Annotated in this window: 50 protein-coding genes; 24 read left to right on the top strand and 26 right to left on the bottom strand. The window is 63.2% G+C overall.

The window, feature by feature from the left end; genetic code table 11:
- Positions 1-461 precede the first annotated feature (461 nt).
- Complete coding sequence (locus tag WH303_RS07605; RefSeq protein WP_182345404.1) at positions 462-656, top strand: hypothetical protein; 195 nt, start codon at positions 462-464, stop codon at positions 654-656.
- A gap of 174 nt (positions 657-830) precedes the next feature.
- Positions 831-1,271 (top strand): hypothetical protein, encoded by a 441-nt coding sequence (locus WH303_RS07600; RefSeq protein WP_339517750.1) that lies wholly within the window; start codon positions 831-833, stop codon positions 1,269-1,271.
- A 140-nt stretch (positions 1,272-1,411) separates the two neighbouring features.
- Here WH303_RS07600 and WH303_RS07595 read toward each other — a convergent pair whose 3' ends face one another.
- From WH303_RS07595 to WH303_RS07580, 4 genes are all read right to left on the bottom strand, one after another.
- Entirely contained in the window at positions 1,412-3,259 is a 1,848-nt protein-coding gene (locus tag WH303_RS07595) for an acyl-CoA dehydrogenase (RefSeq protein WP_339517749.1), read from the bottom strand.
- Position 3,260: 1 nt separating this feature from the next.
- Complete coding sequence (locus WH303_RS07590; protein ID WP_339517747.1) at positions 3,261-4,445, bottom strand: acetyl-CoA C-acyltransferase; 1,185 nt, start codon at positions 4,443-4,445, stop codon at positions 3,261-3,263.
- A gap of 42 nt (positions 4,446-4,487) precedes the next feature.
- Positions 4,488-6,593: a 3-hydroxyacyl-CoA dehydrogenase NAD-binding domain-containing protein gene (locus tag WH303_RS07585; RefSeq protein WP_339517745.1), complete on the bottom strand. Its 2,106-nt coding sequence runs from the start codon at positions 6,591-6,593 to the stop codon at positions 4,488-4,490.
- 105 nt (positions 6,594-6,698) lie between these two features.
- Positions 6,699-8,363 carry a flavin-containing monooxygenase gene (locus tag WH303_RS07580; protein ID WP_339517743.1) on the bottom strand — a complete coding sequence of 555 codons (1,665 nt, stop codon included), beginning with the start codon at positions 8,361-8,363 and terminating at the stop codon, positions 6,699-6,701.
- Between the two features lie 254 nt (positions 8,364-8,617).
- On the opposite strand from WH303_RS07580, the gene WH303_RS07575 reads away from it, so the two are divergent.
- The 8 genes from WH303_RS07575 (at position 8,618) to WH303_RS07540 (ending at position 16,442) form a co-directional block, all read left to right on the top strand.
- Positions 8,618-10,282 (top strand): long-chain fatty acid--CoA ligase, encoded by a 1,665-nt coding sequence (locus WH303_RS07575; protein WP_021028128.1) that lies wholly within the window; start codon positions 8,618-8,620, stop codon positions 10,280-10,282.
- A 99-nt stretch (positions 10,283-10,381) separates the two neighbouring features.
- Positions 10,382-11,302, top strand: a complete 921-nt coding sequence (locus WH303_RS07570) for an SMP-30/gluconolactonase/LRE family protein (RefSeq protein WP_021028129.1) — start codon at positions 10,382-10,384, stop codon at positions 11,300-11,302.
- A gap of 44 nt (positions 11,303-11,346) precedes the next feature.
- Positions 11,347-12,099 carry an SDR family NAD(P)-dependent oxidoreductase gene (locus WH303_RS07565; protein ID WP_021028130.1) on the top strand — a complete coding sequence of 251 codons (753 nt, stop codon included), beginning with the start codon at positions 11,347-11,349 and terminating at the stop codon, positions 12,097-12,099.
- Between the two features lie 14 nt (positions 12,100-12,113).
- Positions 12,114-12,887, top strand: coding sequence for an ABC transporter ATP-binding protein (locus WH303_RS07560; RefSeq protein WP_133856490.1), 774 nt, complete (start codon positions 12,114-12,116; stop codon positions 12,885-12,887).
- Positions 12,880-13,626 (top strand): ABC transporter ATP-binding protein, encoded by a 747-nt coding sequence (locus WH303_RS07555; RefSeq protein ID WP_339517739.1) that lies wholly within the window; start codon positions 12,880-12,882, stop codon positions 13,624-13,626. Before WH303_RS07560 ends, WH303_RS07555 begins: the two co-directional genes overlap by 8 nt.
- A 17-nt stretch (positions 13,627-13,643) precedes the next feature.
- Complete coding sequence (locus WH303_RS07550) at positions 13,644-14,525, top strand: branched-chain amino acid ABC transporter permease (RefSeq protein ID WP_312986615.1); 882 nt, start codon at positions 13,644-13,646, stop codon at positions 14,523-14,525.
- 64 nt (positions 14,526-14,589) lie between these two features.
- Positions 14,590-15,603 carry a branched-chain amino acid ABC transporter permease gene (locus WH303_RS07545; protein WP_339517736.1) on the top strand — a complete coding sequence of 338 codons (1,014 nt, stop codon included), beginning with the start codon at positions 14,590-14,592 and terminating at the stop codon, positions 15,601-15,603.
- A gap of 2 nt (positions 15,604-15,605) precedes the next feature.
- The gene (locus WH303_RS07540) at positions 15,606-16,442 is read left to right on the top strand and encodes an SDR family NAD(P)-dependent oxidoreductase (RefSeq protein WP_339517735.1); all 837 of its coding nucleotides are present in this window, start codon (positions 15,606-15,608) and stop codon (positions 16,440-16,442) included.
- A gap of 353 nt (positions 16,443-16,795) precedes the next feature.
- Here WH303_RS07540 and WH303_RS07535 read toward each other — a convergent pair whose 3' ends face one another.
- Together WH303_RS07535 and WH303_RS07530 are read right to left on the bottom strand one after the other, a co-directional pair.
- Entirely contained in the window at positions 16,796-21,205 is a 4,410-nt protein-coding gene (locus tag WH303_RS07535) for an ATP-binding protein (RefSeq protein ID WP_339517734.1), read from the bottom strand.
- Between the two features lie 14 nt (positions 21,206-21,219).
- Entirely contained in the window at positions 21,220-21,501 is a 282-nt protein-coding gene (locus WH303_RS07530; protein ID WP_339517733.1) for a hypothetical protein, read from the bottom strand.
- A gap of 774 nt (positions 21,502-22,275) precedes the next feature.
- On the opposite strand from WH303_RS07530, the gene WH303_RS07525 reads away from it, so the two are divergent.
- A complete protein-coding gene (locus WH303_RS07525; RefSeq protein ID WP_021028139.1) occupies positions 22,276-23,049 on the top strand; it encodes an enoyl-CoA hydratase/isomerase family protein in 774 nt (257 codons plus the stop codon).
- 354 nt (positions 23,050-23,403) lie between these two features.
- A complete protein-coding gene (locus WH303_RS07520; protein WP_339517731.1) occupies positions 23,404-24,051 on the top strand; it encodes a TetR/AcrR family transcriptional regulator in 648 nt (215 codons plus the stop codon).
- Positions 24,052-24,124: 73 nt separating this feature from the next.
- Here WH303_RS07520 and WH303_RS07515 read toward each other — a convergent pair whose 3' ends face one another.
- The 12 genes from WH303_RS07515 to WH303_RS07460 form a co-directional block, all read right to left on the bottom strand.
- Positions 24,125-25,318: a porin gene (locus WH303_RS07515; RefSeq protein WP_182345392.1), complete on the bottom strand. Its 1,194-nt coding sequence runs from the start codon at positions 25,316-25,318 to the stop codon at positions 24,125-24,127.
- A 205-nt stretch (positions 25,319-25,523) separates the two neighbouring features.
- On the bottom strand, positions 25,524-26,099 hold the full coding sequence (locus tag WH303_RS07510) for a nuclear transport factor 2 family protein (RefSeq protein WP_339517728.1): 576 nt from the start codon (positions 26,097-26,099) through the stop codon (positions 25,524-25,526).
- Complete coding sequence (locus WH303_RS07505; protein WP_339517726.1) at positions 26,096-28,222, bottom strand: acetate--CoA ligase family protein; 2,127 nt, start codon at positions 28,220-28,222, stop codon at positions 26,096-26,098. Before WH303_RS07505 ends, WH303_RS07510 begins: the two co-directional genes overlap by 4 nt.
- Before the next feature lie 11 nt (positions 28,223-28,233).
- Complete coding sequence (locus WH303_RS07500) at positions 28,234-29,385, bottom strand: acyl-CoA dehydrogenase family protein (protein ID WP_339517725.1); 1,152 nt, start codon at positions 29,383-29,385, stop codon at positions 28,234-28,236.
- Positions 29,386-29,388: 3 nt separating this feature from the next.
- A complete protein-coding gene (locus WH303_RS07495) occupies positions 29,389-30,567 on the bottom strand; it encodes an acyl-CoA dehydrogenase family protein (protein WP_182327811.1) in 1,179 nt (392 codons plus the stop codon).
- A 63-nt stretch (positions 30,568-30,630) separates the two neighbouring features.
- A complete protein-coding gene (locus tag WH303_RS07490; protein ID WP_339517722.1) occupies positions 30,631-31,614 on the bottom strand; it encodes a Bug family tripartite tricarboxylate transporter substrate binding protein in 984 nt (327 codons plus the stop codon).
- 52 nt (positions 31,615-31,666) lie between these two features.
- Positions 31,667-32,509 (bottom strand): SDR family NAD(P)-dependent oxidoreductase, encoded by an 843-nt coding sequence (locus WH303_RS07485; protein ID WP_339517721.1) that lies wholly within the window; start codon positions 32,507-32,509, stop codon positions 31,667-31,669.
- A complete protein-coding gene (locus WH303_RS07480) occupies positions 32,509-33,732 on the bottom strand; it encodes an ABC transporter substrate-binding protein (protein ID WP_339517719.1) in 1,224 nt (407 codons plus the stop codon). Before WH303_RS07480 ends, WH303_RS07485 begins: the two co-directional genes overlap by 1 nt.
- Before the next feature lie 450 nt (positions 33,733-34,182).
- Positions 34,183-35,349, bottom strand: coding sequence for a mandelate racemase/muconate lactonizing enzyme family protein (locus WH303_RS07475; RefSeq protein ID WP_339517718.1), 1,167 nt, complete (start codon positions 35,347-35,349; stop codon positions 34,183-34,185).
- Between the two features lie 36 nt (positions 35,350-35,385).
- Positions 35,386-36,084, bottom strand: coding sequence for an SDR family NAD(P)-dependent oxidoreductase (locus tag WH303_RS07470; protein ID WP_339517717.1), 699 nt, complete (start codon positions 36,082-36,084; stop codon positions 35,386-35,388).
- Positions 36,074-37,048, bottom strand: coding sequence for a Bug family tripartite tricarboxylate transporter substrate binding protein (locus WH303_RS07465; protein ID WP_339517715.1), 975 nt, complete (start codon positions 37,046-37,048; stop codon positions 36,074-36,076). The genes WH303_RS07470 and WH303_RS07465 overlap by 11 nt, the downstream gene beginning before the upstream one ends.
- A gap of 316 nt (positions 37,049-37,364) precedes the next feature.
- Positions 37,365-38,303, bottom strand: a complete 939-nt coding sequence (locus tag WH303_RS07460) for a dihydrodipicolinate synthase family protein (RefSeq protein WP_339517714.1) — start codon at positions 38,301-38,303, stop codon at positions 37,365-37,367.
- 123 nt (positions 38,304-38,426) lie between these two features.
- Here WH303_RS07460 and WH303_RS07455 point away from each other — a divergent pair, with 123 nt between their 5' ends.
- The 5 genes from WH303_RS07455 to WH303_RS07435 all read left to right on the top strand — a co-directional run bounded on the left by WH303_RS07455 (position 38,427) and on the right by WH303_RS07435 (position 41,616).
- Positions 38,427-39,419: a LysR family transcriptional regulator gene (locus tag WH303_RS07455; protein ID WP_339517713.1), complete on the top strand. Its 993-nt coding sequence runs from the start codon at positions 38,427-38,429 to the stop codon at positions 39,417-39,419.
- A gap of 100 nt (positions 39,420-39,519) precedes the next feature.
- Entirely contained in the window at positions 39,520-39,726 is a 207-nt protein-coding gene (locus WH303_RS07450) for a hypothetical protein (protein ID WP_339517712.1), read from the top strand.
- Positions 39,727-39,779: 53 nt separating this feature from the next.
- Positions 39,780-40,301 carry a DUF6881 domain-containing protein gene (locus tag WH303_RS07445; RefSeq protein WP_339517711.1) on the top strand — a complete coding sequence of 174 codons (522 nt, stop codon included), beginning with the start codon at positions 39,780-39,782 and terminating at the stop codon, positions 40,299-40,301.
- Between the two features lie 254 nt (positions 40,302-40,555).
- Complete coding sequence (locus WH303_RS07440; protein WP_339517710.1) at positions 40,556-41,029, top strand: hypothetical protein; 474 nt, start codon at positions 40,556-40,558, stop codon at positions 41,027-41,029.
- Positions 41,030-41,058: 29 nt separating this feature from the next.
- Positions 41,059-41,616 (top strand): GNAT family N-acetyltransferase, encoded by a 558-nt coding sequence (locus WH303_RS07435; protein ID WP_339517709.1) that lies wholly within the window; start codon positions 41,059-41,061, stop codon positions 41,614-41,616.
- 127 nt (positions 41,617-41,743) lie between these two features.
- Here the strand turns inward: WH303_RS07435 and WH303_RS07430 are convergent, their stop codons facing one another.
- The 6 genes from WH303_RS07430 to WH303_RS07405 form a co-directional block, all read right to left on the bottom strand.
- On the bottom strand, positions 41,744-42,367 hold the full coding sequence (locus tag WH303_RS07430) for an ANTAR domain-containing response regulator (RefSeq protein WP_021027508.1): 624 nt from the start codon (positions 42,365-42,367) through the stop codon (positions 41,744-41,746).
- Positions 42,368-42,369: 2 nt separating this feature from the next.
- Complete coding sequence (locus tag WH303_RS07425) at positions 42,370-43,515, bottom strand: transporter substrate-binding domain-containing protein (RefSeq protein WP_339517707.1); 1,146 nt, start codon at positions 43,513-43,515, stop codon at positions 42,370-42,372.
- A 145-nt stretch (positions 43,516-43,660) separates the two neighbouring features.
- Entirely contained in the window at positions 43,661-45,463 is a 1,803-nt protein-coding gene (locus WH303_RS07420; RefSeq protein WP_339517706.1) for a nitric oxide reductase activation protein NorD, read from the bottom strand.
- A 13-nt stretch (positions 45,464-45,476) separates the two neighbouring features.
- The gene (locus WH303_RS07415; RefSeq protein ID WP_339517704.1) at positions 45,477-46,319 is read right to left on the bottom strand and encodes a CbbQ/NirQ/NorQ/GpvN family protein; all 843 of its coding nucleotides are present in this window, start codon (positions 46,317-46,319) and stop codon (positions 45,477-45,479) included.
- Positions 46,320-46,324: 5 nt separating this feature from the next.
- Positions 46,325-46,807, bottom strand: a complete 483-nt coding sequence (locus tag WH303_RS07410; protein WP_021027504.1) for an AmiS/UreI family transporter — start codon at positions 46,805-46,807, stop codon at positions 46,325-46,327.
- A gap of 78 nt (positions 46,808-46,885) precedes the next feature.
- A complete protein-coding gene (locus WH303_RS07405; RefSeq protein ID WP_116925108.1) occupies positions 46,886-47,923 on the bottom strand; it encodes an aliphatic amidase in 1,038 nt (345 codons plus the stop codon).
- Between the two features lie 546 nt (positions 47,924-48,469).
- Here WH303_RS07405 and WH303_RS07400 point away from each other — a divergent pair.
- The 5 genes from WH303_RS07400 to WH303_RS07380 all read left to right on the top strand — a co-directional run bounded on the left by WH303_RS07400 (position 48,470) and on the right by WH303_RS07380 (position 54,244).
- A complete protein-coding gene (locus tag WH303_RS07400) occupies positions 48,470-48,766 on the top strand; it encodes a hypothetical protein (RefSeq protein ID WP_339517702.1) in 297 nt (98 codons plus the stop codon).
- A 195-nt stretch (positions 48,767-48,961) separates the two neighbouring features.
- Positions 48,962-49,444 carry an RNA polymerase sigma factor gene (locus WH303_RS07395; RefSeq protein WP_339517701.1) on the top strand — a complete coding sequence of 161 codons (483 nt, stop codon included), beginning with the start codon at positions 48,962-48,964 and terminating at the stop codon, positions 49,442-49,444.
- Between the two features lie 21 nt (positions 49,445-49,465).
- The gene (locus WH303_RS07390) at positions 49,466-50,461 is read left to right on the top strand and encodes a FecR family protein (protein WP_339517699.1); all 996 of its coding nucleotides are present in this window, start codon (positions 49,466-49,468) and stop codon (positions 50,459-50,461) included.
- A gap of 127 nt (positions 50,462-50,588) precedes the next feature.
- Positions 50,589-53,045, top strand: a complete 2,457-nt coding sequence (locus tag WH303_RS07385; RefSeq protein WP_339517698.1) for a TonB-dependent siderophore receptor — start codon at positions 50,589-50,591, stop codon at positions 53,043-53,045.
- Positions 53,045-54,244 carry a PepSY-associated TM helix domain-containing protein gene (locus tag WH303_RS07380; protein WP_339517697.1) on the top strand — a complete coding sequence of 400 codons (1,200 nt, stop codon included), beginning with the start codon at positions 53,045-53,047 and terminating at the stop codon, positions 54,242-54,244. Before WH303_RS07385 ends, WH303_RS07380 begins: the two co-directional genes overlap by 1 nt.
- 31 nt (positions 54,245-54,275) lie before the next feature.
- Here the strand turns inward: WH303_RS07380 and WH303_RS07375 are convergent, their stop codons facing one another.
- Entirely contained in the window at positions 54,276-55,193 is a 918-nt protein-coding gene (locus WH303_RS07375; protein WP_339517695.1) for a LysR family transcriptional regulator, read from the bottom strand.
- A 135-nt stretch (positions 55,194-55,328) separates the two neighbouring features.
- On the opposite strand from WH303_RS07375, the gene WH303_RS07370 reads away from it, so the two are divergent.
- Entirely contained in the window at positions 55,329-56,078 is a 750-nt protein-coding gene (locus WH303_RS07370) for an SDR family oxidoreductase (protein ID WP_021027496.1), read from the top strand.
- Between the two features lie 131 nt (positions 56,079-56,209).
- A complete protein-coding gene (locus WH303_RS07365) occupies positions 56,210-56,701 on the top strand; it encodes a hypothetical protein (protein ID WP_339517693.1) in 492 nt (163 codons plus the stop codon).
- Positions 56,702-57,015: 314 nt separating this feature from the next.
- Here the strand turns inward: WH303_RS07365 and WH303_RS07360 are convergent, their stop codons facing one another.
- Positions 57,016-57,501 (bottom strand): ASCH domain-containing protein, encoded by a 486-nt coding sequence (locus tag WH303_RS07360; protein ID WP_339517691.1) that lies wholly within the window; start codon positions 57,499-57,501, stop codon positions 57,016-57,018.
- Between the last annotated feature and the right edge of the window lie 170 nt (positions 57,502-57,671).

The raw sequence follows: 57,671 nt of genomic DNA, 5'->3' as shown, positions 1-57,671 counted from the left end.
AATGCCGCACTACTGCATCTCGCTGGCCACACCCCCTGTGCGCGATGCCAGGCAACGCATGGGCATACGGTCTGGCTACCAGTCCGGCATAACATCCAGCGCGTCCCTTGCATCCCAGGCGCTGAGCCGTACCGCGCCAGGCACTGCTGTAGTGATCGGCCAGGTGCTGCACACAGCCCTCCGGCAACACCGGGAGGGTCCGTGCCTGCATAGGCCCAAAGCGAGATTGCTCCACTGGCGTTGTTTCCTTTTAGTGAATCCGATGTGTGGGAACCCATCCGTCGCACATTGTCTGATTTCCATCGGGTGGTGGTGCGTATTGCATGCGCTTAAATCGTCTCTACGTTGGGATGGTGCAATTGTCATGCCGTCAAAAGCGCAAGGCCGCCCAATAGCAGGCATGGGAGGACAAGTTGGATTTAAACACCTTTGAGTCTCGCGCCACGAGGGCAACACAGAGCATGTTCTCCTTCGCAGCGTTTGTTGCAGCGGCCGAAGATCTGTCGACGGATCCACGCTATGCCGATGCCTGGCTGGATGCAGAGATCGTGAATGCACTGGCTCTGGCCGCATGGGAAGAGCAGGGACGGCTAAATGGACTGCGCAGTGGCAGCAGACCTTCAGGAAGGATGCCATCCAAGCCATGGCCGCATTGATAAACGCCGGCAAAGCGCGCCTGTAGCCGCGACACATCCGGCCAGTGCTTGCTGTCCCGGTAGCTGCCATTGCAACCGTCTGGGATCAGCCAATTCAGGCAAAATCCAGATGATCGGGGCAAACCTGGCACCAGGTCTGCCGGGAAGCCCACTTTGAAGAATGGAACAACACCAATGGCACTGACGAAAAAGGGCGAGTTCATGTACGGGACGACGTCGGGCGACACCCAAGCCGAGCTGCGCAGCTACAGCGTTGCGAATGGCCATGAGGCCACCCGGTTTGCCTCGTCCAAATGCGAGTGCGGCTCCCGGACTTTTGCGCTGCAGACCGACGAAGAAGCCGGCGTGGCCATCCGCACCTGCTCCGACTGCGGGCAGGAACACCTGATGGGCGACAGCGCCGACTACATGGAAGAGGCCACCCCCGAGGGGCACGCCTGCGTCTGCGAGAACGAGGTGTTCGAGCTGGTGTCCGGCGTCTCCGTGTACAAGGGCACCCATGACGTGCGCTGGTACTACATCGCTTGCCACTGCGTGGAATGCGATCTGGTGGGGGTCTTCGCAGACTGGAAGTGTGAAGCAGGTGATGCGGCGGCCTTCCTCGCCAAGGTATGAGGGCGCCGCCCGCAGAGGCGCTATTGGCAGGCTTGAGCGGCCCTTCAACCAATAGCGCCCAACCCGCCGCCAGCACCTGCACCATGCGCTGAGCGCGGATGCAAGCCCTGCGGCACCCTGCCCCGCCCTTTCCCCAGGGCTCAAAACCCACTCCCCCCCAGCTCCACAAACAGCGCCTCACCCGCCATTACCGGCGCCAGCCAGGCCTGCACCAGCGGCAGCTCATACGCGTAAAAGTAGCGCGCGCAATCGAGCTTGCCCTGCAAAAAAGCCTGCTGCCCGGCATCGGCAGCCGCCATACCCCCATGCGCCTTGAGCGCCATGTCCAGCCACAGCCAGGCCAGCGTGACATGGCCGAAGGCGGTCATGTAGGCGGTGGCGTTGGCAAGGGCCAGTTGGGCGTTGCCGCTGGCCCAGGCTGCGTCGGTGGCCGCTTGCAGGGCTTGGGTGGCCGCATCTAAGCGATCGGCCCAGGGGGCGCATGCGGGCACCGACCGGGCAGTGTCTACGGTTTGCGCAATCTCGGCTTGCAGCAAGACCCAGGCGGCGCCGCCATCCATGCGCAGCTTGCGGCCCAGCAGGTCGAGGGCCTGGATGCCGTGCGTGCCTTCGTGGATCATGTTGAGCCGGTTGTCGCGCCAGTGCTGCTCCACCGCATAGTCGCGCGTATAGCCATAGCCGCCCAGCACCTGGATGGCAAGGCTGTTGCCCTCCTGGCACCACTGGCTGGGCCAGCTTTTGGCGATAGGGGTGAGCACCTGCAGCAGCAGCTGCGCGGCATTGGCCTGCTGCGGCGCACCGGCGCGCTGCGTATCGACCAGCTTGGCGCAGTACAGCTGCAGCGCCAGCGCGCCTTCGGCATAGCTTTTTTGCACCAGCAGCATGCGCTTGACATCGGCATGCTCGGCAATCGGCACCTGGGGCTGCTGCGCGTTCTTCACCACCTTCTGGCCGGCAGCGACCGGGCGGCCCTGCGGGCGCTGGCGGGCATAGTCACGCGATTGCAGGTAGCCGGCGTAGCCCAGCATCGTGGCGCCCAGGCCTACCTGGATGCGGGCCTCGTTCATCATGTGGAACATGCAATGCAGTCCCGCGCCCAGCGCGCCCACGCGGTAGCCAATGGCCCCGCCCTGCTCGCCGTAATGCAGCAAGGTGTTGACGGTGCCCCGGTAGCCCAGCTTGTGGTTCAGCCCGGCCAGCGCAATGTCGTTGCGCTCGCCGGTCACCCGGCCTTCGGTATCGACCAGGACCTTGGGCACGATGAACAGCGAGATGCCGCCCACGCCGGCAGGCAGCTGGCCGTTGTCGTCGGGCACCTTGGCCAGCACTAGGTGGACGATGTTCTCGCCCATCGCATGCTCACCGCCGGAGATCCACATCTTGCGGCCCGTCAGCCGGTAGCGCGGGCCCAGCGGGTCGTCGGCATGGTCGCCGCCATCGGGAACGGCACGCGTGGTGATGTCCGACAGGCTGGAGCCGGCTTGGGGCTCGCTGAGGTTCATCGTGCCAAAAAAGCGGCCTTGCAGCTGGGGCAGCGCAAAGGCCTTTTGCTGAGCCGGCGTGCCGTGCGCCATCAGCAGGCCGGCATTGGCCGCTGTCAGCATTGAATAGGCCTTGAGCGCAATGCTGGCCGCCGAGACCATGCTGTTGGCCGCCATATCGACCACGCAGGGCAGTTGCATCCCCCCCACCTCGTAGTCGTGCGATGCCGCCAGCATGCCCGATTCGGCATAGGCGGCGCAGGCCGCCGGTGTGCAATCGGGCAGATGCAGCTGCTGGCCGTCAAAATGCGGCTCTTGCTGGTCCACCAGGCGATTGAACGGCTCAAACTTGTCGGCGGCCAGGCGCTCGCACATATCCAGCACGGCGCCGTAGGTCTGGCGGTCGTGGCCGGCATAGCGCGCATGGCGGCTGAGTGCCTCTACCTCTAACCAGTCGTAGAGCAAAAAATCCAGGGTCTGGCGGATGCTGGCGTAGTCGAGTTGCATCTCAGGCGACCTCAAACAGTGCGGCCGCCCCCATACCGCCGCCCACGCACATGGTGGCCACTACATAGCGCACACCGCGGCGCTGGCCTTCCAGCAAGGCATGGCTGGCGATGCGGGCGCCCGTCATGCCATAGGGGTGGCCGATGGAGATGCCGCCGCCGTTGACATTGAAGCAGGCTGGATCGATGCCCAGCTGGTCGCGGCAGTACAGCGCCTGGCAGGCAAAGGCCTCGTTAAGCTCCCACAGGCCAATGTCCTGCACACCCAGCCCGTGCTGGGCCAAGAGCTTGGGGATCGCATAAATGGGGCCGATGCCCATCTCCTCGGGCGCGCATCCTGCTACCGCCATGCCCCGGTAAATGCCCAGCACCTCCAGGCCCCGGCGCTCGGCCAGTACCGAATCCATGACCACGCAGGCCGAGGCGCCATCCGACAGCTGGCTGGCATTGCCGGCGGTGATGACGCCGCCGTCGATCACCGGCTTGAGGGCGGCCAGCCCTGCCAGGCTGGTGTCGGGGCGGTTGCCTTCGTCGCGGGCCAGGGTCACGTCCTGCAGGCTGACTTCCTTCGTGCGCTTGTCGGTCACCGCCATCTGGGTGCTGAAAGGCACGATCTCGCGCTCAAACAGGCCGGCGGCCTGGGCGCGCGCGGTGCGCAGCTGCGACTCCAGCGCATAGGCATCCTGGGCCTCGCGGCTGATGCGGTACTTGCGCGCCACATGCTCGGCCGTTTCCAGCATCGGCATATAGGCATGGGCGGCATGCGCTGTGACGGCCGGGTCGCGCTCGCGGCTGGCCCACTCCATATAGGGGGTCTGCACGGCCGTGATGTTGTCGCAGCCGCCCGCCACCACCACCTGCATGCCATCGACCAGCACCTGCTTGGCTGCCGTGGCAATCGCCATCAGGCCGGAGGCGCATTGCCGGTCGATCGTCTGCCCGGCCACGCTCATCGGCAGGCCTGCGGCCAGCAAGGCATTGCGTGCCAGGTTCATGCCGGCCGTGCCGGCTGTCAGCACGCAGCCGACCACGACATCGTCCACCTCCGCCGGGTCCACTCCCGCGCGCGCCACCGCGTGCTCGATGGCGTGGCCCATCATCTGGGGCGAACGGGTGTGGTTGAGCGAGCCCTTGTAGGCCCGGCCAATGCCCGTGCGGGCGGTGGAAACAATGACGGCGTCTTTCATGGCGGTGCTCTTCAATGTTGATGGGTTCTGGCCTTCAGGCCCTCAGGCTGCTTGCAGGCTGTCAAAGCCCTGGCGCTGTGCAGCCAGCCGCTGCAGCAGTGGCGACACCGTCCAGTAGCCATAGCGGTTGCCCCGGCTGGCGGCATAGTGCTCCAGCCGCGCAACGATCTGCGCCAGGCCAATCTCCTCGGCCATGAACATGGGCCCGCCCCGAAAATCCGGAAAGCCATAGCCGGCCGCCCAGACCACATCGATATCACTGGCGCGGTAGGCAATGCCCTCGTCCAGAATCTTGCAGCCCTCGTTGACCATGCTGTAGAGCAGGCGCTCGACCATCTCTTGCGCCGCAATATCGCTGCGCTGGGCAATGCCATGCGCCTGCGCCAGGTCGGCCGCAATGCGGCCGGCCTCGGGGTCGGGCAGCGCCTGGCGGCCCTCGTAGCGGTAGTAGCCCAGCCCCGTTTTTTGGCCAAAGCGGCCCAGTGCATACATCTTGCGCACCACCGCGCGGTAGCTGGCATCGGGCGGCAGGCCGCCGGCCTTGTCGCATTCGATGACGGTCTTGGCCCCCACATCGAGCCCGGCCATGTCCAGCATGCGGCAAGGGCCCATCGCCAGGCCCAGCGCCTGCACGGCCTCGTCGATCTGCGCGGGGGTTGCGCCTTCCATCAGCAAGAACTCGGCCTCGCGCAGGTAGACCTCGGCCATGCGGTTGCCAATAAAGCCAAAGCAGACGCCCGATACCACCGGCGTCTTGCCGATCTTGCCGGCCAGGTCGATGACGGTCTTGAGCACCTGCGGGGCGGTGTGCGCGCCGCGCACCACCTCCAGCAAACGCATGATGTTGGCCGGGCTGAAAAAATGCATGCCCACCACATCGGCGGGCCGTCCGGTGGCCTGGGCCAGCGCATCCACATCCAGGGTCGAGGTGTTGCTGGCGATGATGGCGCCGGGCTTGCAGACCTCGCCCAAGCGGCGGCAGACCTGAAGTTTCAGAGCCATATCCTCAAACACCGCCTCGATCACCAGGTCGCAGGGCGCCAGGGCCTGGTCGTCCAGCGACGTGGTCAGCAAGGCCAGGCGCGCGCTGGCCTGCTCGGCGCCCAAGCGGCCCTTGGCCACCTGGGCTTCGTAGGTGGATCGGATCAGCTGCAGACCGCGTTCCAGGCCGGCAGCGGCGGCATCCACCAACACGGTGCGGATGCCAGCATTTAAAAAGCACATCGCAATGCCGCTGCCCATGGTGCCGGCCCCCAGAATGCCGACCTGCTCGATCTTGCCGGCTGGCACTTGCCGCTCCAGACCCGGAATCTGCCGGCTGCGGCGCTGTGCAAAAAACAGATGACGCAGTGCGCGCGACTGCGCCGATGGCAGCAAGCGCTTGAAGGCCTCGGCCTCGGCACGGGCGCCGCTGGCAAAGTCAGCGGTCAGCGCCTGCTGCACGCACAGCACGATGGCCTCCTTGGCGGGGTACTGCGGGCTTTGGCGCGCAGCCTCCAGCGCTGCCGCGATGGCCTGGCTGTGCTCGCCGGGCGGAGCGCTTTGCGCGCTCAAGCGGCGCGGCTGGCCGCCTTTGGCCAGCAGCTGGCGGCCAAAGGCCAGGCCCAATGCCTGCGGGTCACCCTCTTCCACCGCATCCACAATGCCGCTGGCCAGCGCCTCTTGCGCGGGCACCGGCCGGCCGCTCAGCATCACGTCCAGCGCCAGCGCTGCGCCCACCAGGCGTGGCAGGCGCTGGGTGCCGCCTGCGCCGGGCAGAATGCCCAGCTTCACCTCGGGCAGGCCCAGCTTGGTTCCCTTTTGGGCCACGCGGTAGTGGCAGGCCAGGGCCAGCTCCATGCCGGCGCCCAGCACCGTGCCATGCAGGGCCACCACAACAGGGCGCGTCTGTGCCTCGATGCGGTTGAGCAGCGCATTGATGGCCTCGGCAGAAAACGCCGGGTTGTTGAACTCGGCAATGTCCGCGCCCGCAACAAAGGACGGGCCTTCGCAATGGATCAGCAGCAGCGGCAGCGAGGCATAGGCCTCAAACTGCGCCAGCGCGGCGCTCAGCCCCGTCAGCAGGCTGTGCGAGAACAGGTTCAGCGGCGGGTGGGAGATGCAGATACGGCCTATCCCGTCTGCGCTGTGAAAGGTGACGTTGCTCATGGCTGGCAGCTCTTGGTGGAAGATAAAAATGCCCCGCTGCAGGGCGCAGGCAGGCACAGCCCCCGGGGGCCGCATGGCCTGTCAGGGACTTGAAAACCCAGGTTATCAGTGCGTGGCGTTTTCCACTGTTGCGCTGGCGTCTGCCGTGCGCTCGCGGTCGCGCTTTTGCGCAAAGTGGTAGCCGCTAAAGCCCTTCTGGATGGCAGCGTTGCAGTGCTCGCGGTACTTCTGGAAGCCGCCGGTAAACATGGTCAGGCCCGGTGCCTTGCCTTGCACATTGGCGCCCACATACCAGGTCTTGGCCTTGGACAGCAAGGTGCGCGGCGCCAGCGAATGGACCAGGTCCATCCAGGCCCGCTCCTCTTGCGCGCTGGGCTCGATACTGCTAAAGCCTTGGGCCTGCATGTGGCGGATGGCAGCCGCCGTCCAGTCCACATCGTTCTCGCTGGTGCGCACCACATTGGCCAGGGCCGAGGGGCCATTGGGCCCGGTGGTCATGAACAGGTTGGGGAAGCCATGCATCATGATGCCCAGGCAGGAGGTCGCGCCCTCCTTCCACTTCTGCTGCACCGTCAGGCCATCGCGCCCTTCCACCTCAAAAGCCAGCAGCGCGCCGGTCAGGCCGTCGTAGCCGGTGGCAAAGATCAGCACATCCAGCTCCACCTCGCCCGACTGCGTGCGCAGGCCCTTCTCGGTGATAGACACAATGGGGTCGGTGATGCAGTCGCGCAAATGCACATGGGGCTGGTTGTAGGTTTCGTAGTAGCCGGTGTCCAGGCAGGGGCGGCGGGCAAAGATGGGGTAGCCGCGCGGCTTCAGCGCCTCGGCGGTGGCCGGGTCGTCCACCGCCTCGCCAATCTTGCCGCGCACAAACTCGGCCACTTCCTCGTTGGCCTGCTCGTTCTGCATCAGGTCGGCAAAGGTGCCCAGCATGGCCAGGCCGCCTTGCAGCCAGGCATCTTCCAGCAGCGCCTGGCGCTGCGCTGGCGTCACGCTGAAGAAGGGGCGGCTCGACTGCGGCCGCACGCCGCCCACATTGCTGTTGCGTGCCAGCTCGCGGATGCCGGCATAGTGCCGCTTGACCTCGGCGACGTACTCGGGCTCCAGCGGCACATTGCGCATCGGCATCGTAAAGCTGGGCGTGCGCTGGAAGACAAACAGCTCACACGCCTGCTTGCCCACTTCCTGCACGATCTGGATGCCGGTCGATCCGGTGCCGATCACGCCCACCCGCTTGCCGCTGAAATCCACCGGCTCATGCGGCCAGCGCGCCGCACGCAGGATCTGGCCGCCAAAGCGCGCAATGCCTTCAATCTCGGGCTCCTTGGGCACCGACAGCGGGCCGGTCGCCATGATGCAATAGCGCGCCTCATAGCATTCGCCCCGGTTGGTGCGCACCACCCACAGCTGGCGCGCCTCGTCCCAGCGGGCGCTGTCCACACGGGTGTTGAACTGGTAGTGCTTGCGCAGGTCCAGCCGCTCGGCGACAAAGTTGAAGTAGCGCATCAGCTCGGGCTGCGCGGCAAACTGCTCGGACCAGGTCCATTCCTGCTCGATCTCGGGCGAGAAGGAGAAGCTGTAGTCGATGCTGGGCAGATCGACCCGCGCGCCGGGGTAGCGGTTCCAGTACCAGACGCCGCCCACATCGCCACCGGCCTCAAAGGCCTGGATCTTCAGCCCCATCTCCCGGAACTTGTGCACTGCGCACAGACCGCCAAAACCGGCGCCCACGATGACCGCATCCACCTGGTGGATTGTGTGATTGTCCATTGCTCTTTGTCTCCTGCTGGCTGGTGCCGGCCGCCCCGCCACACCGCAGCGGGGCACCGGCTCGATAGGGGATGGCAGCTCGCCTCCACCTTGTTCTCGCTGCATCATGCCTACTTGCCGACCGGTAAACAACAGGGTTTCCCCGCAAGCGTTTTGGAGGGGACAAGTCCAGGGTAATCCCGGGCTTGCGACGCTGCTGCGGCTGCTAAACTTTTTACCTGCCGACAGGTATATAAAACAAAACAAGGAGCAACATGCAAGGGCTAATGCAGCAGCGCGCGCTGCGGATTTCCGGCTTGCTGGAACATGCAGCACGCTTTCATCCCCAGGTGGAAGTCGTCTCCCGCACCCCGGACGGGGAGCTCACGCGCTCGAACTGGCTGACCGTGTCCCAGCGCTCGCGGCGCCTGGCCGCCGCCCTGCTGCGCCAGGGCATGGCCAGTGGTGCACGCATGGCTACGCTGGCCTGGAACACGCACCGCCATCTGGAGCTGTACTACGCCGTATCGGGCGCCGGCGCGGTGCTGCACACCGTCAACCCGCGCCTGTTTGCCGACCAGATCCGCTACATCATCAACCACGCGGCCGATGATTATGTGTTCTTCGATCTGAGCTTTGCCGGCCTGGTGGCCGAGCTGGCGCCCAGCCTCAAAACGGTGAAGGCCTATGTGGCACTGTGCAAGCCAGAGCAGATGCCGGCGATGGACCTGCCCGCTCCCCTGCTGTGCTACGAGGACCTGGTGGCCGAGGACGCGGGCGATTTTGACTGGCCCGAGCTGGCCGAAGACAGCGCCTCGTCGCTGTGCTACACCTCGGGCACCACCGGCAACCCCAAGGGCGTGCTCTACAGCCACCGCTCTACCGTGCTGCATTCCTGGGTCGTCTGCGCGGCCGATGGGCTGGCCTTGCGTGCCCGCGATTGCGTGCTGCTCACCGTGCCGATGTTCCATGTCAACGCCTGGGGCCTGCCCTATGCCAGCGCCATGTGCGGCGCCAAGCTGGTGCTGCCCGGGCCGGACTTGAGTGGTAAGGCGCTCTACCAGCTGATGCGCGACGAGGGCTGCACTTTCTCGCTGGGCGTTCCCACCGTCTGGATGGGCTTTTTGCAGTATGTCGAGAGCCTGCCAGCTGCCGACAAGGATGCCTTGAAGCTCGAACGCATCATGATGGGCGGCTCGGCCGCACCGCGCGCAATGATCGACCAGTTCGACAGCCTGCTGGGTGTCACCGCCAACCAGGCCTGGGGCATGACCGAGACCAGCCCGGTTGCCACCGTCAGCACCCTGCTGCCCCAGCATGAGGCTCTGGCCCGCGATGAGCGCATCGATGTACGTGCCCGCCAGGGCCGGCCCATGTATGGCGTGGATGTGGCCATCTTCAATGACGAGGGCCAGCAGCTGCCGCCCGGCGACCCAGCCCCTGGCGAGCTGCGCGTGCGCGGCCCCTGGGTCATCTCTGCGTATTACGGGCAAGAGGCCGGCTCGGCACTGGATGCGCAAGGCTGGTTCAGCACCGGCGATGTGGCCCGTATCGATGACGAAGGCTTTGTACAGATCACCGACCGCGCCAAGGATGTCATCAAGTCCGGCGGCGAGTGGATCTCGTCGATCGACATCGAGAACCTGGCACTGGCCCATCCCGCTGTCAAGGAAGCGGCCGTCATCGGCGTGCACCACGAGCGCTGGCAGGAACGCCCGCTGCTGGTCATCGTGCGCAAGCCCGGCAGCGATGTCAGCGGCCAGGAAGTGCTGGACTTTATGAAGGACCGGCTGGCGCGCTGGTGGCTGCCCGATGCAGTCGAGTTTGTCGACGAGCTGCCCCACACCGCGACCGGCAAGCTGCTCAAGACCCGGCTGCGCGAGCAGTTCAAAGGCTACCAGCTGCCCACAGCCACCCTTTCGGCACCCGTCGCCAACTAAGACCAACACCCGCTCGCTACGCGCACGGCCCCCTAGAGAGGCCGGCGCACCCGCAGCAGCCAAGGCACCGCCTTGGCTGACCGCACCAGGAGACAAGACATGAACGCCCTCACCGCGCAGGCAGCGGCCGCGCGCATCCATCCACTGCTGCCCCAGCGCGATCTGCTGGGCGAATGCCCGCTGTGGGATGTGGCCACGCAATCGCTGTACTGGATCGATGGCCGCGCCCAGTGGGTACACCGCTACTGGCCGGCAGACGGCCGGCAGCAGCAGTGGGCGCTGCATGCCCATATCGGCTCGATCGCGCTGTGCCGCAGCGGGCGCTTGCTGCTCGCGCTGGAAGATGACTTCCATTTTCTGGACCCGGACAACGGCCAGACCACGCCCATGGGCGTACAGGTGCAACACCAGGGCGAGCGCATGCGCCTGAACGACGGACGCTGCGACCGGGGTGGCCGCTTTGTGGTCGGCTCGATGAGCATGACGCCGCAGTCACCCACCGGCAAGCTCTACCAGCTGAGCGGTGATGGCCGCCTGCGCGAGCTGGACCAGGGCTTTCAGGTCGCCAACGCCACCTGCTTTAGCCCCAACGGCCGCTGGCTGTACTTTGCCGATAGCCCGGCGCGCCAGATCTGGCGCTATGCCTATGACCCGGCCACCGGCGCCTGCGGTGCCCGCGAGGCCTTTATCGACACCGCCGCGCTGGGCCTGGCGCCCGATGGCGCCACCGTCGATGCCCAGGGCTATCTCTGGGTGGCCATGGTGCTGAGCGGCCAGTTGGCCCGCTTTACGCCCAGTGGCGAGCTGGCCGGTACGGTGGATTTTCCCGCCGATGCCTACGTCACCTGCCCCGCCTTTGGCGGCCCGGCGCTGCAAACCATCTACCTCACCTCGATCAGCAACAGCGGCAACCTGCTGCGCTCCAGCCACCCGGATGCGGGGGCCGTCTTCGTCATCGACGGCCTGGCCGCAACGGGGCTGGAAGAAGCGCGTTTTGACGATACCAACAGCCCACGCTGAGACGTGGCGGACCTTATTTTTAATTTGACCAGGAGACAAACACCATGACACAACGCTTTGCAGGCAAGGTCGCACTCGTGACCGGCGGCGCACAAGGTATCGGCCGCGCCATCGTGCAGGCCATCGCGGACGAGGGCGGCAGCATCGGCATTCTGGACCGCGCCGAGGACAAGGCGGCTGAGGTGGCCGCAGCCATCGTGGCCCAGGGCGGCCGCGCCCATGCCTATGGCGGCAATGTGGCTGACCGCGAGAGCTTCAGCAGCGCGATTGCCGATCTGAAGCAGCGCTACGGCCGCTTCGACATTCTGGTCAACAACGCCATCTGGGTGCGCTACGGCCCGATTGCCGACATCACGCCCGAAGCGCTGCAGCGCATGGTGGGCACCGGCTTCAACTCCATCGTCTGGGGCATCCAGACAGCAGCCGAAGCCATGGACGACGGCGGCAGCATCGTCAACATCGCCTCGGCGGCGGCCTTTATCGGCATGCCCCAGGGCATGGTGTACTGCGGCGTCAAGGCCGGAGCGCTGGGCCTGTCGCGCGCAGCAGCGGCGGAGCTCGGGCCACGCGGCATCCGCATCAACTCGGTCTGCCCCGGCTCCATCCCGACCGAAGGCGTGGGCATCAATGTCGATGCAGAAAAAGTGCGGCTGCGCATCGCCAAGACGCCGATGGGGCGCCTCGGCACGGTGCAGGACATTGCCCGCGCCGCCTGCTTTTTCGCGTCGGACGACAGCCGCTTTGTCACCGGCGAATCGATGCTGGTCGACGGCGGCGCCACCCAGTCCTTCATCTGATCGGAGGCGCCGCCATGACTGCTCCCCCCGAGGCGGATGCCCCCATCCTGGAAGCGCGCCAGCTCTGCCGCCAGTTCAGCGGTTTCTATGCCGTCAAGGACGTGAACCTGAAAGTCAAGCGCCACTCGGTGCATGCGCTGATCGGCCCCAATGGTGCCGGCAAGACCACCTGCTTCAACCTGCTGACCACCTTCTTGCGCCCCAGCTCGGGCCAGGTGCTGTTCAACGGGCGTGATATTTCGCGCAGCGATCCGGCCAGCGTGTCGGCCCTGGGCCTCGTGCGCTCGTTCCAGATTGCGGCCGTCTTCAGCCACATGACGGTGCTGGAGAACGTGCGCATTGCGCTGCAGCGCAAGACCGGCGGCACGTTCACGTTCTGGCGCTCGGTCAAGGTGCTGAGCGCGCTGGACGAGCGTGCGATGGACCTGCTGGACAGCGTGGGCCTGACGCGCTGGAAAAACGTCAAGGCCTGCGACCTGCCCTATGGCCGCAAGCGCGTGCTGGAGCTGGTCACCACGATCGCAATGGAGCCCGAGATGATTTTGCTGGACGAGCCCATGGCGGGCCTGGGCCATGAGGACATCTGGCCGGTGGTGGAACTGATCGGCAAGGTGGCGCAGGGGCGCACCGTGCTGATGGTGGAGCACAACATGAAGGTGATATCGCATCTGTGCGAGACCGTCACCGTGCTGCAGGCCGGCCAGGTGCTGGCCGAAGGCAGCTATGACGAGGTATCGCGCGACCCCAGGGTCATTGAAGCCTATGTCGGAGGGGCCGCCCATGCCTGAGAACAACAACGCCAACAACGGCGACAACAACACCGCGCTGCGCCAGATGCTGCAGGTGCAGAACCTGCGCGCCTGGTATGGCGAAACCCTGGCGCTCGACGGCATCGACCTGCATGTGGGCGAAGGCGAGGTCGTCTGCCTGCTGGGCCGCAATGGCGCCGGCAAAACGACGACCTTGCGCGCCATCATGGGCCTGCTCAAAAAGCGCGAAGGCCAGATCAGCATCCAGGGCCAGCCCACCGAAGGCCTGCCGCCCGAGGCCATTGCCCACCTGGGTGTGGCCTATTGCCCCGAGGAGCGCGGCATTTTTGCCAGCCTCAGCACCGAAGAAAACCTGATGCTGCCGCCCGTGCTGCACCCCGGCGGGCTGACGGTGGAGGAGATCTACCAGGTCTTCCCCAACCTGCAGGCGCGCCGCAAGAGCCCGGGCACCCGCCTGTCGGGCGGCGAGCAGCAAATGCTGGCCATTGCCCGCATCCTGCGCACCGGCGCACGCCTGCTGCTGCTCGATGAGGCCACCGAAGGGCTGGCACCGGTCATCGTGCAGAAGATCGGCCAGACGCTGGAGATGATCCGCGCGCGCGGCTACACGGTGCTGATGGTGGAGCAGAACTTCCGCTTTGCCGCATCGGTGGCCGACCGCTTCTACGTGATCGAGGAAGGGCGCGTGGCCAGCCACTTCCACCGCGCCGAGCTGGAAACGCGTCGCGACGAGATCGAAGCGCTGCTGGGACTGTGACAGGCGGAGACAATACGATGGATACAATTTTCGGAATCCCGACAGCCGCGCTGATCGGCCAGCTCGTGGTGGGCCTGATCAATGGCTCGTTCTACGCGCTGATGAGCCTGGGCCTGTCGATCATCTTCGGCCTGCTGCATGTGGTGAACTTTGCCCACGGCGCGCAGTACATGCTGGGCGCCTTTGTGGCCTGGGGCCTGCTGCACTACCTGGGGCTGAGCTACTGGTGGGCGCTGATCCTGGCGCCGCTGGTGGTGGCAGCCTTTGGCATCCTGCTGGAGCGCACCATGCTGCGGCACCTCTACGCGGTAGACCATGTCTATGCGCTGCTGCTCACCTTTGGCATCTCCATCCTGATGGAGGGCGCCTTCCGGCTGTGGTTTGGCGTCAGCGGCCAGCCCTACCCCAACCCGCTGCAAGGCGGCATCGATGTGGGCCTGAGCTTTTTGCCGATGTACCGCGTCTGGGTGATCCTGGCGGGCCTGGCCGTCTGCCTGGTGACCTGGTACTTCATCGAAAAAACCAAGCTGGGCGCCTACCTGCGCGCCGCCAACGAGAACACGCCGCTGGTGCGCACCTTTGGCATCAATGTGCCGCGCATGCTGACCCTGACCTATGCGCTGGGCGTGGGCCTGGCCGGCTTCAGCGGCGTGATGGCCGCGCCCATCTACCAGGTCAGCCCGCTGATGGGTTCGAACCTGATGATCATCGTCTTTGCCGTGGTCGTCATCGGCGGCATGGGCTCGATCATGGGCTCGATCATCACCGGCTTTGCGCTGGGCGCGATCGAGGGTCTGACCCGCGTCATCTACCCCGAAGGCGCCGGCGTGGTCATCTTCATCGTGATGATCATCGTGCTGGCCGTGCGCCCCAACGGCCTGTTTGGCAGAGCGCACTGATGCGCCCGCACTGCCCTGCTCCCTTGGTCCCCGCCCAAGCTCTTGTCTTTCCCAAGGATTGAACATGCATTTCTTCTCACAACGCACCAACACCCTCTTGCTGGTGCTGGCGCTGGTAGCCCTGCTGCTGGCGCCGCTGGTGGCCTACCCGGTCTTTCTGATCAAGCTGATGTGCTACGCGCTGCTGGCCGCATCGGTCAACCTGCTGATGGGTTATGCCGGCCTGCTGTCCTTTGGCCATGCGATGTTTTTTGGCACGGCCGGCTATGCGGCTGCGCATGCCATCAAGGTCTGGGGTTGGGACGGCTCGGCCGCCATCCTGCTGGCCATGCTCTGCGCGATGGCTGTGGCCGTGGTCACCGGGCTGCTGGCCATCCGCCGCCATGGCATCTACTTCTCAATGATCACCTTGGCCTTCTCCCAGGTCATCTACTTCTTTGCGCTGCGCCTGCCCTTTACTGGCGGTGAGGACGGCATCCAGAACGTGCCCCGGCCGGAGGTGTTTGGCTTTATCTCGCTGGCCGACAACACCACCCTGTACTACTTTGCCGCCACCCTGGTCGCCGCCGCATTCTGGCTCATCTACCGCATCGTCTACTCGCCCTTCGGCCAGGTGCTGCGCGCCATCCGCGACAGCGAGGCACGTGCCCAGTCGCTGGGCTACCAGGTGCTGCGCTACAAGCTCGTGATCTTTGTGCTGTCGGCCGCGCTCGCCGGCCTGGCCGGTGCGCTCAAGGTCATCACCTTCCAACTGGCCACCCTCAACGATGTGAACTGGACCACCTCGGGTGAGGCGCTGCTCATCTGCATCGTCGGCGGCCTGCAGACCTTGCTGGGCCCTGTCATCGGCGCGGCCATCATCGTCAGCATGCAGAACTACCTGGTCGCCATGGCCGAGTGGGTGCTCATCATCCAGGGTCTCGTGTTTGTCGTCGTCGTGATGCTGTTCCGCAAGGGCATCATCGGCCAGCTCTACGCCTGGCTGGAAACCCGCCAGGCACGCCAGGCGGCACCACAGCTGGAGGCTCAAAACCAGGCCGAACGCCAAAGCCGCAGCCAAACTGGACAAGGAGCATGAGCATGACTGATCCAATATCCGTACCTGTGCAAACTCATGCTCAAGCCCCTGCCCAAGCCCAGGCCCCCAGCCATTTCCCCGAAACGCCCGGCTTGCTGCAAGGCCGCCTGGCCCTCATCACCGGCGCGGCCAGCGGCATCGGCCAGGCCATTGCCATCAGCTTTGCCAAGGCCGGCGCCCGGGTGATAGTGACCGACCTGGACACTGCGCGCTGCGCGGGCACCCTGGCCGAGGTAAAAGCCGCCGGCGTAGAAGGCTGGGCCTTCGCGCTCGACGTCACCGATCTGGAGGCCTGCCAGGCGCTGGCCGCCCGCGTGGGCAGCGACATCGGCCCGGTAGACACCCTCGTCAACAACGCCGGCCTGCTGATCCGCGAAGGCATCGACCACCCCCAGGCATCCCGCCACCTGCGCCAAGTCATCGATGTGAACGTCTTTGGCCTCTACAACATGGTGCAGTCCTGGCTGCCCGCCCTGCGCGCCACGCGCGGCTGCATCCTCAACATCGCCTCAGGCGCAGCCTTTATCGCCCAGGGCAATGCTATGGGCTACTCCGCCTCCAAAGGCGCCGTAAAAATGGCAACCCAAACCTTGGCCCTGGACCTGGGCCGCGACGGCATCCGCGTCAACGCGCTGGCCCCCGGCGTCATCCACACCCCCATGACCGAAGCCACCCGCAACAACCCACAGCGCCTGCAAGGCTTTATCCAGCGGACGCCTGCCGGGCGGATTGGCAAGCCGCAGGAGCTGGCGGGGCCGGCGGTGTTTTTGGTGTCGGGGCTGGCTAGTTATGTGAATGGGGTTACGTTGCCGGTGGATGGGGGGACGGTGGCGGTTTAGGGTAAGGGTAAGGGTTTTAACTGATGCCGATCAGCGATGAACTTTGGACTTGGCGATTCGGTAGGGTGAGCGTCTGAGCGAGCTTTAATCATTAAGGCTTAGCCTCTTAGCTCACTCAGTTCATCAACTCATGCATCTTTGGGCACTGGGTTCTGAGTTTTGAAATGGTCTAGCGACAAATATTGGCCATTTCTAGTCGCTCGATCCTTTGCTGCATTACGCTGCTATGCAGGGTCGCCGCCTGCCGCCAGAGTCAAATAAACTAATCGCATCCACCTACTACCAGCCGTTTAATAGGGGCTAGGCCAATGCGATCTCGCTTCCTTCAACAAGAATATTGATCCCGTCTCAAACTAAACGCGCACAAGAGAAGCTACAGCCGCCTCTTCGGCACCATACACAGCTCCATCCAACAGTTGCTCGTACAGATCCATTGCTTGGCTACGCATGAGGTCTTTGGACCTTTGGAGTGAGATGGCGATAGATACAAAGTTCTCCCCATGTGGCATACGAAAGCGCGAATCACCATTCACAAACATAAGTTCGGTGCAGCGTTTCGCAAGCTCAAGGACTAATTCCTCGAAGCCAGGGCTGAGAAGCAGCTCCTGCAGCAAACGCGTGAAGCTCCGATTGAGACACACCCGTAGCACTGCGGGATTTCTCGCAACTACATTCAATAATTCTTTGGTATGGGTGTCAGTTATTGGTGAATCCCAATGTGATAGCGCTCCAGCTACTGCAGCTGCCTCATGGTCAACAGCATGTAGCGCAAAACGCATCAGTACCTGATGCGCGCCTAAACGCAGCGATTCCTCGCGCCAAGCGGTTGAGGCCGTAAATAGAGCACCTAGTCGTTCTGGCGTGTCTGACCCTGCCAGAATTTTTTCCAACTGATCTGATGCGACTTTGTCCTCAGGTTGAATGAGAACTGACGCCATCAGCAATTCGCCTGCAACTTGCCGGTTACCTGCATCACCGTCAACCAGCCAGCGATCTTGTATCGCCTTCATCACTTCATCAGCAACCAGATCACGATTTTGCCAAAGGAATTTTGAAACATATTTGTCTGAGAATGCATCTGGAAACCTATTCAAGATCTTTTGTAGGAGTTTTGTTGCACGAAGGCGATTCGCCCAAAACAATGGATCGCAACGAAACATCAACAATGCAGACCAGATCGCAGGATCCTCGAAGCGTTCTACATGTCGTTCCAAAGCAGACAACCAACCGTCCCAATATGGCTCCTTACGCCCCAGCAACCCAGCAGCCATCGCACTAAGCAAGGTAAAGTTGTCTTGAGGTAGGATTCGCATACCTCCCGAAAATCTGCGGAACAAAATAGCATTTATCTCGGCTTTGTGATTCCTATTCATCTCACGATTGCGCTTATCTAAATCCAGCCTGGCCGCAATGCGCTCTTTGGTGCTAAGAAAATCGTTGACTATCCATGACTCCAATAGTGCAACATCTTCATCAACCAGACCTCCATCACGCCCCGCCAGATCCTGAAACGCCAAGGCAACGCTCTTTCTCCAAGATTTGGTGGAAAAGCCTTCGCGATGCCATTTCCATACAAGGGCTCGAACACGTTGCGGAGCAACGTCTTGATCTTCAGCAAGAACACGAAGAAGCTCGCCTGCGGCATTCTCATGCCGGCCAGGTCGAAAACGCTGTTCAGCGATTAACAAAGCGCGGTCAGGGTGAGTCTTTCCGAATCCCGCAAATGCGTGAGCTAATTCCACTGTGCCCCCATCTCTGCGAGAATTTCCGAGGCTGCGTCGACGATCCGTATCATCCGCCACATCGTCGATCATCTTGAAAACGTCATCGTCGGAGGCGTTGCCCATCTGCTGTGCGGACATCGGTGATCCCACCACAGATACCATCCTTGCTCCGCGATTGGTTCGGAGTTTTGGCTGTGTTGCACTCCATTCCTGAACTTGCCGGTATCTGCGCGGTGACAAGGCATGTGCAGGCAACAGTGCCAAAAGAGTGAGCCGCTTCCCCTCAGCCCACTCGCGACGCTTACGTCTTATGGACACATCGGAATCTTCTTGCGCTTCATGCAGGTATGGATCCCATGATTCAATGCCTGCCCGAAGATGCTCAATTCTCTCTGTACTTAGTTGAACAACTGTGGTTCGTAGAAGCTCCTGCGTCGACCATCCATCCACAAGATAATTAACACTGTCGGAGACTGTGATGAAGGATGTGCCCACCTGCAAGCGTCTTGTGTCAGCAAGCAGATATTCAATACCTGCGTCTGCCAATTCCATGCCACCGGCAGCAAACCCTTCAACAATAAGCGCCTGTACCTCTGCCACTTCCACGTTTGCGAACGTCTTAACTAAGCGCAAAAAATCATACGGGTATTCTTTGGCACATGCAAAAACTATGTTTTTCGTGATCCTGAAGATGCCATCTTCAGTATGCTCATAGTCCCACCAGTTCGGTAGGCTTGAAGACGCCGGGTAGTTATCCAGCAATCCTTGCGATAGAGGCTCTGCTCGACTAGCAACATGTACAAACCATGGTAGGAGAACATTTGCAAAAGGTAGGATCGTCCGTTGAGCAAGCTTGTCCAAGCCGTGGAACTGTAGACGTTCCTGTTTGCTAACCTCCGTATTCTCGAGATATATCTTGAAGAGCTCTGCAGCCCGATCATCACCCAGCCTTTTCGCATATTCAACAATCGTGTACTCGTCGAGTTCCTTTCGCGCAAATATCTGTCGAAGGCGCTCGACTATGGTAGCGGACCATTGGCTTGATTTTGAAAAGACCTCGATCGCCTCAAGATCATGTTCAGGCGTGCCCCAATGAGAGGCAATTGAACGAACTACGAAATCGGCATCGAGTGGAGCTTCAACAATCAACAACTGGACCGCGCTCCATCGCAATTCGCCATTTCCCATGATGCTAGGCACCAACGGGAGAAGGTAGTCGCGCCAATTTGTCCAATGCGCAATGATTCGTACAAGGGCTCTGCGTGCTAACGGGACATCTGTACGAACCAGATTTTGCATCCAACGTCGTTCACGTTCGGACGGGTGCTGTTGTCCAGCCACCATGTCCACAACAAGGTGGCGAATATGCCGCCGCGTTGTTGTATGTCCCAGAAGCGCATCAATTGCCTGCTCATAAGCTGACAAATCAAACGCTCGGAGGCGTTGCAAAGTACGCAGTACGGTAGCGCGTGCAAATAGCCCGTCTTGTCTCTCCCATGCGTAGTTCGCTAGCGATTGGCCGGTTGAGAAGTTCTTTGCCTGAAAGTCGTCTAGCCAAGCTTGGTGGCTGAACCCCACTAAGCTGTTCTGTCTCACCACTATTCCAGAAGCCACAGCAACCTGGACCGCCTGTGGATCCTGGATCTCATAAACATCTGCAGGCCGCCAAAGAGATTCACTTTCGGTCATATCGGCTGCCAACCTCTCCAAGAACTTGACCACTTCCCGCCGCATTGAGGTGTCGCCGAGATTGGCGGATGTAAGCCAAGTGTTGAGCAGTTGAGACGCAATCAACTCGCGAGCAGGAATGCCCCGTCGAAGAATTTCCACAAAGATGCGCAAAGCAAAAGGGCGCCTCAACGTCTCCCTCAAAGGCTCAGGAACATCCCCGACTGAAATGTGCAGGCGCTGCAACAGAGCTTGAACTTGTTCTTGGCTAGGCAATGCAAGCTGGACAACCTCTGCCTTTAAGGACTGAAAGCGCGCATCATATGCAGCTTCAAAGGGCCTGGATGATACGACGATGTGGACAGGCGGCGCAAAACGCTCGACACGCTTCCGATCTTGGAAATGGTGTGCAATCTGCAGCAGAAGCATCATTCGATCCGATGATCGATCCATAACCTCACTGACTGCATCTAACTGATCAATCAGTACAACGACGGGCGCAGTTCGAGCCAGTGCATCAATCTCTCCGAGCAAATGCCCGCGCAATCCCAGTGCTTTTGACACATCGCCCAGGGTTCTCACATGCAGCGGAAGAAGATCCGCCTTGATGGCGAAGACAACTATGCCCTGCGACTGAAGGCACCCAACTAGACCAGCGAAAAGTGCCGACTTCCCTGAGCCCGATTCGCCAATGACGAGGGTACAGGCGTACGGATGCTCACGAATGCGTTGTCGAAGTATTTCTAGTTCCGGGCGAACGATGTGTTCGCCGCCGATCGTCTGCGACCAAGACTGCAGCGCCTGAGAGGCTACCTTTGCATCAACCCGTGCTTCATCGACGTCGACCACATCAGCGATTGTGGCTGGAGCGATCTGTTTTTCAATGCGGAGTAATGTAGATCGGACTTCTTCCAAAGCTTGATCTCGGATCGGCTCTCGCCAGTGCTTGGATGCGTAGAGGGCTGGACGTAAATGAGTCAGAAACAGAGAAAAGGCGTGTTCCAAGTCAACTTGCCGGGTACGAAACAACTGTGGCAAGGTTTCCTCCAGCGAGCGCTCGCGTAGGAAAGGCTTCACGAATCGCTCGATGTAGCCCGCGACGATCTCCACTTCTGGTTGTTCACCAGTCCAATCATGTAGGAAGTGCACCACTGCCGGTGCTACGACTTGGTGGACGAAGATCTCTGAACGAAAGTCTTCCGCGAGCATTGGCACTACAGCTACCGCGCTCTCCATTGTTTCTGCGATGATTTCTACTAATTCCGCCTTAGCTGCGCTATCGCTCCACCGGGCCATAAAAGCCTTAGCTGCTCTATCCCCTGCCCGGCCAACAGCCCAACCAATGCAACCCTCAACGATTGTCGTAAACATTGATAGATTCGTCCTTATGTCTTGCTATATGTGGATTTTCGCTTGACCTTGATGGTCGAACAAAGCAATAGTTGGCCCATATGCTTCAAATAAGGCAATGTCCTGCGGCGATTTTCCGGAACGATCCCTAATTTGCCATCTGAACCGCTTGCAATAAGAACTTTCGCGGCACAAGTTTGACGCATCGAGATAGCGTCATGAGGTAGCGAATTGCCATTGAAGTCCCTCACGTCAACATCTGCATCCACTGTGACAAGCAAACGAACTGCTTCACCTTCCTCAATGTCGCCAACCATTGGACAGGAGCCTCACCATTGCTGCCTCTAGTGATTGGCTCAACGCTGTGGCAGTTTTCGAGCTGCAGCATCATCGAGAACGTCTCTAAGAGTAAGCATGTGATTAAGTACCTTTGCGATTAAACGCCTCGATTAAACGGTGCTGCGAAGTAGCGTAAGCTTGATTGAGCTTCCAAGACCATGTTTATCAGTCGCTAGTGGCAACAGTCCCTTCCAAGTCTGCATTAGCAAAACCATACAAATTTGCTATGTTTAGAAAATTCTTATAAACAACCTCATGAGAGGCCGGCTGTATGTCACGAACGCGCGAATAAAAATCTACCGCAATTCGTTGAATTTTCAGTAGCTGCATGTGTTAATGCCAAAAATCCTCTCAGGCTTGATGTAGATTTCCATTCTATTTTCAGCAAAGCCCGATCAAGATGCTCTCACTCCGACATTCAGACCATAGAGTGACCTCCGGCTGGATCCAAGTTGGTATGGAAGTTCATAGAGTGCCAGATCTCCGCTAAAAAGCTACATGCTGATCGAAATCAGCGCCCATAGTCTTCATCATGAACGGCGATGAAGGCCAGAGGGTTTCGGCGCTCTCTGCACGGGTTCCAGAGCCATATCTTGACTATCCAAGATCAGAATGCCCTCCTCAGCCCCCCCAATCACCTGAGCGACACCCCCACCCCTCCCCCGTACCAACCCGCTTGAGCCCTCCGCCGTTATTCGCTAATATTTACTTGCCGACCGGTAAATTACTAGTATTCAACCAGGAGACCCTGCATGGCCTACAACACGCTCATCGTCGACATCAAGGACAAGATTGCCGTTGTCACCCTCAACCGCCCGCCCGTCAACGCGCAGAACAAGGAGTTCCGCAACGAGATCATGGAGCTGTTTGACGAGCTGTCTGACCGCGACGATGTGGCCTGCATCGTGCTCACGGGCACGGGCAAGGTGTTCTCGGCCGGTGCCGACATTCGCGAACGCCCCAACCTGGCCGGTGAGCCCGGTGCCTATGGCCGCCACAACCGCCTGGTGCGCGAGTCGAACAACGCGATCATGGAATGCTCCAAGCCCATCATTGCGGCGATCAATGGGCCGGCGCTGGGGGCTGGCTTTGGGCTGGTGATGGCTTCGGATATCTGGGTGGCCTCGGAAGATGCCTATTTCTCGATGCCTGAAATCAATGTGGGCCTGGCGGGGGGGGTGACCTTTTTGCAGCGCTATTTCAGCCAATCGCGCGCACGCCGCATGTTCTTTACCGGCATGAAGGTGTCGGCGCAGGAGATGTACCGCCTGGGCCTGATCGAGGCCTGCCTGCCCGCCGACCAGCTGATGCCCTATGCAATGGAGATGGCGCGCGAGATTGCCTCCAAGAGCCCCATCGCCTTGCGCCTGGCCAAGGAAGCTGCGCGCATGACCTTGCTGATGCCCACGCGTGATGCCTACCGCTATGAGCAAGGCAACACCGTGGCGCTGTCCAAGACCGAAGACACGCGCGAGGCGCAGCAGGCATTTTTGGAAAAGCGCGAGCCGGTCTACAAGGGCCGCTGAGACTAGCCGGGTACAGCTAAGCGCCGCTGACACAGGCCTTGATACGTTGTTGCCTCGCCGGCTGCGTCCTGTCTTGTGCGGGGCGGCAAGCCTTCATCGCAAACCTTGAGTTTGCCGGGTCCTGTTAGCGGCTCCCAGTCCCACGCGCCGAGAATCATCGATCGCTGCTGCTGTCCCAGGGCCACAACACCCGGGCAGCGCAGCCTGGGCGGCCGCCAGACAGCATCAGGCGGGGCCCGATGGATGGATGATTTTCGTTGAACTATGATGGTGCCACCGCCCAGAAGCCACAAGCCTACGGATGCGGATCGGTCGTCTCCCGGCCGATATCAGGGCAAACAAATTTTGGTGACTATGCAAAAAAACACGACGAAACCCTCCGACGCCCCCGAAGAAGGCAGCAGCACGCGCATGCGTGTGGAAGACCGGAAAGAGCAACTGATAGAGATAGCGGTCCGGCTGTTTGCCAGCAAGGGCTTTGACGGTACCTCGCTGCGCGACATTGCCGACGAAGCCCAGATCACCAAGGCGGCGCTCTACTACCACTTCCCCAACAAGGATGCGCTCTACGAGAGCATCCTCGTCGATGGCATGCGCACCCTTGTCAACTACGTGTCTACGGCCATGGGCAAGGTGGCCAGCCCCGAGGGCAAGGTGCGCGAGTTCATGCTCTCCTCGGCCGACTATATGGACCGCAACCGCGACTCCTGGATTGCCGGCTCCAACATGTTCTGGTTTGGCGACAATGCCAAGCCCCGCACCGAGAACCTGGCCCTGCGCGACCAGTACGAGAAGCTGCTGCGCGATGCGATCAAGCAGGCCGTGGACAGCGAGGTGTTCCAGAAGGTGGACCCCACCATTGCCAGCCGCATGCTGCTGGCCGTGCTCAACCAGTTGCCCCGCTGGCATTCGCCCACCGGGCGGCTCAGCGCCCGCCAGGTGGTGCAGCAGTACATTGACATGATTTTCCAAGGACTGCTGGCCAGCAACCCGTCCCGATAAGCCAGACACGGGATACCTATAAAACAAGGCCCAGGCGCTGCAAACGCCTGGGCCTTGTTGCGTATGTCAGCCTTTAGAAGCTGTGGATGATGCCCACCCGGTAGGCATTGCTGTTGCCGTTGTTGGTAAAGCCCGCAGCGGTCACCGCACCGGTCAAGGTGTAGCCGGCGCCGTTCTTGTTCTTCACATAGCCATAGTCGGTGTACAAGGTGGTGCGCTTGGACATGGGGTACAGATAGGCCACGCCGTACTGGCGCGCATCGCGGTTCAGCGGGCCGGTGTCGTTCAGGTCGATGGCGTTGAGCAGCAAGGTGCCTGGGCCGAGCTTGACGGAGGCGCCGATCGAGAAGCTGCGGTCGTCCTGGCCTTCGTAGTAGCCCACCGAGGGGAAGCCGGCGAGCTGGCCGCTGTTGTCCAGGCCGGTGTTCACCGTGGGCGTGATGGCTGCGCCGGGGTTCTTGAAGGTGGCGAACGAGCCAAACAGCTTGAAGGCCTTGAAGTCATAGGCCAGCGCCGAGTTGAAATAGCGCGTCGCCGATCCATCGGTGGGGTTGGTCATGCGCGTAGCCGATACGGCTGCGCTCCAGGCGTCGTTCTTGTAGAACAGCGCCAGCGTGTACTGGTGGGCACGGTGCTCGATGTCAATGCTCTGGCGCGTGTATTCGCTGATGGTATAGGCCGCCTTGCCGATAAAGCCGCCGATCGACGGGCTTTGGTAGAGGATGTTGTTGTTCTGCCGGCCGGGCGATGGCTGGATGCCCTGCAGGTTGCCGCCGCCGCCCAGGCCAAAGGGGTCACCGACGGCCTGCACTTCGGTCGGCAGCGATGCCAGGGTACGGCCCATGCGCAGTTCGCCAAAGTTACCGGTCAGGCTGATGAGCGAACCCCGGCCAAAGGCCTTGGCGCCAAAGCCCTGGTTTTGCTGCTGCGCGCCGTTGGAGGTGTTAATGCCCATCTCCAGCTGGAAGTTGGCCCGCAGGCCGCCGCCCAGGTCCTCGCTGCCCTTGAAACCCAGGCGCGAGCCCATCATGTGGCCGCTCTCCAGCTTGGTGGCGCGCTGGCCCTGCATGGATACGCTGGCCACGCTGCTGTCGATCAGGCCATAGACCTGTACCGAGCTGCTGCCGCCCGAGGCCAGCCCCCCGGCCGGCGAGGTGATCTGCTTGAGCTCCTGGGTCTGCGCGGTTTGCGCCGCCGCGCCCCCGGCCGCTGCAGAGGCGATGAGTGCTGCGAGCAGCGGATGAAGTCTGGGCTTGTTGGCTTTCATGGTTTGTCTCCTGGTGTACTTTTGGAAAGACGTGGTCGGGCCTGGCCCCATGCACGACCACGGTGAAAACGCTTTGCTGTTTTTTTAGACCGAGCAGATCCCCACCGCGCTAGACGGCGCAGTGAGAAAGTGAGTCCCTGCAGTCAAACGCAGGGGCAGAAGGGGCGGACGCGATCCGCCAGATGGAGCGCGGTGAGCGGCGCGGCTATGGGCTAGCGGGCATTGCCACCTCGCGCATCAACGCGTACCAGGGGTCGTCAGGCGCCCTGGCGCCCATGGGCAGGCGCCGGCCAAAGCGCGTGGCTTCGTCCTGCGTGGGCGCGGCCCAGATGTCCTGCCAGTCGTAAACCACCACGCGCTTGGCCACCCGCCATTCACGCTCTGCGGTGGCCGTGGCGCGGCAGGTGAACAGATCGACATAGCGGCCGCACAAGAAGGTGGCGCGCGGCGCGCCAGCGGCATCGGTGTCGGTCTGGTAGGCCAGAAAATACGCCTCCACCGCAGCGGCATCGCCGTTCAGATGGATCGACAGATTGGCGATGTTGTGGATATAGCGCCCCTTGGCCAGCTGGGGCAGCGCCGCCTGGATAAAGCCTTCGGCACTGCCCTGGTAGGCGCCATGGCGGTCCGTGGCATCGGGCCAGTAGGCGGCACGCAAGGCCGCTTCGTCGCCCCGGTCTATGCCCCGGCAGTAGGAGTAGAGTGCTTCGCGGATCGCCTCGCGGTCGCAGAGCGCCTGGAGCTGCGCCTCCAGATGGGCCAGCCTGGCTTCGCTGCTCATGGCTGTGCCCCCTGCTGCGTCTGCGCGCGCAACTCGATCACCGCATCCAGGCACATGGCGCCCTGGGTGCGCACCATCAGCGGATTGATGTCCACGCTCTGGATGCTGTCAGCATGCTGCATCGCAAACTCCGACAGCCGGCACAGCGCCTGCACCAGCGCGGCCTCGTCATACTGCGGGCCGCCGCGCCAGCGGCGCAGCAGCTGGCTGGAGCGCACGGCATCCACCAGCGCCTGGGCGCGGGCTGCCGTGAGCGGTGCCGAGGCCAGCGCCACATCCTGGAACAGCTCCACCGCCGTGCCTCCGCTGCCATACATGACCATCTGGCCAAAGGTCGGGTCGCGGTGCAGGCCCAGGATCACCTCCACGCCGCCACGCAGCATCGGGGCGATCAGCACGCCGTCCAGGCGGGCATCGGGCCGCGCTGTGCGGGCGCGGTCCATCAAGGTACCAAAGGCACGTTCGACGGCGGCGGCATCCTGCAGGTTGAGCATGACGCCGCCGACCTCGGTCTTGTGCGCGATGTCGGGCGAGACGATCTTGGCCACGACCGGGAAGCCCACCTGCGCTGCGGCAGCAGCCGCTTGAGCGGCGCTGCTGCACAGGTGCTCGGGCGGCACCGGCAGGCCGGCGGCCGCCAGCGCGCGCTTGGCGCCGCTTTCGGTATGCACATCGTCCAGCGCCAAGGCGGGCGCGGCGGGCTGTGCGCTGCCGGGCAGCTGGTACAGCGCCTGCCAGCGCTGGCGTATCTTGGCCAGGCCGGCAACGGCGCGCACAGCGCGGGTCGGATCCTCAAACACGGCCACGCCCTGCTTTTCCAACGCGCTGCGCACCTGGGGCAAGGCCAGCATCACCAGAATGGTCAGGCGCTCGCGGTGCTGCGCGGCCAGCGCGGCAATCTCTTGCTGCGTGCTGGCAAAGCGCTCGGGCGACAGGCCCACATGGGCCAGGTAGCCCAGCACCGCACCATAGCGCGTGTGCTCCAGCATCACGCCCAGGGTGCGCGCGGTGCCACTGGCCACCGAAGTGACCTGGGCCGTCATGTCCAGCGGGTTGGCGGCCACCGCAAAAGGCAGCAGCGCCAAGGTGGCTTCGCGCGCGGGGGCGGGCAAGGGGGGCAGCTCCATGCCCTGCGCGCCCGCCTCGTCGGCCATCAGCACGCCTATGCCGCCTGAGCCGGTGAAGACACCGAGCTCGTCATTGGCCGGCAGCACGCCGCTGACGGTATAGAGGTAGGCGATGTCCAGCATCTCCTCGATGGACTCGGGCCTCAGCGCGCCGCATTCGCGGAACACCGTGTCGTAGACCTTGTCATTGCCAGCCAGCGAGCCGGTGTGGGTGGAGGCAGCGGCGGCACCCAGCTCGGTGCGCCCTACCTTCATGATCAGCACGGGCTTGCCGGCGCGGGCCGCCTTGAGCAAGGCGCGGCGCAGGCGGTTGCCGTCGCGGCAGGATTCCACCGCCGCGCAGATGATGCGCGTGTCGGGATCATCGGCCAGGTAGTCGATGCTCTCGGCCACATCAACATCGGCCTCATTGCCCGTCGCGATGATCTTGCTGAAACCCAGGCCGCGCAAGGTGGCCAGGCCATAGGCGGCCGAGCCAAAGGCGCCGCTTTGCGTGGCCAGCGAGATGGAGCCCGGCTGGGGCTGTGCGCCGTTGAGAAAGGTGGAGAAGGTCGAGAAAAAGCGCGCCGGCACATTCAGCAGGCCCAGCGAGTTGGGGCCCAGCATGCGCACACCGGCTGCGCGGCACAGGCCGACAATGCGGTCCTGCAGCGCGCGGCCGGCCGCATCAATCTCGGCAAAGCCGGCCGTCATCACCTGGATGGCCTTGACGCCCTTGGCAATGGCATCGCGCACGGCCTCTTCCACCCCGGCCACCGGCACGCAGATGATGGCCTGGTCGACCGGGAACGGGATATCGGACACCTTTTGGTAGGACTGCAGGCCCTGGATCAGCGCGCCGCTGCGGTTGACCGGGTAGATGGGCGCAGCAAAGCCGGCTTCGAGCATAAAGCGCAGCGGGCGGCCGCCAATGCGCTCGGGATCGGACGAGGCGCCCACCAGCGCCACCGAGCGGGGGTGGAACAAGGCGTCGAGGGACGAAGATGCGTGGCTCATGGCGGGTCCTCTCAGGCGCGGGCAGCGGTGGGGGCGGATTCAGCGGCCACTTCAGCCGCAATCTCGGCAGCCATGTCGGCTGCCAGGCTGTCGAGCTGCTCGTAGCGGTCGCCCCATTGCAGGCTGCAGCCAATCGCATGCATGGCCAGGCGGGCGGCAGGCAGCTCGCGCGACATACCAATGCCGCCGTGCAGCTGGATCGCCGACTCGCCCACCTGGCGGGCCGCGATCGACAGGTAGTGCTTGAGCAGTGCCACGGCATGCGCATCGCTGTCGCCCTGGTCAAAGGCCACGACGCGCTCGCGCACCATGCCGCGCACGCTTTCATAGGCCACATACATGTCCACCGTGCGGTGGCGCAGCGCCTGGAAGGTGGCAAGCTGCACGCCAAACTGCTGGCGCGTGTTCAGGTACTCGATGGTCTGCTCCACCATCGCGCCAATGGCGCCGACGATCTGCGCGCAGCAGACCAGCGCGCCCACGGTATTGGCGCGCTCGGCAGCGGCCACGGCCGCCCGGCCCCGTTGCAGCACGGCACTGGCGGGCAGGCGCGTAGCCTTCAGGCTCAGGTCGGCGGTCAGGCGGCCGTCATGGCCAGCCCAGCGTTGCAGGCTGCCGCCTAATTGATCGCGGCTGGCCAGCAGCAACAAGGCTTCGCCAGCAGCGCTGTGGGCCAGGAAGAGCAGATGGCTGGCCGGTTCGCTCAGGTCGATGCCGCGCAGGCTGCCCTGCAGTTGCACACCTTCGGCATCCACCATCGCCCTCAGGCTGCAGCTGCCGTCATGCGCAAACACGGGGGCGATGGAGACTTCGCCCGCGGCCAGCAGCCCCAGCATCTGCGCCACATCGTCGCGGCCGGGGATGGCGCCGAGCACCGCTGGCACCACCGCGCAGCGTGCGACCAGCGGCGTGGTCAGGCCATAGCGGCCAGCGGCCTCTGCGATGGACGCGACATCGGCAAAGGTCGAGCCCGCGCCGCCACTGGCCTCGGGCACCAGCACGGCTTGCCAGCCGAGCTCCAGAAACTGCTGCCAGCTGTCGCTGGCCTGGTCGGTGGCCTGGGCTTCGGTCAAAGCGGCATTGACCGCCACAGCATCGGCTGCCACCCGCATCGTCGTGTCGTACAGGTCGCCCGGAAACATGGGAGAGGCTTGAAAAGGCATGGGTCAGGCTCCAAAGATATCGCGTGCAATCACGTTTTTTTGTACTTCGCTGGTACCACCGGCCAGGGTGCGCGAGCGGTAGAAGAGGTAGGTGTGGATCAGCTCGCGCTTGAGCTCCACATCGGCGGGGCTGTCCTCGGGCAGGCTCGGAATCAGGCGCGCCGCGTAGTCGGGGCTCATGTCAAAGGCGATGCCAATGATCTGCTGGGCCAGGTCGGAGCAGAACAGTTTGAGCGCCGAGGATTTGGACGAGGCCAGCGTGCCCTGCATCTCTTCGTCGATGGCGCTGATCAGCATCTCCTTGGCGCCAGCCACGGCCGCCTGCGCCAGGAACAAGCGCTCCAGCAGCATGTGCTGGCTGGCGCCTTGCTGCGTACGGCCGCGCTCGCGCAGCGGCTGCTCGATCTGCTCCAGCAGGCGCACCAGGCGCGGCACGGTGGCGGGCGACAGGCGCTCGCGGTCGAGCAAGAACTTGGCGCAGGCCCAGCCGCCGCCCTCCTCGCCAATCAGGTTGGCAACGGGCACGCGCACATCGCGCAAGAACACCTCGTTGACATGGTGCCAGTGGTCAATCGTCGGGATGGGGCGCACCTCGATGCCGGGCGCGTCCATCGGCACCAGCAACAAGGAGATGCCGGCCTGCTTCTTGCCCTCTTTGGAGGTGCGCACCAGGGTGTACATCATGTCCGCCTCCTGCGCATGGGAGGTCCAGATCTTCTGGCCGTTGATGACATAGTCATCGCCATCGCGCACCGCCGCCGTGCGCAGCGAGGCCAGGTCCGAACCAGCGCCGGGCTCGGAATAGCCCTGGCACCACCACTCGCTGCCGTCCACAATGCGCGGCAGGTAGCGCTCCTTTTGCGCGGGCGTGCCAAAGTGCATGATCACCGGGCCGATGTGGCCGATGCCATGGTGGTAGAGCGGCGGGCAGTCTTCCTGCGCCATCACTTCTTCAAACAGGTAGCGCTGCTGCATGTCCCAGCCGGTGCCGCCCCACTCGATCGGCCAGTTGGGGGCGCTCCAGCCCTTGCGCTGCAGGATCTTGGCCCACTCGCTCATCTCGGCGCGGCCCAGCTTCTCGTTGGCGCGGACCTTGGCTTTCAGCGCGGGCGGGCAATGCTGCTGCGCAAAGTCGCGCAGGGTTTGTCGAAAGTCGGCATAGGGATCGGTGGTTGCTGTCATGTTTCCGGGTTCAAGGTCAAATCAAACGACAAGGGGCAGGCAAGGGCTGGGCGCCCCCTGCCCTCATTCCTGGGTAATGTGTTTTTCTCGGATCACGGCGGCCCAGCGCGGGCGCTGGGCATCCAGGTAGGCCGTGAAGTCTTCGGGGCCGAGCAGGTGCAGCTCGCCGCCGGGGCGGGTCACGCCCTCGGCCACGCTGGGCACTTCCACCACCGCGCGCAGATCGCGGTAGATGCGCTGCTGCAGTGCGGCGGGCACCTTGGCGGGCATGAAAAAGCCAAAGAAGCTGCTGCAGCTGTAGGGCTTGAGCTCGGGCGCGGACGACTGGGAGAACGGGGTCAGCGGCAGCGCGCTGCGCACGGGCTTGTCGCTGGCCACACCCAGCACCTTCATGCGCCCGGCCTGTACATAGCTCACTGCGCTGGGCGCATCCAGCAAGGCCGCTACCTCGCCGGCCATCAAGGCATTCAAGGCCGGGGCATTGCCCCGGTAGGGCGCGTGGATGATGTGCGCGCCGACGGCCGAGGCCAGCATCTCGGCACAGATATGCGGGCTGGAGCCGACGCCCGACGAGGCGAAGGCCAGCTTGCCGTCGTTGGCGCGCATATAGCTGGCGAACTCGGCCAGGTTGTTGGCGGGCACTTGCTTGCCCACATAGAGCACGCTGGGCGACTCGGAGACCATCATCAAAGGTTTCAGGTCCTGCGGGTCATAAGGCAGGCGCGGCATCATCAACGGGTTGGTCAGGTAACCCAGGCTGCTCAGCAGCAGGGTATGGCCATCAGCAGGGGCCCGGGCGACCAGGGCCGTGCCAATGGTGGTGCCGCCGCCGGGGCGGTTGTCGATCACCACGGGCTTGCCCCATTTCTCGGCCAGCACCGGTGCAATGGCGCGGGCCACCTGGTCGGTAAAACCGCCGGCCGCATAGGGCACGACGATGGTGACCTGCTTGTCAGGGAACTCCGCCGCCTGCACCACGGCCCCGGCCCAGGCGCCGATGAACACGCCCCAGGTGGCGGCACGCTTGAATTTTTGAGAGATAGACACGGCAGGTCTCCATCACAAAATACGTTGTTGCTATCGGCTGGCCCGTTGCGGCCTAGCCTGCGGCAGCGGGCTGGGGCAAGCGGCTTAGCGCCGCCTGGTCCTGCCAGGCTTTTTGCGGCAGCGAGGCCATCATGGTGTGGGCCAGCCCGCCATCGACCACCAGCTCGGCGCCGTTGACGTAGGCGGCCGCATCGCTCAGCAAGAAGCTGACGGCGCCCGCAATATCGCCGGGCCCACCAATGCGGCGCAGCGGCACGCGCTGCTCGCGCTGGGCCTTGGCTGCCGGATCGGCATAGGCCAGCGCGGTACCGGGCGTGGCAATCAAACCGGGCGAGAGCGCATTGATGCGCACACCCAGCGGCCCCCACTCGGTCGCCAGCTGGCGCACCAGCATCAGCGCGGCCGCCTTGCTGGCGCTGTAGGCGCCCAGCGGTGGTGTGGCATGGCTGGCCGATACCGAGGTGATGACGACGATGCTGCCGCCACTGGCGCGCAGCGGCGCCAGCGCCGCCTGGGCCAGCAGCAAGGGCGCCCGCGCATTGAGCGCAAAGGTCCGGTCCCAGTCGGCGACAGGGTAATCGCTCAAGGCGCCGGGAAAAGCCGCGCCGGCATTGCTGACCAGGCCATCGAGCCCGCCCCAGTGCTGCACGGCAGCGGCCACTGCCTGGGCGGCAAAGTCCAGCCCCGACAGATCACCCGCCAGCACCTGGACCTGGGCGCCCAGCGCTTGCAGTTCGGCGGCCACGGCATCCAGCTCGGCCGCATGCTGGTCCAGCAGGGTCAGCTGCGCTGGGCGGGCCTGGACGTCGCCCTGGTCATGGGCGTCTTGGGCCAGCCGCAGCGCAATGGCGCGGCCAATGCCGCGTGCGGCACCGGTGACGAGAATGCCGCCCATCACTGCCCCTTGAGCAGATCGCAGGCGCTTTCGGAGGCGGGGCGCCAAGCCTCTTCAGGCGCGATGGTGCCGATGATCTTGTAGTAGTCGAACTTGGCCTTGGACTCCGCCGGCGTCTTGACCTGCACCGCATAGAGCGGGCGCAGCACCTGGCCATCGGCCCGCACCTTGACCTGCTTGGAGAAGAAGTCGTTGACCGGCAGCTCGCGGATCTTGGCCGCCACGGCCTTGCCCTCGTCGGTGCCAGCGGCCTGCACCGCCTGCAGGTAGTGCATGGTGGCGCTGTAGGCACCGGCCATCAAATAGGTGGGCGCGCCGTTGTTGTAGCGCGCCATAAAGCGCTTGGACCAGGCCCGGGTCTCGTCGTTCTGGTCCCAGTAGAAGGGCAGCGCCAGCTGCAGGCCCTGGGCCACATCCAGGCCCATCGCGGTCACGCTGTTGATCGTCATGCCAAACACCGCTACCTTCTGGCCGCCCCGCGCAATGCGGTACTCGGCCGCTTGTTTGAGCGCGTTGGACAGGTCCAGCCCGGCGTTGATGATGACAATCGCCTCGGCACCGCTGGCTTGTGCCTGCAGCAGGTAGGACGAGAAATCGGCCGTGCCCAGCGGATGGCGCGTGACACCAGTCACCTTGCCGCCGCCCTCTTTGATAAAGCGGGTGGCCTCGTCTAGGTAGGCCTGGCCAAAGGCATAGTCCACCGCGATGAAGTAGAAGCTCTTGACGCCCTGCTTCATCAGCGCCTTCACCCCTGCCTTGGGCATCGCGTAGGAGTCGGCGACAAAGTTGAAATTCATCGGCGAGCAGGCCTTGTTGGTCAGGTCGGCCGTCGTGGTGCCTGCGATCAGGTAGGGCTTGCTGCGCTCCTTCATCAGCTGGGCCACCGTGAGCGCAATCGACGAGGCGGAGTTGCCGACGATCGTGTCGAACTTCTCCACATCCAGCCAGCGGCGGGTGATGCTCAGGCCAATGTCGGGCTTGTTCTGGTCGTCGGCCACCACCACCTCGATGGGCTTGCCCAGCACCTTGCCACCAAAGTCCTCGACCGCCATCTTGACGGCCAGCGCATGGCCGGGACCGCCGTTGCCCGAGTAAGGGCCCGTCTGGTCCCCCATCACACCGATGCGGACCACGTCATCACTGACCTGGGCCCAGGAAGCGGACGGCGCGGCCATGGCCGCCAATAACGACAAAAGCAATGCATGCGGGCGAAAAGATTTCACGTTGTCTCCTTGATCAGCTCTTTTTTTGCGATGAACCGTGTCTTTGGCCGGCCGTCCAGATCTTGGTGTTGGACTACATACCTGCCGACAGGTAAATAGTACAAACAAAAGCCTGAATGGCTTTCAGTGCTAACCCTTGGTCGCTGGGTGCTGTGTGTTTTTGCCCCTGGTGGATGGGGCTGGAGAGACCGATGCGCGGGCGGTGCTGGCGGGCATCAACGGCCTGAGAAATTGCCGAAGGCGCCCTGCTCTTTGGCGATAGTTGCGCTTGCCCTTGCAGGCATGGCCCAAAAAGAAAACGCCTCGGCTTTAAGGCAAGCAGAGGCGCAAAGGCGCCTATAAGGCGCCGCTGGGGGAGGCAGTCGCAAGCGTCGACTGGCGCGACCACTTGCCGATTCTCAAAATAAAGCCGCAAGCGCCCTATTCGCAAGCGCTTGTGGCCAGACCGGGTCAGGAAGCCAGGGCCCGCATCTCCGCGATCAGATCGGACTTGCCTTCAAAGCCGATGCCCGGCAGCGCTGGCAAGGTGACATAGCCGTTGTCCACCTTCACGCCATCGGGGAAGCCGCCATAGGGCTGGAACAGGTCCGGGTAGCTCTCGTTGCCACCCAGACCCAGGCCGGCGGCAATGGCCAGCGACATCTGGTGGCCGCCGTGGGGAATGCAGCGGCTGGGCGACCAGCCGTACTCCTTGAGCATGTCCAAGGTGCGCAGGTATTCCACCAGGCCATAGCTCAGTGCGCAGTCAAACTGCAGCCAGTCGCGGTCCTTGTGCATGCCGCCGTGGCGGATCAGGTTGCGGGCATCCTGCATCGAGAACAGGTTTTCACCGGTGGCCATGGGGCCTTTGTAGACCTCGCCCAGCTTGGCCTGCAGTTCAAAGTCCAGCGGATCACCGGCCTCTTCGTACCAGAACAGCGGGTACTGCGACAGCGCCTTGCCGTAGTCGATGGCGGTCTGCAGGTCAAAGCGGCCATTGGCATCCACCGCCAGTTGCTGGCCCGGGCCCAGGATCTTCAGCACCGATTCGATGCGCTCGCAGTCCTCGGCCAGGGTGGCGCCGCCGATCTTCATCTTGACCACCGAGTAGCCGCGCGCCAGGTAGCTTTCCATTTCGCGCTGAAGTGCCTCCAGGCCCTTGCCGGGGTAGTAGTAGCCACCGGCGGCGTAGACAAACACGCGCGGGTTGGCTGTGCCATTGCCATAGCGCTCAGCCAGCATCTGGAACAAGGGCTTGCCGGCGATCTTGGCCGTGGCATCCCAGACAGCCATGTCGATGGTGCCGACCGCCACCGAGCGCTCGCCATGGCCGCCGGGCTTTTCATTGATCATCATGCGGGCCCAGACCTTGTGCGGGTCCAGGTTCTCCCCGGTCTCGTCCAGCAGGCTGCCGGGCTCGGCTTCGAGCACGCGGGGGATAAAGCGCTCGCGCATCAGCGCGCCCTGGCCGTAGCGGCCGTTGGAGTTGAAGCCGTAACCAATGACGGGCTTGCCATCACGGATGACATCGGTGACCACAGCGACCAGGCTCAAGGTCATCTTGGAGAAGTCGATGTAGGCGTTGCGGATGTCCGACTTGATGGGACGGGTGGATTCGAGGATGTTGACGATCTTCATGGTGGTCATCGGTTGTGAAAATGGGGGGATGAAATATCAGCGGGCCAGGGACGAGCCACCACAGATGGCGATGTCCTGCCCGGTGATGGCGGCAGCCGCCGGAGACAAAAGAAAGCCCACCAGGGCGGCGATCTCGGCCGGCTCAATCAGGCGGCCAAGGGGTGGCAGGCGCGGCGCACTGCCGGCGCGGGCCGGGTCGCTCAACATGCCAGTGGCCGTGGCTGCGGGCGAGACCACATTCAGCGTCACGCCCTGCGCAGCCACCTCGGCCGCCCAGCTGCGCGCCAGCGCGATCAAGGCCGCCTTGGTGGCCGCGTACTGGCCGCGCCCGGCCATGCCTTGCGCCACCCGGCTGCCAATAAACACCACCCGGCCCTGGCCGCGCTGGGCCATGCCGGGCACGATGGCATCGGCCAGGCGCGTAGCGGCATCGACATTCAGGCGCCACATCAGCGCGCCGCCGTCGTGGTCAAGCTGGCCCAGCGCGCCCACGCGCAGCACGCCGGCGGCATGCACCAGCGCATCCACGGCGGGCAGGGCCGCAGCGCTGCGTGCAATGGCGGCGCCGTCCGTCAGATCGACCGGCACATGCGCATAGCTGCCATGCACGATGGTGGCCTGCGCCACATCAAGCCCCGTGACGCGCCAGCCCGCCGCCAGCAACGCCTGGGCAATGGCGCTGCCAATGCCGCTGCTCGCGCCGGTCACAACGACATGGCCCAGCTCAGTCTGCACGGATGCCTCCTTCGCTCACGATCTTTTGCGCACGTTCGATCTCGCTGCGCTGGAATTTCACAAAGTCCTCGGCGCTGCCGGGCGTGGGCAGCAGGCCTTGTTCCTTGAGCTTGGGCGCCATATCGACCAGGGCCTTGTTCACCTCGGCGTTGAGGCGCTGCACCAGCGCGGGCGCGGTCTTGGCAGGCGCCCAGAGGCCATACCAGCTGTAGAACTCATAGCCGGGAATGGTCTCTGCCACGGTAGGCACATCCGGCAGGCTGGGCACGCGCTCGGCCGAGGTAACGGCCACCACGCGCAGCATGCCGCCCTTGTGGTACTGGAGGGAGCCCAGGATCGGGTCGATAAAACCGTCAATCTGCCCGCCAATCAAATCCTGGAACGCCGGTGCCGTGCCTTTGTAGGGAACGATCAGGTAGTCCAGGCCGCCCGCACGCTTGAGCAGCTCGGTAGACAGATGCCCGGCTGAGCCGAGCGACCCCACGGCAAAAGTCATCTTGCCGGGGTGGGCCTTGCCGTAGGCGATGAGCGACTTGATATCGGTCACCGGCAGGTTCTTGTTGATGGCCACCGACAGCGGGGCCTTGGCCACCAGCGCAATCGGCACAAAGTCTTGCGTCACGTTGTAGGGCACGGACTTGAGCGTCAGCGGCGCTGTGACATGCGTGGAGGCACTGAACAGCAAGGTGTAGCCATCGGCCGGCGCGCGGGCCACCGTCTCACCGCCGATCACACCGCTGGCACCGGGCTTGTTCTCGATGACAAAGGGCTGGCCCAACTGGTCGGCGAGCTTTTGCCCCAGCATGCGGCCCACCGCATCGAGCGTGCCGCCCGGCGGAAAGGGGATCACGACCCGCACCGGCTTGGCCGGATAGGTCTGCGCAAAGCCGCTGGCGGCCAGGGCCAAGGCGGCAGCGCCAATGGCGGTGCGTAGCGCGGTACGGATAAATGGTTGGCGTTGCATGGTGTCTTGTCTCCTGTCGGTTTTTTTCTAGAACGTGTTGACGATCTCTACGCAGCCGCGTTGGCGTGCAATCGGGATGAGTTCGAAGCGGTGGTTCGCAGCTTGCACCGAGGTGCAAGCAAGAGCCAACGCGAAGAAATCGCCCGATTTCACGTCAACCCGTAGGGACAGTGACTTTGCGGACACCCCGTCTTGAGGTGCACGCATCACTTCATTCCGCAAGGGCACTGTCGAGGCGCGAGGAGATCGTCAACACGTTCTTCGGGACCCCTGGGGGCAAAGGACCTGGGGTCCCCTGCCCTACTTCAACGGCGGCTTAGCGCTTGAGCAGCCCGGCTTGCTTGACGGCGGCGCGCAGTGCCTCCACTTCCTTGGCATTGGGCGCTTCGGTCGGTGGGCGCACGGTGGCGTCGTCAATCACGCCGGCCAGGTACATGCCGCCCTTCATGCGGGCATGGGCCTCGCCGGTGGGTTCGCCACCGCCATACACGGCATCCTTGAGCGGGGTGATGATGGCCTGCACTTCCATCGCCTTCTTCAGGTCGCCCGCCTTCACCGCATTCCACAGGTCGATGATCAGCTGCGGAATAAACGTCGCAAAACCCACCAGCGCGCCGTCCACGCCCTGCACCATCGAGGCGAGCAGGTACTCGTCGTGGCAGGTCAGGATGGCCTTGGAGGCATCAGCCTCGCGGATCGCCTGGATGTCGCGGGCGTATTTGTTCATGTCGCGCTGTCCCACCTTGAAGGCCTGCAGGTAGGGCAGCTTCGCCAGACCGGCCAGCAGTTGCGACGAGTAGGAGGCACGCGTCCAGGCCGGGTACACATGGCAGACCAGGTCGGCATGGGGGGCGGCTTTGTGGATGGCATCGAAATACTGCAGCGCGTGGCCGGAGGTGAAGCCAAAGCGCAGCCAGTGGTGCGGGGGCATCACATCCAGCGCCACGGCGCCGGCTTCCACCGCAGCGCGGGCATGCTCTGCCGCATCGGCCAGGCCTTCGCAAACGATGGACGAGATCACCGGCATGCGGCCCTTGAGCTCGTCGGCCACAATGCGCGTCACCTCAGCGCGCTCGGCGGGCGTCAGCGAGAACACCTCGCCGGTGTGGCCATTGGTCATGATCGCGACCACGCCATCGTGGCCGGCTAGCCAGGATGCAAGCTTGCGCAGTGCGGGTTCGTCAATGCGGTGGTCCGGGGTGAAAGGGCAAGAGATGGCAGGAATAATTCCACGATAATTCGCGATGGCAGGCATGTTTTTGTCTCCGTTAGGGGTGCGGGTGGTCAACGGTGTTCATCATTTCGCAGGCTGCCTCTGCTGTCCAATACCCGAAACGCATACATGTATCTATGAGCCAGGCAGGCTCCAAGGAAACCCATGGGACCCGGCAACCGCCCGCTCGATCTGGAGTGGCTCGAAGACTTCATGGCACTGGCCGATACCGGCAACTTCTCGCGCGCAGCCGAGGCCCGCGCCATTGCCCAGCCGGCCTTTAGCCGCCATATCCGCTCGCTGGAAGACTGGGTCGGCGTGGAGCTGTTTGACCGCAGTGCCCACCCTGCCGCCCTCACCCCCGCCGGCCAGCGCTTTCTGCCGCTGCTGCAAAACGTGCTGGCCAACCTGGAGGCCGCCCGCATCAAGGCCCGCGCCGCGCACGACCAGGCTGCCGCCAGCCTGCGCTTTGCCGCCACCCATGTGCTGTCGCTCACCTTCTTTCCGCGCTGGCTGGTCGGCATGGAAGCGCAGCTGCGCCTGGGCCCGATCCAGACGATGAGCGACAGCTCACTTGCCTGCGAAGACCTGATGCTGCAGCGGCGCGTGCAGTTTGTGCTGTGCCACGGCCACGCCGCCGTGCCCGGGCGCCTGGACGAAGGCCAGTACCCGGTGCTGCGCCTGTCCGATGACCTGCTGCGCCCGGTCAGCGCCGCCGCCCCCGATGCACCCGGACAGCCGCTGCACCGCATCGGCCAGGACAGCGATGTGCCCGTGCTCGCCTACAGCGAAGCCTCGGGCCTGGGCCGCATCATGCGATCGCGCATGCGCGGCATGTTTGCCGATGGCGCAGACGCTGTGCACGCTGGCCAGCCCGGTATGGCGCATGGCGTCGCCGTCGTCTTTACCGCCCACCACGCGGCCTTACTCAAAACCATGGCCCTGGAAGGCCGAGGCGTCGCCTGGCTGCCCCATAGCCTTATCACCGAAGAGCTGCGCAGTGGCAGCCTGGTGCCTGCGGGCGACGACCGCTGGAACGTACCGGTGGAGATCCGCCTGTACCGGCAACGCTCGGAGATGGCGCCGGCGGCAGAGGCGCTGTGGGCGCTGGTGCAGGGGCAGCAGACTGGGGGAGCGGATGGGAAGCAGGTCGGCTAGGCCCTGAAGCGCTGCGGTCATCGCGCCGCTGCAGAATGGGCATGGATGGGATGACCCCATACCCAGGTGCTGCGCATCGTGTTTTCAACCGGAGTGGATGATGGATCTCGCTATCGCGGCCTTCGCTGTGCTCGCCGTCACTGTCGTGCTGTTCTTGCTCTGGGACCAGTGGCGGCTCGGCAAGAAAGCCTTGCGTGACGCCAAGCGTGAACGGCCATTTCCGGCGGAGCCCGCGAAGGCTGGCTCGCGGAATGATGCAGGGGCCAATGGCGGCGGCGGTGATGGCTGTGGGGGCGATGGGGAATAGTTGCTTCTGAGGACGCTGGTTAGACTGCATCCTGACATCCACATCGACCCACCATGAAACGACCACACCAATACATTGACGTGATTTGGAGTCACGATAGTCTTGAATATCCCGTTCGACTCGTGTCAGAACTTAGCGCGGACCGCTGCGAATTGCGCAAGCTGGAGTTTTTTCGCGATGGAACTGTGGATGCGGCTGACATCGACCGCGAAACATCGCGAACGCGGCTTGGCATAGGTGGAATTCCGTCATTGGATGAGATCAACCAAGATCCACAGTTCCTGGCGACTGCTATCCATCAAGATCACTTTGACAGGCTGTGGCTTCAATATGCATTTCAATCAGAAAAAATTACCGACCTGCAGTGCCTGCAGATCGCAGAGCAGTATTTAAGCTCCCATGGTATTGGGCACCTATGCCCGGGAACGCTCGGGAGACAAGAGCCAGACCGATGCGAAGTTATCTTTTTAATTCCCGAAACTATGGACCCCGAGATCGCCGTTGTTGATCCACCCGATGTGAGAGTTTGGGTAAGCTTGTCGAGTGGGCTTGTGAAGTTAATAGATCAAATGTAGAGATACGGGGAACACTAGATTGAAACCATCCTCGGATGGTCATTTTCTGGATGCGCGAGCTGCGATCTATCAGCTACAGGAAACCACCGGGGATGCATGATGTGACTCTCCTAGGAGTAAGGCAGATGCCCCCTGCTCTCTTAACAAACAGCCAAAAACCGCGTCCCTCGCTCTTGCAAAAGCCATTATGTGAAAGCCCCACCCTGACCGCGTCGGCCTGGCCATAAGAGCGACAGCACCTAAGCACAACCTCCATGCTGCAACACCCTTACCTCCGTAGACTTGACTCTTTTTCCCTGACCGTGCTTACAGACATACAAGGGTTGTCGCTGCAGTTCTTTGAATCGGACTGGGGCACCACCGACGAACAACTCTGTTTTTACGAAGGCACGCTTCTTGGTATCGCCTACCCAGTGAATGGCTCGGCTGACATTGCGATCGACTTACTTCCCCAACTGGAAAAGAAGCGCCGCTATCCATGGCCCTCAACCACAGCGTTTTCCCAAGCACTTGTCACTTGCACGGAGAAATCCCCCCGCTGGCTATTACATTGCGAGCAGGACACTGACCAGCACGCCATCCAGGCAATCACTGATGATGCACAAGTGAAGCACTCCATGGCGTTGGCGCTGGCCTACTGTGAAGGGAAGGCGCATTCCTGCCCCGGCTTCGTTGCAGGAGACAAGAGCTCAATGGCCATATACAGAAACTCGAAAGCAGGCCTATGATCGGTTTGAGCCATTCATAGCGAGCGCATATGTTTCCTGAGATTGCCGACACCCCCATCCAAACGCCCCGCCTGAGCTTGCGCCTTGCCGGCCCCGGCGATGGCGAAGCCGTTTATGCAGCGGTGGTAGAAAGCCTGGCCAGCCTGCGCGCCTGGCCCACCTCGCTGCCCTGGGCACTGTATGAGCCGTCGGTATCGGCGTCCGAAGACTTTTGCCTCGCCAGCATGCGTGATCGCGAAAACGGCACTGGCCTGGCGTTTCTGGTCTGGGACCACGAGCAGCGATTGATCGGCAGCGTGGGCCTGCACACGATCCGCTGGGACATTCCCAGCATGGAAATTGGCTTTTGGATGCGCAGTGGCGTGCACCGAAACGGATTTGCGAAAGAGGCGGTCACGGCCGTCCTGCACTTGGCATTCACGCAATTGAAAGCGCGGCGGGTGTTTGCGCGCACCGATGAAGATAACGCGGGCAGCCGTGCGACCTGCGCCAGCGCGGGGATGCTGTTGGAGGGGGTGCTAAAAAATGAGCGCATCACGCCATCAGGGCAGTTAAAGAATGGCTGTGTGTATGCGTCAACTCGGTAGCCTGCGATTGCCGTAATCGGCCCAGCGCAGATCTGGCGCGGCTTGGCTGCTGCAGGTTATAAACCGCGCCTTGATGCCAGGCGCCCAGGCAACGCTGCAGCAGCCCGAGGATCCTCCGCTTCTGCCACTACTCGGGCTTGCCCTTCATCCCCAACAATTCGCTCGCACTGATGATGGCCTGGGCGATCTCTTCGACCGATACGCGCTTTTTCATGGCCTGCTCGCGCAGCATTTCGTAGGCGCGGTCTTCACTGACCTGATGGGTGGCAATGAGGATGGCTTTGGCGTCGGTCACACGGCGTTGGCCCAGCAGCTTGTTTTGCAGTTTGTGCACATGTTGCTGCATCTGCCGGTGCTCCTTGTGCATCTGGCGCGCGACAACCAAGGTGGAGAGCAGGCCAAAGGAGCGTATGGGCGAAGGCAGGATCGCCTGCGCCTTGAGCTCCAGCACGGCAGACACAATGGTGGGGTTTTCATAGTTCACCACCGCCACCAGCGCAGGCGCCTGCTCACCGCTCGCCCAGGCCATGAGCAGGTGCAGAAAATCAGGGCGTACCGCCAACAGGACGATATCCGGGTCGTCCGGCAATTGCTGCACCGGTGGCCAGACGCTGCGCACCTGGCAGCCGATGCGCTGGAGCTGCTGGGCCAGCAGCAAGCCATCGGCATCCTCGGGGTGCATCAGGATGATTTTGAGTTGGCGCAGCTCCTTGAGGTGCTGCGAGGTAGCGCGGGGCTGCTGCGGGTTCACGCTCAGACCTCGATCTTGGCCGTCCAGTCGCCCAAGGAATGGGTGACCAGATAAGGATCCGGCGATACGGCGCGTTTGGCCTCGCGCAGTATGGTGAACTCCCCTTGCGCATTGGCCCGCCCAATGCGCGGGTAGACCCAGGTGTGGTGGTTTCCGGGATCGATGCGCACACGCCCCTGAGGCGCATCAAACTCGCTGCCCAGCAGGTAAGGCAGCAACTCGCTGATGGTGTCGCTGCCCGAGCGGCGAAAGGCTTTGGCAAACATATGCAGCTGAAAATAGGAGGCTTCCCAGCACAGATTGGGGCGGCAGTCATCGCCGAAAAGCCGCTTGAGGTGGGCCAGGCAGCGCTGGTTGGCGGCAGATTGGATCGACTGAAAATAAGGTGCCGAGGTGATGTGGCCGGCTGCGATGTCAAAGCCCATTTGCCCGATCTCGGCCTCCGAGGTGGTGAGGCTGCAGATCGGCATTTCTTTGGTGCTGAAGCCGGCATCGGCATAGGCGCGGTAGAGCTGGGCGGTGGAGTCTCCGACCACCGTGGAAAAAATGAAGTCAGGGCGCTTCTGGCGGATATCTTCCATGACGGCTTGGTAATCGTGCTCGGTGGCCGCCAGTGGCAGGTAACGCTCGCCGAGGATTTCGCCCTCGGGGTGCTGCAGGACCAATTCGCGCAGTATGCGGTTGGATTCGTAGGGGTAGATGTAGTCCGAGCCGATGAGGTACACGCGCGCGCCAAAGCTGCTGGTCATGAAATCGGCCAACTGCACGCTGTTCTGGTTGGGGGCGGCGCCGGTGTAGATGATGTTCGCGGAGAACTCGAAGCCTTCGTAGAGCGTGGGGTAGAACAAAAGCTTGTTCCATTTCTCGACGACGGGCAGCACGGCCTTGCGGCTGCTGGACATATAGCAGCCAAAAATGGTGTTGACGCGGTCGTGCATGATCAACTGCTCGGCCAGGCGCGCGTACTCGGCAGGGTTGGACGCCGGGTCATAGCGCACGGCCACCAGCTCACGCCCGAGCACGCCGCCGGCGTTGTTGATTTCGTCGATGGCCAGCAAGCTGCCCTGCAGTTGCGACTGGCCAATGATGGACGTGGTGCCCGTTTCCGAAAAGAGAATGCCGACACGCAAGGGATCGTTGTTTGCCAAAACCTGTCTCCTGGTCTATCCCACTCCAATGCTTGGGCCACTGGAGCGGATGCGGGGTAAATGCATAAAGCGTGCCAGCCAGCTTAGCGCAGCGGCAGGCGCTGGCCGGTCTCATCGGTGCAGGGCTGGGGAGTGCCCTGCACATCTAGCGCCCAGCGGCCAGGCGCGCGCCCATCCTGGTCAAGCGCGGCAGCAGCTGCACGGCGTCATCCGCGATGTCATAGCCCCGCCATCCGAAGATCTGGCGCACATAGGCATCGGCCTGTGCATCGACAGCCAGACAGCAAACGCGCACGCCTGCGCGCTTGGCCTCCTGAACGGCATGCCGCGCATCTTCGATCAGGTATCGCTTGTCGTGCACATCGATGTCGTGCGGAGCGCCATCGGTGACCACCAACAGGCTGCGCTGCCCTTCGGGCTCGTTGCGCAGCAGGCTGCTGGCATGGCGCAGGGCCGCGCCCATGCGCGTCGAATAGCGCCCGCGCAGGGCTTGGACCATGGCTGCCGTGGCGCTGCTGTGTGCCTGGCCAAAATCAAGCAAGCGGTAGTAGTTGACTTCGGCACGGGTGTTGGACGAGAACGCATGGATGGCCAGACGTTCGGCGCTGCGCAAGCACGCCTGCGCCAGCATCAGCGCGGCTTGCTTCTCCAATGCCAGCAGACTCTGGCCCTGCGGCCCGATGTCGTTGACCGATTCGGAGATGTCCAGCAGCACCAACATGCTGGCGGGGCGTGGGCCCTGGCCGCTGCGCATGAAAATGCGCGGGTCGGGGCGTAGCTGCATGCGCATGTCCACCTGCACGTCGATGGCCGCATTGAGGTCCAGCGCATCGCCCTCCCACTGGCGGCGAAGCCGATGGCGCCGGTCGAGCACGCGGGGATGGGGCAACGCCAGACTGTCGACCCTGGAGGCACTGGACAGGCGCGCACTGCGGATCTCGCTCAGGCCCTGCCAGGCGGGGAGTTTTTCGACCACCTGGCACCAATCGGCCTTCATATGCTCGCTCCTGTAGTCCCATTCCGGGTAGTGAAAGCGGGCGATCTCCAATTCTTCGGCCGCCTGGGGCGTTTGCGCCGGCTCGGGCGGCTGTTGCGCATTTCTTGTATGCGCCACATGCCGTTGCGCGGCGGTCTGGGGCAGATGCAAGGCCTCGTCCTGGTTGTCTTGCGACTCGGGATGCGCCCAGAGGTAGCTGTTGTCATCCCGGTAGAGCGTGGGCCCGGCATAGTGCTGTGGATCCATGCGCACCCGCATCTGGCCAAGGTCATTGGCAAGGATGGAGGCGATGGCGCGGAATGCCGCATAGTCTTCAAGCCCATGCTTTTGCACCGTGCCTTCAAAGAGCTCCTGCGCCTTGTTGACCCAGTGGTTAGCGCTGTGGCTGTCCGCCAGCAGCAAGATCCGGTCAAGCCGCGCCATAAAGGCGGTAAAGCCCAGGTTTTCCGCCTCGGGCTCGGGCGCGATATGCGCCTGGAACCAAGGGCGTGCGCCGGGGTAGTCGCGCAGCAACAGGCGTTCGGCGCGGGCGTCTTCTATGGCCGAGACCAGCACCATGCCCATGGGCTTCAAGGCCTGGCTGGTCTGGCGTGCGGGTGAATGCAGCAGATGCGCCGCAGCATGCGCCACCATGGCGGTGTGCCGGTGGGCACGCTCGGCCTCGGGCAGATCATGCAGCGGCGGTAGCATCAAGCGTGCAGCGCTTGATGCAGCTCCACCATCTGCAGCAAGCACGATGGCACGCTGCGCTGAGGCAGGCGGGGCCGCTGCGCCACCCAGCAGCCCCCCCGCCTCCTGATGCGGACTGGCAGCCTGCAAGGGGTGGACTTGCACCCGGCTCAACGCCAGGCAGGAGGCCAGCCTGGCCAGGCGTTCAAAACTGCGTGTGTCGTCGTCGATCCAGGTTGCGGCGGCGCGCTCGCTGAGCCGGGAGGCGGATGATGGGGCCATGGTGCTGTGCTTTTTAGCTTGCAAATTTGGCTTGCACGAGTTGCTTCAGCGCTTGGCAGGTGTCGGGGTCATCCGTCAAGGCCTGGGTGATCGTCATGTCGCAACTGTCGGCGGGAGATACGCCATCGCGTATCAGCAAGCCGGCGTAGATGAGCATGCGGGTGGAGGCGCCTTCATCGAGGCCATGGTGCTTGAGTGCGCGCGTGCTGTGGGCCAGCGCGACCAGACGCTCGGCCAGCGCAGGCGCGATGCCCGCTTCGTGCGCGACGATGTCGGCCTCGGTTGCGGCATCGGGGTAGTCAAACTCCAAGGCGGCAAAGCGCTGGCGCGTCGAGGGCTTCATGTCCTTGGCGCTGCTCTGGTAGCCGGGGTTGTAGGAGACCACCAGTTGGAAATCCGGATGTGCATGCACGACTTCACCCTTCTTGTCGAGGGGAAGCACACGGCGCGCGTCGGTCAGCGGATGGATGACGACCGTCGTGTCCTGCCGTGCCTCCACCACCTCATCGAGGTAGCAGATGGCACCGTAGCGCACCGCCATGGTGAGCGGCCCGTCGTGCCAGGCCGTGCCATCGGCATCGAGCAGGTAGCGGCCGACCAGGTCAGAGGCGGTCATGTCTTCGTTGCAGGCCAGGGTGATGAGCGGGCGCTGGAGCGCCCAGGCCATGCGCTCGACAAAGCGCGTCTTGCCGCAGCCCGTTGGGCCTTTCAGAATCAGCGGCATGCGGTGGCGGTAGGCCTGCTCGTACAGAGCGATCTCATTGCGGGCGGGCCGGTAAAACGGCTCTTTGGCCATGCGGTACTCGGCCAGCGGGTCATCGCCGCGGGCGGCATGCAGCGGGTCTTTTGCATTCATCATGTTCACCATTTCCCCATCAACAACATCAAACCCGGAATCCAGCAGGTCACAATGCCCACCAGCACCGTGTAGGCCGCCAGAAAGCGCAGCTGCTTGCCGAGCCCCAGCGCAAGAAAGAAGAAAAACCACAGACTCGCCCAGACCAGCCACATGGCGATGACGCGGATATCACCGGCAGCGGCGGCAAAGGCCAGCGCACTGACCGCCACAAACAGGCAGTACCAACCCAGGCCCACGCCTTTGAGCGCCCACCACTGCACCACCGCCAGGTACAGGTAGGTGAAAGCAAAAAGCAGGCCTCCTGCGGCAGCGAAATAGTCAGGGTCCGTGTCTGCACGAAGAATGCCAACGGCATTGATGAACAAAGCCAGCAGACCCACGAGCAGATTGACAGGCGCAGAGTCCCGCGCGTCGATGCGGCCGCTCAGGCCCATACCGTTGACGATCAGCACCATGCCAATGAAAAAAAGTGCGATACCCAGCATGTTTGTCTCCTTGTTTTTTATCGGATGGCATGGCTGCTCGATACCGGGCGGCCATGCCCACTGACTGGGGTTGCGGCTTTAGCGGTGCTGGGGCGCTTCGTGCGGAATCCCTTCTATCGGGCATTCAGGGGTGCCCACCGTCGTGCGGGTGAACGACTCGACCATCTCCCGCGTCCCTTCGGGGTCGTTGACCCACTGGCTGTAGAAGCTGTAGGGGCAGGCGGCAACGCCCTTGTCGCCATCGCCCGAATTGATGGTGCCGGTGTAGCCGCGGTGCACCAGTTTGAAGAGGTGGTTTTGTGACTGGCCGTTCTTGCGTGCATCGCGGATCAGCGATTTGGACAGCTCCGCATACTGGATGCCCATTTCCTCTTCACCGGTCTCGCCCAAGGTGCGGCCGTCAAAACCGATGATGGCCGAGTGACCGAAATAGGAGTAGACGCCGTCAAAGCCCGCCGCATTGGCCACGGCCACATAGGTGTTGTTCATGAACGCCATGGCCTTGGACACCAGGATTTGCTGCTCCTTGGCCGGGTACATATAGCCTTGGCAGCGGACGATCAGCTCGGCGCCACGCATCGCACAGTCGCGCCAGATCTCGGGGTAGTTGCCGTCGTCGCAGATGATCAGGCTGATCTTCATCCCCTTGGGGCCTTCGCTGACATAGGTACAGTCGCCGGGATACCAGCCTTCGATAGGCACCCAGGGCATGATCTTGCGGTATTTCTGCACGATCTCGCCCTGGTTGTTCATGAGGACCAGGGTGTTGTAGGGCGCCTTGTTGGGGTGCTCTTCATGGCGCTCGCCGGTGAGCGAGAAAATCCCCCAGACATTGGCCTTGCGGCAGGCATCGGCAAAGATGGCCGTCTCTTCACCGGGAATGGCAGAGGCGGTCTCGTACATCTCCTTGGAGTCGTACATGATGCCGTGCGTGGAGTACTCGGGGAACACCACCAGGTCCATGCCCGGCAGCCCTCGCTTCATGCCCACCACCATGTCGGCGATCTTGCGGCAGTTGTCCAGTACCTCGGCCTTGGTATGCAGGCGTGGCATCTTGTAGTTCACCACCGCTACGCCTACGCAATCATTGCTGCTTGAAATATCTCCGTGTCTCATGGCTGTGCTCCAAGTTAATGAGAAAAAAGTGCGACCTGTCCGGCTGGCAGCCGCAGCGCAGGGGTTTCAAAGCAGCGTAGGCAAAGCTCCGCCAGCGAACCAAAGGCCTGGTCCGAAAAACGGGAATACCAAAAAACGAACGAAAAAAAGCCCGAATCGACTCAGGAATGAATCGATTCGGGCTTTATTGCCGGACATCTGCGCTGGCAACCTTGGCAGCTGATGTCAATATCTGCAACGAAATCTGCGTGGCGCTTGTCCGCCGCCAGACAATGGTAGAACGATTGTGGCCATGGCCGCCTAGAACATCTACCGGTTGCAGCGTTTGAGCGATGGTGGTAATTGGCGAGCCGCGCAGCGAGAAAATGGGCAAGAACCATGCGAGCCTGGAACAAATCCGTGGCGCATCTTCGTGCAACGGCCCGCATCGAATCAATCAGCCTTCTTGTTTATCGGCTACATTCGCGATCGTGATCAGCAGCAGTTGGCCAACCATCTGCGGATTGCACCATCCCCCCATAGCATCGCAAGGGAATCTCTTCCACCATGAGCCTTGTCACCGATCTTCTCGCCGGCATTGCGGAGTTTTTCGCCGATGTGTTTGTGTTCAGGCGCCAGCGCGAAAAGCAGGGCCATGCCAAGCGCGATATCGCCGATGACGCCATGGCGGTCGCGCATTTTGAATTTGTCACCTTGCTGTGGATTGCGCTGGTCTGTGTTGGCTTGATGTTTCTGTTGATTTTCGGCTTGGGGGTGCCTGTGGGTTGGGGAATCGGCATTGGCCTGGTCGTTGCAGCGGTATGGGGCTACAGAAAATATGCCCAGATGCTGCGCGAGCCTTGATGGCTTGGGTCCTCAGAACCCAGCGTTTTGCATGCCCAACGCAGGGCGAGCCCGGCATTTCCACCCAAGCTCGCAGGGCTAAATAGCAACCATTTACAAAGCCGTTACAATCGCGGCTCTCTCCTCCCCAGCAACAGATCCGCCCCGGCGGTCTCAGCCAAGCCAGGAGTTCTCTTCTTGTCTTCCGGCTGAGGTGTGTCCGTGCCCGAGCGCTACTACAGAGAACTGCTGCGGTATTTCACACGCAGCGCAGGTGACGGTGATGTCGCCGCCGACTTGGTGCAAAGCGCCTATACCCGTATCTATGCGATGCAGCGTTCTGGTGGAACGGTGCTGGATGCGCGCGCCCTGCTCTACAAGACGGCGCGCAACCTGGCAGCCAGCGGTGCAACGCGCAGGCTGGCCGAGCAGCGTGTGCTGGATGCGCTGAGCCTGGTCGCACCGACCAGCGCGCCCTCGGCAGAAAGCGCGGCCATGGCCCGTGAGCAGCTGAACCTGTTTTTGCAGCGGCTCGAAGCCATGCCGCGCAAACGCCGCGATGTGTTCATCCTCGTACGCATCTACGGCTACAGCTACCGGGAAGCCGGTGAGCACCTGGGCATGACCGAAACCAATATTGAAAGGCATGTCATGCGCGGCATCCTGGATTGCGCAGCGTATGCGCCCTCTCGCGCCTGAATACGCAAGCACGGCAAGACCATGGCATCTTCTGAACCCCCTCGCAAACTGGTGGAAGCAGCCTTGCTGCTGGTCGGCCGCGTCCACAAGGGCAGCAGCGATGCAGCGCTGGCGGCCGAGCAGGAACTGGCGGCGCACTGGCGTACCGGCTCCCCCGAATGCCGGGCCGCACTGGAGACCGCCGAGCGCCTCTGGGCCAGCACCGATGGTAGCCATCTGCAAGCCAATGTGCCGCCCCCTTCACGCCAGGCCCCACGGCGCGCGCGGCGCAATACCTTGGGCCTGCTGGGCCTGGGCGGCTTGACGGCGGTGCTTTGGGGTGGTGGCCGCTGGGTCTGGCAGCGGCCGGTGTATGAGCAGGAGTTGCAGACCGCGCATGCGCAGCAGCGCGACCTCAGCCTGCCCGATGGCTCGGAACTGAGTCTCGCGCCGAACACCCACACGCGCATCGCCATCTACCGCGATCGCCGCGAGGTGCAGCTGCTGCGCGGAGAAATGCGCTTCCGCGTGGCCCCGGATGCCGACCGCCCCTTCAGCGTGACCACCGACTGGGGTGGCGTGCGCGTGCTGGGCACGGTGTTCAGCGTCAGCGTGCGAGAGCAGCAAATGCGAGTGGCCGTGGCAGAAGGCCGGGTGGCGGTGTGGCCCGCCGAACACCCCGGTGCAGCCGTGGACATGAAGGCCGCGCCTCCCGTCACGCTGACGGCTGGCGACGCGATTGCGGCCGACCAGCGCGGCCTGGGACCCCGCTTGCAGGTACCTGCCGACAGCGTGGGCGCCTGGCGCAGCGGCTGGCTGGTGTTCCACAACACGCCGCTGGACCAGGTGCTGGAACAATGGAACGACTACCTGGCACGCCCGCTGCGGCTGGGCAGCCATCCGCAGCTGCGGCAATTGCGGCTGTCGGGGAGCTTCCCTTTGCGCCAGCCCCAGGCCTTTTTGACGGGCCTGCCGGACATGCTGCCGGTGCGCGTGCTGCGCAATGGCGCTGGTGATGTCAGCGTGGAGCTGCGCTGACGGCGCCCTTGCGCAGCGCCTGTTTAATGCCGGTTGGCACCGTTACAAATATTTTTTGGAAATCTTGTCAGGGTTGAAGCCCTTCGTTGGTCTTCTGCTGGAAACCCTCCACTGGAAGCACCTTCTCATGACCCGACCCTCTCTGGCAGCGCGCAGCGCGCGTTCCTTTGCTCTATCCCCGTTGGCCTTCGCCGCGCTGACGGCGGCCGCGACCCTGACCGCGTTTGGCATGGCGCCCGCCGCCTGGGCCCAGGCGCCTGCTAGCGAGCAAAGCCTGCAGACCGCTGTGCCGGCGCAGGCTTTGGCGCTGACACTCAACGCCATCTCTCGGCAAACGGGCATCGCCATTGGGGCCGATGCCGCGCTGCTGCAGGGCAAAACTGCACCCGCCGTGCCTAGCGGCCTCAGCCTGCAGCAGGCCATCGACCGCGCCCTGGCGGGCAGCGGCCTGGTGTCCGTGCGCAGTGGCCCGGGCACCATCTCCATCCGCCCACAGCCACCAGTGGCGCAGGATGCGCTCACCCTTCCGGCAGTGACCGTGACCGCTGCAATGGACACGGAACGTGCAAACGGCCCTGTGTCGGGTTATGTCGCACGGCGCGCCACGGCGGGCAGCAAGACGGACACGGCCATCATCGATACGCCGCAGTCGGTGTCGGTCATCACGAATGACGAACTGCGCAGCCGCCAGGCCGAGACCTTGTCCCAGGCACTGAACTACACCCCGGGCGTGACCACCCAGCCCACCAGCTTCAGCCGCACGGCCGACCGTTTCCGCATCCGTGGCATGGATGTGGAGTCCGCCAACAGTGGCTCGATGCGCGATGGCCTGCGCCTGCAAAGCAACTCCTACGACGGCATCCAGGAGCCCTATGGTTTGGAACGGGTGGAGGTGCTGCGCGGAGCGGCGTCGGTGCTTTATGGGCAGCTGTCACCCGGTGGCGTGGTCAATGCCGTCAGCAAGCGCCCCACGTCCGAGCCCATCCGGGAGCTGGGCTTGCAGCTGGGCAACCACAACCGCCGCCAGCTGACGGCAGACTTCAGCGGCCCCGTGGCCGGCAGTGACACGCTGGACTACCGGCTGACCATGCTGGGGCGTGACAGCGGTACCGCCAACCGCTACATCCCGGACGACAAGCTCTACATTGCGCCCGCCCTCACCTGGCGGCCCAGTGCGGACACCACGCTCACCTTGCTGTCCTTCTACCAAAAGACCAATACGCGCTTCTCAGCCCCCTTGCCCTACCAACTGGTGGAAGGCGTGGGCCAGGGCCCCCATTTCATTGGCCGGGGCGACTTCATTGGCGAGCCCGACTACGACAAGATGAAGGGCGAGATGTTCACCTTGGGCTATGAGCTGAGCCACGCGCTGAACACAGACACCCGCCTGCACCACAGCCTGCGCTTCTTTGAATCTAAGGTGACCTGGAACTACCTGCAGGCCCAGACCAGCGCGGCGGCCATTGCCGAGGCTGCCTCCACCGGCGTACTGCGCCGCCAGTACAGCGACCGGCGCGAACATGCCAAGGGCCTGGTCTCGGACACCCGCATGGAGTTCAACCGCCAACTGCTGGGTGCCGACCACAAGCTGCTGCTAGGCCTGGACCTCTACCGCATGGACTATGACTCGGAGAACTTCCGCGCCAATACCTCGTCCATCAACCTCGGCAGCTACAACTATGGCCAGCCGGTCAACGTGAACCGCGATCCGGCGCTGGACCGTGGCTCGCGCCGCAAAACTACGCAAGCCGGCCTCTACCTGCAAGACCAGATCAGCCTGAGCGACCGCTGGACCGTGCTGGCTGGCCTGCGCCGCGACTGGGCACAGCAGGACCAGACCGCGCACCGCGACGGCAGCAATGCCAAGCAAAAAGATGGCGCCAACACCTGGCGGATGGGTTTGGTCTACAAGGCGCCCAACGGGCTGGCGCCGTACCTGAGCTACAGCGAATCCTTCTTCCCGGTGTCGGTGTCTGAAGTCTCGGGCATGAGCTTCCGCCCCACCACGGGCAAGCAGTACGAAGCCGGCCTGCGCTACCAGCCCGAGGGCAGCCGTACCCTGCTGAGCGCCGCCATCTACCAGCTGGTGCAAGACAACGTGCTGAAGTTCGATGCCGGTGAGAACAGCTACCGCCAGACGGGACAGGTCCGCTCACGCGGCCTGGAGCTGGAAGCCAAGACCGAGGTATCGCGGGCGCTCAGCCTGATCGCCTCCTATGCCTATACCGATGCCAAGATCACGCGCAGCACCATCGCCAGCGAGATCGGCCAGCGCAGCGAAGACACCCCCTACCACCAGGCCGCTCTTTGGGCTGACTACAACTTTGCATCCTGGGGCCTGCCACAGCTGCGCCTGGCTGCAGGCGCGCGCTACAAGGGCAGCACCCGCGCATCAGGCATTGCCACCGGCATGCCCGCCTACACCGTGGTTGATGCGCTACTGGGCTACCGCTTTGACGCGCATTGGGATCTCAGCGTCAACGTGAGCAACCTGATGGACAAGAAATTCACCCAATGCGAGTTCGCCATCTGCCACTACGGTGACGAACGCCAGGCCAGCGCCAACCTGACCTACCGCTGGTGATGCCACGGCGCAAAGCCTCGCTGCGGGGCTGGTTGGTCCTGGCCCATCGGATTGCCGGCCTGAGCCTGGCGGCCTTCCTGGTGGTCGCCGGCTTGACCGGCAGCCTTTTGGTGTGGAACAGCGAACTGGATGCCGCGATCAACCCGCAGTGGTTAAGGACCACGAGCGCAGACCCCACCACCCGGCCCATCGACGCACTGGCGCTGCGCGACATGGTGCAGGCGCAGTACCCCCATGCCCTGGCCCTGCGCGTGCCGCTGGCACAGGAGCCCGGCCATGCGCTGGTGTTTTTGCTGCGCCCGCGTCCAGGCAAAGCGCCGCTGGAGAACGACGAGGTCTTCGTCGACCCCACCAGCGGCCAGATCCTGGGCGAACGGCGCTGGGGCGATATCACGCAGACCTGGCGCAATCTGATGCCTTTTCTGTACCGGCTGCACTATTCACTGGCGCTCGGGGCGGTGGGCACCTGGTTGCTGGGCCTAGTGTCGCTGCTCTGGATGGTCGATAGCGTCATCGGCTTTTGCTTGACCCTGCCCGCCAGCGCCAAGAATGCAAAACGCCCCTGGCTGGGACGCTGGGCGCGGGCCTGGAAGCTGGACATGCAAAGCCGCTGGCGTGCCACCTTCGACCTGCACCGCGCGGGCGGCCTGTGGCTGTGGCCGCTGCTCTTCGTGCTGGCCTGGAGCAGCTTTGCGCTCAATTTGCCGCAGTGGCATGACCCGATGCTGCGGGCCTTCAGCGCACAACAGCCCAGCACCGCCGAACTGCCCCGGCGCAAAACGCCGCTGTGGCAACCCGCGCTGGGCTGGCAAGCCGCACACGCGCAGGCCCACAGCCTGATGCAGCAACTGGCCCAACAACAAAAATTCCAAGTGCTGGCAGAAAGCTCCTTGGCCTATGATCCACGAGTAGGCCTGTACCGCTATGACGTGCGCAGCAGCCTGGACATCAAGGATGAAGGCGGCAGCACCCGCTTGTTTATGGACGGCGACAGCGGCGCCCTGGTCGCCACCTGGTTCCCGACGGGCACTGCCGGCGCGGACACCTTGATCACCTGGATCAGCAACCTGCATATGGCCAGCGTGGGCGGCCTGGCCTACAAGCTGTTGATTACCATGACGGGCGTGGGCGTAGCGATGCTCAGCGTGACAGGGATGTTGATCTGGTTGCGCAAACGTGCCGCACGTAAAAAGAGCTGAGCTTGTTTTCGTCAGCTGCGGACGAATGCAGTCAGAAGTTCCTATGCAGCAAGGGCGGCACCAGGCGCGGATCGCGCAGCTTCTCCACCCACCACTGCAGCGCAGGCCCTGCGCGGTGCGAGTGCCATCCGACAAACAGCAGATTGGGTTCGCGCGGGTCTTGCGTGGCCAGGGCCACCAGGCTGCCGTCGGCCAGATGATCGCGCACCTTCTCCAGCGGTAGCCAGCCAACGCCCAAGCCTGCGACCTGGGCAGCGATTTTGGCGCGCATGCTGGGCATGGCCAGGCGCTCCTGGTGCGTCTGCACGCCGTAGCTGCGGGCAACAGCCAGGCGCGAGGTATCGGCCACGACGACCGAGCGGTGCGCGGCGATGGCCTCCACCGACAGGGGTTGTCCGTCTTGTGCCTCGCGCGCAAGCGGGTGGCGCGGCGACACCGCAAACACCCATTCCAGCTGCGCCAGCTCAAACCATTGCAAGTGCGCCATGGCCGGAGGCTCGTTCGTGGCGGCCACCACAAGGTCGGCGCGCTGGTCCAGCAGAGCCTCCCAGGTGCCGCCCAGCACCTCATGGGCAACGCGCAGGCGCACGCCACTGTTGAGCGCATCAAAGTCGGCGATCAAGGGCAGCAGTGCCTCGGTATTGGCCAGCTCGTCGGTGACGATACGCAGCTCGGACTCCCAGCCCCGCGCCACCTGCTTGACCCGCTCCGTCAGCCGCCGCGCCTGGGCGTGCAGCTGGGCGCCCTGCTCCACCAGCAGCAAGCCCGCTGGCGTGAGCGCGATGCGGTAGCCCGCACGGTCAAACAGCAGGGCATCCAGCCGCTCTTCCAGCTGGCGCGCCGCATAGGACACGGTGGACGCGGCCTTGCCCAGGCGCTCGGCCGCGCGCGACAGGCTGCCGGTGGCACGCACCGCTTCGAGAAGTTGCAAATCTTCCAGACTCAACATGTTCGATATTCTTGCACGAGTTCATCGAAATCCTGGTGTCTGTAGCGCCACCCACCGTCAGATACTTCATTCATCGGCCCTGCACCTGGGCAGATAGCCCAGCAAGACATCAACGAAACAACTGAAGGAAATACCATGAACCGCTTTGAAGGAAAGAATATTTTGGTCACCGGTGGCAGCAGTGGCATCGGCGCCGCAGCCGCCATCGCCTTTGCCCGTGAAGGCGCCCGCGTAGCGATCACCGGCCGCGATGCCGACAGCCTCGCCCGCGTCAAGGCCGAGCTGGGCCCCCACGCGCTGGCCCTCGTCAGCGAAGCCGGTGACGTATCAGCCCAAGCCGCACTGGTGGCCGAGTTGCAAACGCAGATGGGCGTGATCGATGGCGTGTTCATCAACGCCGGCGTGGCCAAGTTCGGCCCGCTGGCGCAGATCGATGAAGCGCTGTGGGACAGCAGCTTTGACACCAATGTCAAAGGCCCCTACTTCCTCATCCAACGCCTGGCTGCGCTGATGACGCGTGGCGGATCGATCGTGCTGAATGGCTCGATCAATGCCCACATCGGCATGCCCAACTCCAGCGTCTACGCCGCCAGCAAGGCCGCGCTGATCTCCCTGGCCAAGACCCTGTCGGCCGAGCTGCTGCCCCAGGGCGTGCGCGTGAATGTGGTGAGCCCCGGCCCCGTCAGCACGCCGCTCTACGGCAAGCTGGGCCTGGCCCCCGACCAGGCCAAGGCCATGGCCGCCGGCATCCAGACGCAGATTCCGCTGGGCCGCTTTGGCACGCCGGAAGAAATCGCTGCCACCGTGCTGCACCTGGTGTCCAAGGAATCCGGGTTTATTGTGGGCACCGAGATCATTGCGGATGGGGGGATGAGCCAGATGTGAGGTGGGGGCAGCAGGTGCCGGCGCGATGGGCTCTTCTGAAGCCGACACCCTTCAGAAAAGACCCAGGCACGCGAAACTGTATGCATAGCCAGTAGAATTTTGCCCTTGATAGTTTTCACAAAGGCCCAAACATGTCCGAAGAGCTCCAACAAGAAGCGGCCTCCGTCTTCGAGGATCGCCTTTGGCACCACAACGGCTGGGAGGCCCGCGTCATCAAGAATGAAGACGACGATGGCTGGGCGGTTGCCATGACCCAGGACGGCCAGGCCGAGCCAAGCCTGGTGGGCCCATGGACGATGGGCCGCGACAAGAAAAATCCCAAGCCGCTTGACGTTTCTGCTTTCAACACCCTCGTCAAGACTGCCCACGAAGTCATGCGGCGGCATGAGCAGCACCTGGCGGCCCAACTGCACAAAGACATCCAGATCTTGGTGAATGGATCGCGCGTGACCATCTCTCTCGATATTGAGCCCGACGAGGACAATCCCTCCGCGACCCTCACCGCCACCGCAGAAGATGGCAGTGAGTTGGCCAAGGTTCGCGTCAGGCCGGACCATAGCCTCAGCCGAGCGTCTGCGCAACGTTGGGCCGATGCAGGCTATCCGCGCCCCAGCGAGGAATGAGCTACAGCCCGCACCAGCTCGCGCGGATGCTTGGGTCGGCAGCGCTTATTCATAGGCCACCGTCGGTGACTCACGTCGACCGGGCTGCGCCCCCAAGGCGTGCGCGTGCGCGTCGTGAGCCGCAGCGCTCTCAGCACCTCCCCTCTACCGTAAGCTAGGCCTGGCCCCGATCGAATGAAAGCCATGGCAGCCGGCATCCAAACGCAAATCTCGCTGGACCGCTTTGGCACACCAGAGACGGAGATTGTTTCGGATGGGGGATGAGCCAGATGTGAAGCAGAGGGCCAACCTGTGCACGCCGTTTGAGCAGAGGGTCAGGCCGTGCTGCGTGCCACTGGGGGATAGACCACGCGGAATCGCTCGCAGGCCAGCAGCATGTCTTCATCGAACGAGCGACCTGTGTTTTCGCATTCTCTGCTGAAGTACGCAAAATGCGCTTCACGCCAGTAGGCCAGAGAGCCATCCCCTTCGCCCTCCGTGGCCGCAAATTCCGCCGTAACAGCGCTAAACGGCACGATATCGACCTGAACGGTCTCGATGATGCACAAGGGGATGTCATTGGAGTCGGTTACCACGCTCAGGTCCCCTGGCTTGGGCACACCTTTGCCAGATGACTCGTAGGACCAGACGGATCCGGCAGTGGCGCGCTTGGTGCCTGCCAGCACGAGCTGCCCGAGTTCATCAGCCATTGACGGAGAGTCGCCAAAGCCGAAGGCTTCGTAGAACCTTTCGTCCTGGATTCCGCCTTGCTCCAAAGAGTATGCGGACCACATCGAGAGAACGTGAGCTGGGATGGTCATGGTGCTAGATGTTGTGCGCTGCAGCGCCGTGCCAACCGCAATGCCTACGGCATAGTCTGATCACTGATGGCGCCTGAAAGGCGCCAGGTTTGAAACGGGACCACCGTACCAACGTCCGAGTATAAATAGTCCCACCCAGCGCGTGCGCCCAACGATACCGAGAAACGCAA

The organism is Comamonas sp. MYb69 (assembly GCF_037479315.1).
Taxonomy (GTDB): Bacteria; Pseudomonadota; Gammaproteobacteria; order Burkholderiales; family Burkholderiaceae_C; genus Comamonas.
Note: the sequence above shows the minus strand (reverse complement) of the source record. Positions and strands in the feature narration are given on the sequence as shown.

Bases quoted from the DNA above. Each gene is read 5' to 3' on its own strand.
- WH303_RS07605 (WP_182345404.1), top strand. From the start codon at position 462: ATGTTCTCCTTCGCAGCGTTTGTTGCAGCGGCCGAAGATCTGTCGACG.
- WH303_RS07600 (WP_339517750.1), top strand. From the start codon at position 831: ATGGCACTGACGAAAAAGGGCGAGTTCATGTACGGGACGACGTCGGGC.
- WH303_RS07595 (WP_339517749.1), bottom strand. From the start codon at position 3,259: ATGCAACTCGACTACGCCAGCATCCGCCAGACCCTGGATTTTTTGCTC.
- WH303_RS07590 (WP_339517747.1), bottom strand. From the start codon at position 4,445: ATGAAAGACGCCGTCATTGTTTCCACCGCCCGCACGGGCATTGGCCGG.
- WH303_RS07585 (WP_339517745.1), bottom strand. From the start codon at position 6,593: ATGAGCAACGTCACCTTTCACAGCGCAGACGGGATAGGCCGTATCTGC.
- WH303_RS07580 (WP_339517743.1), bottom strand. From the start codon at position 8,363: ATGGACAATCACACAATCCACCAGGTGGATGCGGTCATCGTGGGCGCC.
- WH303_RS07575 (WP_021028128.1), top strand. From the start codon at position 8,618: ATGCAAGGGCTAATGCAGCAGCGCGCGCTGCGGATTTCCGGCTTGCTG.
- WH303_RS07570 (WP_021028129.1), top strand. From the start codon at position 10,382: ATGAACGCCCTCACCGCGCAGGCAGCGGCCGCGCGCATCCATCCACTG.
- WH303_RS07565 (WP_021028130.1), top strand. From the start codon at position 11,347: ATGACACAACGCTTTGCAGGCAAGGTCGCACTCGTGACCGGCGGCGCA.
- WH303_RS07560 (WP_133856490.1), top strand. From the start codon at position 12,114: ATGACTGCTCCCCCCGAGGCGGATGCCCCCATCCTGGAAGCGCGCCAG.
- WH303_RS07555 (WP_339517739.1), top strand. From the start codon at position 12,880: ATGCCTGAGAACAACAACGCCAACAACGGCGACAACAACACCGCGCTG.
- WH303_RS07550 (WP_312986615.1), top strand. From the start codon at position 13,644: ATGGATACAATTTTCGGAATCCCGACAGCCGCGCTGATCGGCCAGCTC.
- WH303_RS07545 (WP_339517736.1), top strand. From the start codon at position 14,590: ATGCATTTCTTCTCACAACGCACCAACACCCTCTTGCTGGTGCTGGCG.
- WH303_RS07540 (WP_339517735.1), top strand. From the start codon at position 15,606: ATGACTGATCCAATATCCGTACCTGTGCAAACTCATGCTCAAGCCCCT.
- WH303_RS07535 (WP_339517734.1), bottom strand. From the start codon at position 21,205: ATGTTTACGACAATCGTTGAGGGTTGCATTGGTTGGGCTGTTGGCCGG.
- WH303_RS07530 (WP_339517733.1), bottom strand. From the start codon at position 21,501: ATGGTTGGCGACATTGAGGAAGGTGAAGCAGTTCGTTTGCTTGTCACA.
- WH303_RS07525 (WP_021028139.1), top strand. From the start codon at position 22,276: ATGGCCTACAACACGCTCATCGTCGACATCAAGGACAAGATTGCCGTT.
- WH303_RS07520 (WP_339517731.1), top strand. From the start codon at position 23,404: ATGCAAAAAAACACGACGAAACCCTCCGACGCCCCCGAAGAAGGCAGC.
- WH303_RS07515 (WP_182345392.1), bottom strand. From the start codon at position 25,318: ATGAAAGCCAACAAGCCCAGACTTCATCCGCTGCTCGCAGCACTCATC.
- WH303_RS07510 (WP_339517728.1), bottom strand. From the start codon at position 26,099: ATGAGCAGCGAAGCCAGGCTGGCCCATCTGGAGGCGCAGCTCCAGGCG.
- WH303_RS07505 (WP_339517726.1), bottom strand. From the start codon at position 28,222: ATGAGCCACGCATCTTCGTCCCTCGACGCCTTGTTCCACCCCCGCTCG.
- WH303_RS07500 (WP_339517725.1), bottom strand. From the start codon at position 29,385: ATGCCTTTTCAAGCCTCTCCCATGTTTCCGGGCGACCTGTACGACACG.
- WH303_RS07495 (WP_182327811.1), bottom strand. From the start codon at position 30,567: ATGACAGCAACCACCGATCCCTATGCCGACTTTCGACAAACCCTGCGC.
- WH303_RS07485 (WP_339517721.1), bottom strand. From the start codon at position 32,509: ATGGGCGGCATTCTCGTCACCGGTGCCGCACGCGGCATTGGCCGCGCC.
- WH303_RS07475 (WP_339517718.1), bottom strand. From the start codon at position 35,349: ATGAAGATCGTCAACATCCTCGAATCCACCCGTCCCATCAAGTCGGAC.
- WH303_RS07465 (WP_339517715.1), bottom strand. From the start codon at position 37,048: ATGCAACGCCAACCATTTATCCGTACCGCGCTACGCACCGCCATTGGC.
- WH303_RS07460 (WP_339517714.1), bottom strand. From the start codon at position 38,303: ATGCCTGCCATCGCGAATTATCGTGGAATTATTCCTGCCATCTCTTGC.
- WH303_RS07455 (WP_339517713.1), top strand. From the start codon at position 38,427: ATGGGACCCGGCAACCGCCCGCTCGATCTGGAGTGGCTCGAAGACTTC.
- WH303_RS07450 (WP_339517712.1), top strand. From the start codon at position 39,520: ATGGATCTCGCTATCGCGGCCTTCGCTGTGCTCGCCGTCACTGTCGTG.
- WH303_RS07445 (WP_339517711.1), top strand. From the start codon at position 39,780: ATGAAACGACCACACCAATACATTGACGTGATTTGGAGTCACGATAGT.
- WH303_RS07440 (WP_339517710.1), top strand. From the start codon at position 40,556: ATGCTGCAACACCCTTACCTCCGTAGACTTGACTCTTTTTCCCTGACC.
- WH303_RS07435 (WP_339517709.1), top strand. From the start codon at position 41,059: ATGTTTCCTGAGATTGCCGACACCCCCATCCAAACGCCCCGCCTGAGC.
- WH303_RS07420 (WP_339517706.1), bottom strand. From the start codon at position 45,463: ATGGCCCCATCATCCGCCTCCCGGCTCAGCGAGCGCGCCGCCGCAACC.
- WH303_RS07415 (WP_339517704.1), bottom strand. From the start codon at position 46,319: ATGAATGCAAAAGACCCGCTGCATGCCGCCCGCGGCGATGACCCGCTG.
- WH303_RS07410 (WP_021027504.1), bottom strand. From the start codon at position 46,807: ATGCTGGGTATCGCACTTTTTTTCATTGGCATGGTGCTGATCGTCAAC.
- WH303_RS07405 (WP_116925108.1), bottom strand. From the start codon at position 47,923: ATGAGACACGGAGATATTTCAAGCAGCAATGATTGCGTAGGCGTAGCG.
- WH303_RS07400 (WP_339517702.1), top strand. From the start codon at position 48,470: ATGAGCCTTGTCACCGATCTTCTCGCCGGCATTGCGGAGTTTTTCGCC.
- WH303_RS07390 (WP_339517699.1), top strand. From the start codon at position 49,466: ATGGCATCTTCTGAACCCCCTCGCAAACTGGTGGAAGCAGCCTTGCTG.
- WH303_RS07385 (WP_339517698.1), top strand. From the start codon at position 50,589: ATGACCCGACCCTCTCTGGCAGCGCGCAGCGCGCGTTCCTTTGCTCTA.
- WH303_RS07380 (WP_339517697.1), top strand. From the start codon at position 53,045: ATGCCACGGCGCAAAGCCTCGCTGCGGGGCTGGTTGGTCCTGGCCCAT.
- WH303_RS07375 (WP_339517695.1), bottom strand. From the start codon at position 55,193: ATGTTGAGTCTGGAAGATTTGCAACTTCTCGAAGCGGTGCGTGCCACC.
- WH303_RS07370 (WP_021027496.1), top strand. From the start codon at position 55,329: ATGAACCGCTTTGAAGGAAAGAATATTTTGGTCACCGGTGGCAGCAGT.
- WH303_RS07365 (WP_339517693.1), top strand. From the start codon at position 56,210: ATGTCCGAAGAGCTCCAACAAGAAGCGGCCTCCGTCTTCGAGGATCGC.
- WH303_RS07360 (WP_339517691.1), bottom strand. From the start codon at position 57,501: ATGACCATCCCAGCTCACGTTCTCTCGATGTGGTCCGCATACTCTTTG.